Here is a 57,671-nt window from a genome sequence, read left to right on the forward strand (position 1 = left end):
GATCGCCTCGACCTGCGGCGAGTGGGAGGCGTAGTCCACCGGGACGGCCCGGCACCGCACGCCCTGGGCGGTCAGTTCGGCGAGCACCTGCGGCAGCACGTCCACCGCTCCGGACAGGACGGTCGAGTCGGGGCCGTTGATCGCACCGATCGCCACCTGGTCGCTCCACTGCTCCAGCACCGGCAGCAGCCGCTCGGCCGACAGCGCCACCGACGCCATCGCGCCGGTGCCGGCCAGGGCCCGGATCGCCCGACTGCGCAGGGCCACCACCCGGGCCGCGTCCGACAGGGTCAACGCGCCGGCCACGTACGCGGCGGCGATCTCACCCTGGGAGTGCCCCACCACCGCGTCGGGTTCCACGCCGTGCGCCCGCCACAGTGCCGCCAACGACACCATCACGGCGAACAGCACCGGCTGGATCACGTCGACCCGCGTCAACTGGTCGCCGCCCCCGCCGAGCAGGACGTCGCGCAGGTCCCAGTCGGTGTACGCGGCCAGCGCGTCGGCGCACTCGTCGAGGCGGTCGCGGAACACCGCGGAGTCGGCGTACAGGCCACGGGCCATCGCCTCCCACTGCGAACCCTGGCCGGGGAAGACGAAGACCACCCGGCCGGGGCGGGCGCGACCGACGACCAGGTCGGGCCGGTCGTCACCGGCGGCGAGCGCGTCGAGGGCGGCGAGCATGCCGGCGCGGTCACCGGCACGCACCGCCGCCCGGTGCCGCAGCGCGGCGCGGGTCGACGCGAGCGAGTGGCCCAGGTCGGCGTCGGCGACGTCGACGCCGGACGTGAGGAACCGCCGCAGCGTGGCCGCCTGGGCCCGCAGCGCGGCGGGGCTCTGGCCGGACAGCACCCAGGGCGCGGTGTACGCCTGCGCCGGCCGGTCGGCCCGGTCGGTGGTGGGCCGGGGCGCGCGCCCGACGACCAGGTGGGCGTTGGTGCCACCCATCCCGAACGAGGACAGGCCCGCCAGGGCGTCGCCATCACCGGCGGCGTCGGCCGGCCACGCGCCGAGCGCGGACTGCACCCGCAGGTGCAGCGCGGCCAGGTCGATGCGCGGGTTGACGGTGTTGAAGTTCAGGCTCGCCGGGATCTGCCCGTGCCGGGCGCTCAACGCGAGCTTGAGCAGCCCGACCAGGCCGGCGGCGCCTTCGAGGTGTCCGACGTTGGTCTTGGCCGAACCGACGGCCAGCGGAGCGTCCGCCGGCCGGTGCACGCCGATCGCCGCACCCAGCGCGCCGGCCTCGACCGGGTCGCCGACGGGCGTGCCCGTGCCGTGCAGCTCGACGTAGCCGACGTGGGCCGGGTCGGTGCCCGCCTGCCGGTGCGCCCGCCGGATCACGTCGGCCTGCCCGTCGCCGTCGGGGACGGTCAGACCGGCACCGCCGCCGTCGTTGTTGACGGCCCCGCCGAGGATCACGCAGGAGATGTCGTCGCCGTCGGCCACCGCGTCGGCGAGCCGCTTGAGCACGACCAGGCCGCCGCCCTCACCGCGTACGTAGCCGTTGGCGCGGGCGTCGAAGACCCAGGCCGTACCGTCCGGGGAGAGGCCGCCGAACTCGCCGACCCGGGCGGTGCTGCCCGGTTCCAGGATCAGGTTCACGCCGCCGGCCAGGGCCAGCGAGACGGTCCCGGCGCGCAGACTCTCGCATGCCTGGTGTACGGCGACCAGCGCCGACGACTGCCCCGAGTCGACGACCACGCTGGGCCCGGTCAGGCCGAGGGTGTACGAGATCCGGTTGGCCACGATGCTGCGGTGCAGCCCGGTGAGGGTGAACGCGGTGGCGGGCACCCGGCCGGCCAGTTGGGCGTAGTCGTCCTGGATGGCGCCGACGTACACCGCCGCGGGCCGCCCGGCGAGCTGGTCGGGTGCCAGCCGGGCGTCCTCGAGCGCCTCCCATGCCAGCTCCAGCATCAGCCGCTGCTGCGGGTCCATCGCGGTGGCCTCGCGCGGGGAGATGCCGAAGAACGCGGCGTCGAACCCGGCGACGTCGTCGAGGAAGCCGCCGGGTGGCGCGTCCGGCCCGCAGCGGTCGGCGGGCGCCGCGCCGACCGCGCTCGTTCCGCTGGCGAGCAGGGCCCAGAACGCGGCCGGGTCCGCCGCGCCGGGCAGGCGGCAGGACATGCCGACGACAGCGATCGCGTCCTCGGAAAAGTCACGGGTCTGCGGCATGACAACTGACCTCATTCTGCGTCGATCGCGGGCCATCGGAGGGGGCGGGGCGGAGGGGCTAGACGGTGATCAGGGTGTCGACGTAGTCGACGATCGCCTCGAACGTCGGGTGCTCGTAGACCAGCGCGGCGGGCAGGTCCACGCCGGTGGCGGCGGCGGCCCGGTTGCGCAGGTCGACCGCCATCAGCGAGGTGAACCCGAGTTCGAGCAGCGGGACGTCGGCGGCGACGTCGTCGGCCCGGTCGAGCCGCATCACCTCGGCGGCCAGTCCCCGCAACGCCATCAGCAGCGTCGCCCGGCGTTCGGCGGGCGGGAGCCGCAGCAGCGTGACGGCCAGCGGCGGCTCCGTCTCGTCGCTGCCGTCGCCGAGCGAGTCCGGCGGCGTCGGCGCCCGGCGGGTGGCCACCATCGGCGCGACCGCGTCCAACCAGTAGTGCTTGCGCTGGAACGCGTAGGTGGGCAGGTCGACGGTGGTCGGGGCGAGTCCCTCGGTGAGGACGTCCCAGTCGACGGCGCCGCCCCGGGAGTACCAGGTCGCGACCCCGGTCAGGAACGCCGTGGGCTCGTCCACGTCCCGACGCAGCAGCGGCAGCACGGCCGCACCGGTCGTGCCGGCGACGCCGAGGTTCTCGGTGACCACCGCGCTCAGCACGCTGTCCGGGCCGACTTCGAGATACTCGGTGACCTCGGCGGCGGCCAGCGAGCGGACGGCGTCGGCGAAGCGGACCGGCCGGCGGGCGTGCGCCACCCAGTACCCCGGGTCCTCCAGTTCGCCGGGGCCGACCGGTCGGCCGGTGACGGTGGACACCAGGTCGACGGTCGGCGGCCGGTAGGTCAGGCCCGCCGCCACCCGCCGGAACTCGTCGAGCATCGGCTCCATCCGGGGGGAGTGGAAGGCGTGGCTGACCCGCAGTCGGCTGGTCCGCCGGCCCCGGGCCGACCAGGCCGCCTCGATCTCGGCGACCGCCGGCTCGTCGCCGGCGACCACGACGGAGGACGGCCCGTTCACGGCGGCGACGGCGACCTCGCCCGCCCGGTCCGCCAGCATCGGTGTCACCTCGGCCTCGGTGGCCTGCACCGCCACCATCGCGCCGCCGGCCGGCAGTTCCTGCATGAGCCGGCCGCGCGCGGTGACCAGGGTCGCCGCGTCGGCCAGGGTGAGCACTCCGGCGACGTGGACGGCGGCGAACTCGCCGACCGAGTGCCCGACGAGCCGGTGCGGCCGGATGCCGAACCGTTCGAGCAGCCGGTACAGCGCCACCTCCACGGCGAAGATGGCGGGTTGGGCGAACCGGGTCTGGTCGAGCAGCGCGGCGGCCTCGGTGCCGGCCGGGGCGAAGAGCACGTCGCGCAGCGCCACCGGCAGGTGCGCGTCGAGGGCCGCGCACGCCGCGTCGAGCGCCTCGGCGAAGGCCGGGAAGGCCGGGTACAGGTCGCGGCCCATGCCCGCGTGCTGCGACCCCTGACCCGAAAAGATCATGGCGAGGGTACGGGCCCCGGCCGGGGCGGGCCGGCCCCGGACCACCTGCGCCGAGCCGGAGCCACCGGCCAGCCGTTCCAGGCCGGTGAGCAGCTCGGTCGGGTCGGTCCCGAGCACCACCGCGCGGTGGGCGAAGCGTGGGCGGCGGCTCAGCGTGTACGCCACGTCGGCCGGTCGCAGCGACCGCTGACGCAGGTGACCGGCCAGCCGTCGCGCCTGGTCCCGCAGCGCCTTCGGCGAGTTCCCCGACAGCGGCCAGGCGACCGGTCGCGCGGAGGCCGGCACCGGCGTGTCCTGCGGTTCCCCGGCGGGCGGTGCTGGCGGCTCCTCCAGGATCAGGTGGGCGTTCGTGCCGCTGATCCCGAAGGAGGAGATGCCGACGCGGCGCGCCCGCTCGGTGACCGGCCAGGGTACGGCGGCACGCAACAGGCGTACCGCGCCCGACGACCAGTCCACGTGGGGGGTCGGCGGGTCGGCGTGCAGGGACCGTGGCAGTACCCCGTTGCGCATCGCCTGGACCATCTTGATCAGGCCGCCGACCCCGGCTGCGGCCTGGCTGTGCCCGATGTTGGACTTGAGCGAGCCCAGCCAGAGGGGGTGTTGCGCGTCCCGCCCGGTGCCGTAGACGGCCTGCAGGGCGCGTACCTCGATCGGGTCGCCGAGGGTGGTGCCGGTGCCGTGCCCCTCCACCGCGTCGAGGTCGCCCGGGGTGAGCCGGGCGTCGGCGAGGGCGTTGAAGATCACCCGTTCCTGGGCGGGGCCGCTCGGGGCGGTGAGGCCGTTGCTGGCACCGTCCTGGTTGACCGCGCTGCCCCGGATCAGGCCGAGCACCGGATGTCCGTTGCGCAGCGCGTCGGAGTACCGCTCCAGCATGACCACCCCGACGCCCTCGGCCCAGCCGGCGCCGTCGGCCCCGGCGGAGAAGGACCGGCACCGGCCGCCGGGTGACAGGCCACGCTGCCGGGAGAACTCGATGAACACCCCCGGTGTCGCCATCACCGTGACGCCACCGGCCAGGGCCACCGAGCACTCGCCCCAGCGCAGCGACTGGCAGGCCAGGTGGATCGCCACCAGCGACGACGAGCAGGCGGTGTCGACGGTGATCGCCGGGCCCTCGAAGCCCAGCGAGTAGGCGATCCGCCCGGAGGCGATGCTCGCGGCGCTGCCGTTGCCGACGTACCCCTCGAAGCCCTCCGGCGCCGGCATCAGCCGCGACCCGTAGTCGTTGTACATCACCCCGACGAACACGCCGGTGTCGCTGCCGCGCAGCGACCGGGGGTCGACGCCGGCCCGCTCGATCGACTGCCAGGCGTGTTCGAGCAGCAGGCGCTGCTGGGGGTCGATGGACAGCGCCTCGCGGGGGGTGATGGCGAACAGTCCGGCGTCGAACTCGGCCGCGTCGTAGAGGAAACCACCCTCGCGGGCGTAGCTGGTGCCGACGGTGTCCGGGTCCGGGTCGTAGAGCCCGTCGAGGTCCCACCCCCGGTCGGTGGGGAACCCGGACACCGCGTCGACCTCACCGGCGACCAGCTCCCACAACTCGTCCGGGGTCTGCACCCCACCGGGGTACTGGCAGCTCATCCCGACGAGCGCGATCGGCTCGTGGCGGCTCTCCTCGAGGTCCCGGATGCGTTCCTGGGCGTCGCGCAGCTCGATGGTCATCCGCTTGAGGTAGTTGAGGAGCTTCGCCTCGTCACCTGACATGCGCTGGACACCCGCTCTCGTTGGCTCCTGCGGCCGGTGGCCGCTCACTGCGGCACCGTGCCGAACTCCTGGTCGATCAGGTCGAAGATCTCGGCCACCGACGCGGACTCGATGAGCGCGTTGGCGTCGGTGCCGGCCTGCCGGTCCGTCGGGGCGGCCTTCCAGTCGGCGAGCATGCTCTCCAGCCGCGAGGCGACCAGCCGGCGCAGGCCACGGTCGGAGGAGGCCGCCGCCATGGCGGCGGACAGCCGGTCGAGTTCGGCGAGGACCGGCCCCTCGGCGTCGGCCGGCGCGGCGGTCTCCCGGATGAAGTCGGCGAGCGAGGTGGGCCGGGGGTGGTCGAAGACCATCGTGGCCGGCAGTTGCAGACCGGTCGCTGCGCTGAGCCGGTTGCGCAGCTCCACCGCGGACAGGGACTCGAAGCCGAGTTCCTTGAACGACAGGTCGTCGTCCACGCGCGCCACCCGGTCACCACCGAGGACGGCGACGACGTTCCTGCGCACCAGATCCAGCACGATCTTCTGCTGCTCACCGACCGGCAGCCCGGCGAGCCGGGTGACCAGCGGCTGCGACGGCTGCTGGCCACCGCCGGGACGGCGGGCCGTGCGGGCCAGCCCGTACAGCCGGGGCGGCACGTTGTCGGTCTCGGTGCGGGCGCTCAGGCCGGCGATGTCGAAGCGGGCGGTGACCAGCACCGCCGGTCCGGCCGCCAGCGCGTCGTCGAAGAGGGCGAGCCCCTCGTCGAGTGACAGCGGCAGCAGGCCGCCCCGGCTGACCCGGTCCAGCGCCGCCCGGTCGAGTTTCGCCGCCGCGCCGGCCCCGGTGCCGTCGGTGTCTCCCCACAGGCCCCAGACCAGGGAGGTGCCGACCAGGCCGGCGGCGCGGCGGTGTTCGGCGAGCGCGTCGAGGGCGACGTTCGCCGCCGCGTAGTTGCCCTGGCCGAGGTTGCCGAGTTGACCCGCCACCGAGGAGAACAGCACGAACGCGGCCAGGTCGGCGTCCGCGGTCAACTCGTGCAGGTGCAGGGCGGCCTGCGCCTTCGGCTGCCAGACGGCGTCGAGGCGTTGCGGGGTGAGGCTGGGCAGCACCCCGTCGTCGATGACGCCGGCGGCGTGCACGACCGCGGTGAGCGGATGGGCGGCCGGCACGGTGGCGAGCGCCGCGGCCACGGATTCCCGTTCCCCGACGTCACAGGCGACCAACCGGGCCGTCGCCCCCAGCGCGCTGAGGTCGGCGAGCAGTTCCTCGGCGCCCGGCGCGTCCGCGCCGCGCCGGCTCAGCAACAGCAGGTGCCGCACGCCGTACGTCGTGACCAGGTGCCGGGCGACGAGAGCGCCGAGCGCCCCGGTGGCCCCCGTGATCAGGACGGTGCCGTCCGGGTCGAGCCTCGGCGGTGTGGCGGGTTCCTCCGACCGGCGTACCACCATCCGGGGCACCAGACCGACGCCGTGCCGCAGCGCGATCTCCGGCTCGCCGGTGGCCAGCGCGCCGGGCAGGGCGGTGCCCGAGTCCGCGTCGACGTCGATGTGCACCACCGCGCCGGGGTTCTCCGCCCGTGCGGTGCGCAGCAGGCCGGCGACCGGTGCCACGGCCAGGTCGACGTCGGCGTCGCCGGGCAGCGGCAGCGCGCCGCTGGTGACCACGACGAGTTTCGACTGTGCCAGCTCACCGCAGGCGAGCCAGCCCTGCACCAGGTCGAGCACCCGTCGGGTGGGCAGCCCGGTGCCGGCCGGGTCGGGCCCGGCACCGGGTGCCGACCCGGTGCAGGAGACCAGCACGGTGGACGGGGCCGGCCGGCCGTCGACGACCGCCGCCCGCAGCGACTCGATGTCCGGGTAGTCCACCGGGTCGACGCCCGGCAGCTCGCGCAGGTGGTGCCCGTCCGCGCCGACGAGGACCCGGTCCTGCGTGGGGTCCGCCACGGCGGGGATCTCGACCGGACTCCAGCGGATCTCGTGGAGCGGCAGCCGGTCGGTGCGCAGCGCGGCGAGCCGGGCCGGGTCGATCTCGCGGAGGGTCAGCGCGCGCACCGACCCGATCGGGACGCCGGTGTCGTCGGCCATGTCCATCCGGACGGTCTCGCCGCCGGAGGCGTCCCACCGCACCCGCAGCCGGGTGGGCGTCACGTCGGTGGCCGTCACCCCCTGCCAGGAGAACGGTATCCGCAGCGGCAACGGGCCGTCGGTGTCGGCGAGGGCGAGCGCGAGCAGGGGGTGCAGGGCCGCGTCGAGCAGCGCGGGGTGCAGCCGGTGGCCGGCGGGGTCGGTGCCCTCCGGCAGGGTGATCTCGGCATAGCAGTGCTCCGGGTCCCGCCACAGCCCGGTCAGGCCCCGGAAGGCGGTGCCGTAGCCGTAGCCGTGCTCGGCGAGCCGGTCGTACAGGCCGGTGAGGTCGACGGGTACGGCGTCGACCGGCGGCCAGTTGGCCGGGGTGGTGCCGGCGGGGTCGGCGACCGGGGTGAGCACACCGCTGGCGTGCAGGACCCAGTCCTGACCGGAGTCGGTGTCGGCCGACCGGCCGTGGATCGTCACCCGGCGTCGGCCGGTGTCGTCCGGGCCGGACGCGACGACCTGGAGGTCCACGACGCCGTGCGCGGGCAGCGCGAGCGGCGCGTGCAGGGTCAGGTCGTCGACCATGGCGAGTCCGGCGTGCGCGGCGCAGTGCAGGGCAAGGTCGACGAAGGCCGCGCCGGGCAGCAGGACGGTGCCGCCGACCAGGTGGTCGGCGAGCCACGGGTGGGTGGTGAGGGAGAAGCGGCCGGTGTAGAGGGTCCCGGCGTCGCCGGCCAGCTCGACCGCGGCACCGAGCATCGGGTGGCCGGCCTGGTCCAGCCCGGCGGCACTCAGGTCGCCGGTGTTGCGGGGTGCCTCCAACCAGTACCGCTCCCCCTGGAACGCATACGTCGGCACCTCCACCAACCGACCCGCACCCACCACCCCACGCCAATCAACCCCCACCCCCGACACAAACGCCTCACCCAACGACAACAACACCCGACCCACACCACCCTCACCCCGACGCAACGTCGGCACCACCACACCACCCGAACCCAACACCTCCAACGACTCCCGCAAACCCACCGACAACACCGGATGCGGAGAACACTCCACAAACCGCGAAAACCCATCACCCACCAACACCCCCACCACCTCCTCAAACCGCACCGCCGACCGCAAATTCTCAAACCAATAACCACCCCCCAACTCCACACCCGACACCACACCACCCCGCACCGACGAATACACCACCACATCCCCCACCCCACCAACCACATCCCCCACCAAACCCAACAACTCCTCCCGCACCACATCCACCACCGGATGATGCGACGCATAATCCACCGGCACCCACCGACACCACACCCCCACCCCCTCCAACAACCCCACCAAATCACCCAACAAACCCACCGGACCCGCCACCACACACGACCCCGGCCCATTCACCACACCCACAACCAGGTCACCACCAAAACCCACCAACCACGACTCCACCTCCCCCACCGACAACCCCACCGACACCATCCCCCCCAACCCCGCCAACCGCTCCCCCACCAACCGCGAACGACCCACCACCACCCGCAACGCATCCTCCAACGACAACACCCCCGCCACACACGCCGCCGCCACCTCACCCTGCGAATGACCCACCACCGCATCCGGCACCACACCCGCAGCCCGCCACACCTCCGCCAAACACACCATCAACACAAACAACGCCGGCTGCACCACATCAACCCGCCCCAACCACTCCTCCCCACCCTCCAACAACACCCCACGAACATCCCAATCCACCAACCCACCCAACACCCCAACACACTCCTCAAACCGCCCCCGAAAAACAGCATCACACCCCCACAACTCCCGACCCATACCCCACCACTGCGACCCCTGACCCGGAAACACAAACACCGTCCCACCCGACACCACCCCACCCGACACCACACCCGAACAAACCGACGACACCACCCCCGACGAAACAACCGAAGAAACCGACGACGAAACAGCCGAGGAAACCGACGGCGGAACATAATCCGAACCCGAACCCAACGCCGTCAAACCCGCCACCAACTCCGCCCGCGAACCACCCACCACCACCGCACGATGACCAAAAACCGCACGACCCGCCAACGTCCACGCCACATCCGACAACGACACCCCACCACCACCCACAAACCCCGCCAACCGCAACGCCTGCGCCCGCAACGACCCCACCGACCGCGCCGACAACACCAACGACACCGGACCATCCGGCTCACCGCCATCGGGAACCACCGCCGTCGCCGGCTCCGGCACCCCCTCCAGGACCACGTGTGCGTTCGTCCCGCTCATACCGAACGAGGAGACCGCCGACCGGCGGGGACGTTCGCCGTCCCACGGCCGTGCCTCGGTGAGCAGCTCCACCGCGCCGGACGACCAGTCCACATGCGTCGTCGGCTCGCCCACGTGCAACGTCTTCGGCATCACCCCGGCGCGCATCGCCAGCACCATCTTGATCACGCCGGCCACTCCGGCGGCGGCGAGGGTGTGGCCGATGTTCGACTTCAGCGAGCCGAGGTACAGCGGACGATCCGCCGAGTGCTCCCGACCGTACGTCGCCAACAACGCCTGCGCCTCGATCGGATCACCCAACCGCGTCCCCGTACCATGCGCCTCCACCACATCCACATCACCCGCCGACAAACCACCACTCGCCAACGCCTGACGAATCACCCGCTCCTGCGACGGACCATGCGGCGCCGTCAACCCATTCGACGCACCATCCTGATTAACCGCACTACCCCGCACCACCGCCAACACGGGGTGCCCGTGACGCCGCGCATCCGACAACCGCTCCAAAATGATCACGCCGACGCCCTCACCCCAGCCCGTACCGTCGGCAGAGGACGAGAACGCCTTGCAGCGGCCGTCGGGGGACAGCGCCCGCTGCCGGCTGAACTCGACGAAGTTGACCGGCCCGGCCATCACGGTGGCGCCGCCGACCAGGGCGAGCGAGCACTCGCCCGAGCGCAGCGAGCCGGCGGCGAGGTGCAGCGCGACCAGCGACGACGAGCAGGCGGTGTCCACCGTGATCGCCGGCCCCTCCAGGCCGAGCGTGTACGCGATGCGGCCGGACGCGACGCTCGTGGTGGTGCCGGTGGAGACGTGTCCCTCGACGCTGGCCGGGGTGTGGCCCAGCCGGGTGACGTAGTCGCTGGTGATGACGCCGACGAAGACGCCGGTGTCGCTGCCGCGCAGGTCCGCGGGGTCCATGCCGGCCGCCTCGATGGCCTCCCACGAGGTCTCCAGCAGCAACCGCTGCTGCGGGTCCATGGCCGCCGCCTCACGGGGGCTGATCTCGAAGAAGTCCGCGTCGAACGTGTCGGCGTCGAGGAGGAACCCGCCCTGCCGGGTGTAGGTCCGGCCGACGGCGGCCGGGTCGGGGTCGAAGAGGTCGTCCACGTTCCAGCCCCGGTCGGTGGGGAAGTCGCCGACGGTGTCGACGCCGTCGGCGACCACCCGCCACAGGTGTTCCGGGCTGGTGACGCCGCCGGGGAACCGGCAGGACATGGCGACGATGGCGACCGGGTCGTCGGCGACCGCGACGGCGGTACGGATCGTCGGCGACGCCGGTGCCGCGCCGTCCGGTCCGGCGACGACGGTGCGCAGGTGCTCCACCAGCGCGGCCGGGGTGGGGTGGTCGAAGACCGCGGTCGCGGCGAGCGGGACGCCGGTCGCCGCGACCAACCGGTTGCGCAGCTCGACGGCCGTCAGCGAGTCCACACCCAGCTCCCGGAAGGGCCGCTGCGGGTCGACCGGTTCGCCGTCGGTGCGACCGAGGACCACGTCCACCTCGGCGCGTACCAGGTCGGTGAGGAAGGCGGTCTGCTCCTGGGCGCTCTGCCCGGCCAGCCGTCGGGCGAGTTCACCGGTGCCGCCGGCACCCGTGGCGGCCCGCCGCCGCGCCGGGCGGACCAGCCGGCTGAGCATCGGCGGTACGGCGTCCCGGGCGGTGAACGCGTTCAGGTTCAGCCGTACCGGCAGGACCGTGGGGCGGTCCGCGTCGAGCACGGCGTCGAGGGCGGCGAGCCCCTGGTGCACGTCGATCGGCAGTACGCCGGCCGCCGCGATCCGGTCGAGTTCGGCCCGGCCGAGACCGCCGGCCATCCCGTCGGTGGTGTCCCAGAGTCCCCATCCGATGGCGGTGGCGCGCAGGCCGCTGCGGTGGCGTTGGTGGGCGAGGGCGTCCTGGAAGGCGTTGGCCGCGCCGTAGTTGGCCTGACCCGGGTTCCCGAAGGTCGCCGCGGCGCTGCTGTAGGTGACGAGGGTGACGTCGGGGTGGTGTTGGAGTGCGGTGTGGAGGGTGTGGGTGGTGTCGATTTTGGCGGTGAGGGTGGTGTGGAGGGTGTGGGGGGTTTGGGTGGTGAGGGGGGTGTCGTGGAGGGTGCCGGCGGTGTGGATGACGGTGGTGAGGGGGTGGGTGGTGGGGATGGTGGTGAGGAGTTGGTGGAGTTGGTGGGGTTGGGTGGGGTCGTATTGGGCGGTGGTGGTGGTTGTTCCGTGGGTGTGGAGTTCGGTGGTGAGGGGGGTGAGGGTGTCGGGGTTTCCTCGGGTGGTGAGGAGGAGGTGGTGGTGGGGGTGGGTGGTGGCGAGGTGTCGTGCGGTGTGGGTGGCGAGGGCGCCGGTGGCGCCGGTGATGAGGATGGTGCCCCGGGTGGGCTTCGGCACGGGCACCGTGACGGCCAGCTTGCCGGTGTGCCGGCCCAGGCTGAGGTGACGCAGCACGTCGGGAAGCTCACTGGCGGGCCAGACGGCCACCGGGAGGGCGGGTAGGGCGTTGGTGGTGATGAGGTGGGTGAGGGTGGTGAGGAGTTGGTGGATGCGGGTGGGTCCGGCGTCGAGGAGGTCGTAGGGCTGGTAGGTGAGGTGGGGGTGGGTGGTGGTGATGGTGTGGGGGTCGCGGATGTCGGTCTTGCCGATCTCCAGGAAGGTGCCCCCCTCGGCCAGCAGCGCCAGACCCGCGTCGACGTGCGCCTGGGTGAGGCTGTTGAGGACGACGTCGACCCCCTGCGGGGCCACCGCCGCGATCCCCTCCCGGTACGCGGTGGTGCGGGAGTCGTGGATGTGGGAGTCCGGCACGCCGAGCGCGCTGAGGGTGGGCTGCTTGGGCGCGCTCGCGGTGGTGTGCACGGTGGCCCCGAGGTGCCGGGCGTAGTGCAGGGCGGCCATCCCGACCCCGCCGGTCGCGGTGTGGATCAGGACGGACTGCCCCGCCCGCAGGCCGGCGAGGTCGCCGAGGCCGTACATGGCGGTCAGGTAGGCGATCGGCAGCACCGCGGCCTGGCTGTCGCTGAGGTGGTCGGGGGTCCGGGTGAGCAGGCGATGGTCGCAGACCGCGAGCGGGCCGGTGCCCTCGGAGAAGAGACCCATCACCCGGTCGCCCGGGTCGAGTCCGGTCACGCCGGGACCGGTCTCCACGACCACGCCCGCGCCCTCGCTGCCCAGCGGCGCCTCACCGGGGTAGCTGCCCAGCGCGATGAGCACGTCGCGGAAGTTCAGGCCGGTGGCGTGGGTGCGTACCCGCACCTCGCCGTCGCGTAGCGGGCGCAGCGCCTCGGGTGCCGGGACCATGGCGACGTTGGCCAGGGTGCCGGCGGAGGTGGTGCCGAACCGCCAGTTCTCAGCCGGCGGCACCAGCCGCGCCGGGTCGTCGGCGCAGCGGACCAGCCGGTCGACGTACGCCCCGCCGAAGCGCACCGCGAGGTGCGGCTCGGCCGTGGCCAGCGCGGCGGCCAGCACCGACGTGTCGGTCGGGCGTCCGTCCAGGTCGAGCAGCACGAACCGGTCGGGGTGTTCGGCCTGCGCCGAGCGGGTGAGGCCCCAGCAGGCGGCGGCGGCCAGGTCGGCGATCTGGTCGGCGAGGTGCGCGGCGACCCCACCCTCGGTGGTGATCACCAGCCGGGTGCCGGTCAGCCGCTCCTCGGCGAGCCACTGCTGGAGGCGGTGCAGCAGCGCCTCGGTCAGCTCGTGTGCGGCGGCGACCGGGTCGTCGGTGGTGGCGGCCGTGGCGTCGGCGGGCGTCTCGTCCGGGCAGGGGGTCCGGCAGGTCAGGAAGACCACCTCGGGCAGCTCACCGGCGAGCAGGGCGGCGAGGTCCGGCACCTGGCGCAGACCGGGCAGCGCGCCGCGCAGCGCCGGACCGGGCGTGCCGAGGACGGCCCAGTCAACCGGTTCGGCCGGCGGCGTGGCGTCCACGCGCAGCTCCTGCCAGTCGAGGCGGTGCAGCAGCTCGGTGCCGGGCGCGGCGACGACGGGCAGCGTGGCGGGGTCCAGCGCGCGCAGGTCGAGGCGGTCGACGGAGAGCACGGGGTGCCCGTCCGGGTCCTCCAGCAGCACCTGGTACGCGTCCTCGCCGATCGCGGTCAGCCGGGCCCGGACCGACGTGGCCAGGGTGGCGTGCACGGCGACGCCGGAGAAGCTGTACGGCACGCGCGGCGCGGCGTCGGGGTGCTCGGCGGCGACGGCGATCAGCGCGTGCAGGGCCGCGTCGGCGAGCGCCGGGTGCACCGCGTAACCCTCCGGGCGCAGGTCGTCGGGCAGCTCGACCTCGGCGTAGACGTCGGGGCCGGCGCGCCAGGCACGGCGCAGGTTCTGGAAGGCGGGCCCGTACTGGTAGCCCCTCGCGGCGAGCAGCGGGTAGAGCGCGTCGACGTCGACCGGTTCGCCGGCCGGGGGCCAGGCGCCGATCTCCGCCGGGACGGTGGGTTCCTCGGGGTTGATGGTGGCGGTGGCGTGGGTGGTCCAGGTGGTGGTGGTGCGGGTGTGGATGGTGAGGGTTTGGTGGCCGGTGGGGGTGGGGGTGGTGAGGTGGAGGTGGAGGTGGGTGGGGGTGTGGGGGTGGAGGGTGATGGGGGTGTGGAGGGTGAGGTCGGTGGTGGTGGGGGTGTGGGGGTTGGTGGTGTGGAGGGTGAGGTCGAGTAGGGCGGTGGCGGGGAGGATGGTGGTGTTGTTGATGGTGTGGTGGTGGAGCCAGGGGTGGGTGGTGGTGGTGAGGGTGCCGGTGTGGTGGGTGGTGTGGTCGGGGGTGGTGATGGTGGTGGTGAGGAGGGGGTGGGGGTGGGTGGTGTGGGTGTGGGGTTGGGGGTGGAGCCAGTAGTGGTGGTGTTGGAAGGCGTGGGTGGGGAGGGTGGTGTGGGTGGGGGTGGGGTGGGTGGTGGGGGTGGGTGGGGTGGTGTGGGTGGTGTGGTGGGTGGCGATGGCGGTGGTGAGGGTGTGGTGTTCGGGGTGTTTGGGGTGGAGGGTTGGGGTGAAGGTGTGGCCGGTGGTGTGGGTGTGGGGTGCGGTGGTGGTGAGGGTGGTGTCGGGGCCGAGTTCGATGTGGTGGGTGGGGGTGGTGGTGAGGTGGGTGAGGGCGTGGTGGTAGCGGACGGGTTGGCGGATGTGTTGGGTCCAGTATTCGGGGGTGGTGATGTGGTGGGGGTCGGCGGGTTGGCCGGTGAGGGTGGAGAGGATGGGGGTGTGGGGTTGGTGGTAGGTGAGGGTGGTGGCGGTGGTGTGGAAGGCGTCGAGGATGGGGTCCATGTGGTGGGAGTGGAAGGCGTGGCTGACGTTGAGGCGGGTGGTTTTGTGGTGGTGGGTGTTGAGTTGGTGGGTGAGGTGTTCGATGGCGTCGTGGTCGCCGGAGATGACGAGGTGGTGGGGGCTGTTGATGGCGGCGATGGTGAGTTGGTGGGGGTATTGGGTGAGCCATTGGGTGGCTTGGGTTTCGGTGAGGTTGGTGGCGAGCATGGCGCCGCCGGGGGTGGCGTTTTGCATGTGGTGGCCGCGGGCGGCGACGAGGGTGCAGGCGTCGGGGAGGGTGAGGATGCCGGCGGCGTGGGCGGCGGCGATTTCGCCGACGGAGTGGCCGATGAGGTAGTCGGGGTGGATGTTGTGGTGGGTGAGGAGGGCGTGGAGGGCGGTTTGGAGGGCGAAGAGTGCGGGTTGGGCGTAGCGGGTTTGGTGGAGTGCGGGGTGGTTGGTGAAGACGAGGTCGTGCAGGGGGATGTCGAGGTGGGGGTTGAGGTGGGTGGCGCAGGTGTCGAAGGTTTCGGCGAAGGCGGGGTGTCGGGTGTGGAGTTCGGCGCCCATGTGGGGGCGTTGGGAGCCTTGGCCGGTGAATTGGAAGAGGGTTTTGGTGGTGGTGGCGTGGCCGGTGGCGGTGCCGGGGTGGGGGGTGTTGGTGGTGATGGCGTGTAGGCCGGTGAGGAGGTCGTGGAGGGTGTGGCCGGTGATGGTGGCGCGGTGGGGGTGACGGGTGCGGGTGGTGGCGAGGGCGTGGCTGATGTGGTGGGGGGGTTGGGGGTGGTGGGTGAGGTGGTCGTGCAGGCGTTGGGCCTGGTCGTGGAGGGCGTCGGGGGTGTGGGCGGTGACGGTCCAGGTCAGGAGGGTGTCGGTGGGGGTGGGTTCGTCGGGGGTGGTGGGTTGGGGTTCGGGTTGTTCGAGGATGAGGTGGGCGTTGGTGCCGCTGATGCCGAAGGAGGAGATGGCGGCGCGGCGGGGGCGGTCGTGGTGGGGCCAGGGTTGGGTGGTGGTGAGGAGGGCGACGTTGCCGGTGGTCCAGTCGACGTGGGGGGTGGGTTCGTCGATGTGGAGGGTGGCGGGTAGGAGGCCGTGGTGCATGGCGTGGGTCATTTTGATGACGCTGGCGATGCCGGCGGCGGCTTGGGTGTGGCCGATGTTGGATTTGATGGAGCCGAGCCAGAGGGGGGTGTCGGGGTGGTGTTCCTGGCCGTAGGTGGCCAGGAGGGCGTGGGCTTCGATGGGGTCGCCGAGGGTGGTGCCGGTGCCGTGGGCGTCGACGGCGTCGATGTCGGCGGCGGTGAGGCGGGCGTTGGTCAGGGCGGCGCGGATGACGCGTTCCTGGGCGGGTCCGTTGGGTGCGGTCAGGCCGTTGGACGCGCCGTCCTGGTTGACCGCGCTGCCCCGGATGACCGCGAGGACGCGCCGGCCGGCCCGACGGGCGTCGGACAACCGCTGCACCACCACCACACCCACACCCTCGGCGAAGCCGGTCCCGTCGGCTCCGGCGGCGAAGGCACGGCAGCGGCCGTCGCGGGACAGCCCGCGCTGCCGGCTGAACTCGATGAACAACCGCGGCGCGGACATCACCGTCACGCCACCGGCCAGCGCCATCGAGCACTCCCCCCGGCGCAGGGACTGGACCGCCAGGTGCAACGCGACCAGGGACGACGAGCAGGCGGTGTCCACCGACAGCGCCGGCCCCTCCAGGCCCAGCGTGTAGGAGATCCGGCCCGAGGCCACGCTGGTCAGCACGCCGGAGCCGACGTACCCCTCGGCCTCGGCCGGCACGGCACGGACGTCCGGCGCGTAGTCCTGCGGAATCGCGCCGACGAAGACGCCGGTGTCGGTGCCCCGCAACGCGTCCGGCGCGATACCCGCCCGCTCCACCGCCTCCCACGACGTCTCCAACAACAACCGCTGCTGCGGATCCATCGCCAACGCCTCACGCGGCGAGATCCCGAAGAACTCCGCGTCGAACCCACCCGCCTCGTGCAGGAAACCACCCTGCCGCGTGTACGACCGACCCACCGCGTCCGGATCCGGATCGTAGAGACCCTCCAGGTCCCACCCCCGACCCTCCGGAAACCCACCCACCGCGTCCCGACCCTCGACCACCAGGTCCCACAACTGCTCCGGCGAGACCACCCCACCCGGAAAACGACACGCCATACCCACGATCGCGATCGGCTCCCGATCGGCGCCCTCCACCTCCGCCAGCCGGCGTCGGGTCTGCTGCAGGTCGGTGGTGACCCGCTTGAGGTACTCACGGAGCTTGTCTTCGTTCGCCATCGCGGGCCATCCCCCTGGGGGTAGCGGGCCTGAGGAGAGCAGACCCATCGGACTGCACAGGACTGTCCGCGTGCCTACTTAGATCGCCCTATCAGGGCTCTAAATCGCCTGTTGGGAGCCGGGAAACCGGGGCCTGACGGGCCCGGGTAAGGGCGAATTTAGAACCCGTCCCTAGGTTCCCGGCATGACCGAAGACGGCGTTCCGGGCGCACCGGCATTCCCCATGCCCCGTACCTGCCCGTTCTCCCCACCACGCGAGTACGCCGAGCTGCGGGCCGCACGGCCGTTGTCCCGGGTGACCCTCCAGGACGGCAACACGGCGTGGCTGGCCACCAGCCACGAGTACGTCCGTACGCTGCTCGGCCACCCCGCCACCAGCGCCAACCGGGCCCACCCCGGCTTCCCGGCGACCGTCGCCAACGTGCAGGCCTTCGCGCAGAAGGGATTCCTGCTCTCGATGGACCAGCCGGAGCACTCGCTGCACCGGCGGATGGTGGCCGCCGAGTTCACCGTGCACCGGATCCGGCAGCTGCGGCCCCGCATCCAGCAGATCGTCGACGACCGGATCGACGCGCTACTGGCGATCGAGACCCGTCCGGTGGACCTGGTACGGGAGCTGGCCCTGCCGGTCCCGTCCCTGGTGATCTGCGAACTGCTCGGTGTCCCCTACGGGTCCCGCGACGTCTTCCAAGGGCACACCGAGGTACTGCTGGCCCGCTCCAGCAGCCCGCAGCAGCGGCAGGAGTCGTTCGGCGCGCTGCGCGCCTTCCTCGGCGACCTGGTCACCAGCAAGGACGGCGACCCGGACGACGACCTGCTGGGTCGCCTGTCGGTGAAGTACCGGGCGGCGGACTGCTACGACCACGAACTGCTCACCGGGTTCGCGATGCTGCTGCTGCTCGCCGGTCACGAGACCACCGCGAGCATGATCTCCCTCGGTCTGCTCGCGCTGCTGCGGGACGAGCGGCTCGCGACGCAGCTGACCGACGATCCCACCCTGACCCCGAACGCCGTCGAGGAGCTGCTGCGCTACTTCAGCATCGTCGACTACCCCACCGCCCGGGTCGCCCTGGCCGACATCGACCTGGGTGCGGACCGGGTGCGCGCCGGTGAGGGCTTCGTCGCCTCCGCCGCCGCCGCCAACCACGACGGCGACGTCTTCGCCGATCCGGCCACCATCGACTTCCGGCGCGGCGTCCGTGGCCACGTCGCCTTCGGCTACGGCGTGCACCAGTGCCTCGGGCAGAACCTGGCCCGCGCCGAACTCGAGATCGTCTACGACACGGTGCTCGCCCGGCTGCCCGCCATGAAGCTGCTGACCTCCCCCGAGGAGCAGCCGTTCAAGGAGGCCACCGTGTACGGCCTGCACTCCCTGGAGGTGACCTGGTGAGTTCCCTGCGCCTGAGCGTCGACGACGAGCAGTGCTGCTGCTCGGGTCAGTGTGTGCTCGCCGCCCCCGACCTGTTCGACCAGCGCGAGGAGGACGGCATCGCCGTGGTGCTGGTCGCCGAGCCGACCGCGGACCGGTACGAGGAGGCCCGGACCGCCGCCCGGCACTGCCCGAGCAACGCCATCTCCGTGCACGAGCGGGACTGACGTCCTGCCCCTTCGCTCGACAGCCCGCCCACCGGGCGCGTGGGCCGGGTTCCCACATTCCTGGCACCCGGAAAGGCCTGTCCCGTGTCGAACTCCGAAGACAAGTTCCGTGAGTACCTCAAGCGTGCCACCGTCGATCTGCGGCAGACCCGCGCCCGCCTCGCCGAGGTGGAGGAGCAGGACCGGGAGCCGATCGCGATCGTGGGTATGGCGTGTCGTTTTCCGGGTGGGGTGGTCTCGCCGGAGCAGTTGTGGGACCTGGTGGTCGAGGGTCGGGACGCGGTGGGTGGGTTTCCGGAGGGTCGGGGGTGGGACCTGGAGGGTCTCTACGATCCGGATCCGGACGCGGTGGGTCGGTCGTACACGCGGCAGGGTGGTTTCCTGCACGAGGCGGGTGGGTTCGACGCGGAGTTCTTCGGGATCTCGCCGCGTGAGGCGTTGGCGATGGATCCGCAGCAGCGGTTGTTGTTGGAGACGTCGTGGGAGGCGGTGGAGCGGGCGGGTATCGCGCCGGACGCGTTGCGGGGCACCGACACCGGCGTCTTCGTCGGGGTGATGTACAACGACTACGGCTCCCGGCTGCGTCCGGCGCCGAAGAGCTTCGAGGGCTACGTCGCCAACGGCAGCCTCGCGAGCCTCGCCTCGGGCCGAATCGCCTACACGCTCGGTCTGGAGGGGCCGGCGCTGTCGGTAGACACCGCCTGTTCGTCGTCGCTGGTCGCGTTGCACCTGGCCGCGCAGTCGCTGCGTAAGCGGGAGTGTTCGACGGCGCTCGTCGGCGGGGTCGCGGTGATGGCCACCCCGACCACCTTCGTGGAGTTCAGCCGCCAGCGTGGCCTGGCGCCCGACGGCCGGTGCAAGGCGTTCTCCTCGTCCGCGGACGGCACCGGTTGGGGCGAGGGTGTGGGTGTGGTGGTGGTGCAGCGGTTGTCCGACGCCCGCCGGGCCGGCCGGCGCGTCCTCGCGGTCATCCGGGGCAGCGCGGTCAACCAGGACGGCGCGTCCAACGGCCTGACCGCACCCAACGGACCCGCCCAGGAACGCGTCATCCGCGCCGCCCTGACCAACGCCCGCCTCACCGCCGCCGACATCGACGCCGTCGACGCCCACGGCACCGGCACCACCCTCGGCGACCCCATCGAAGCCCACGCCCTCCTGGCCACCTACGGCCAGGAACACCACCCCGACACCCCCCTCTGGCTCGGCTCCATCAAATCCAACATCGGCCACACCCAAGCCGCCGCCGGCATCGCCAGCGTCATCAAAATGACCCACGCCATGCACCACGGCCTCCTACCCGCCACCCTCCACATCGACGAACCCACCCCCCACGTCGACTGGACCACCGGCAACGTCGCCCTCCTCACCACCACCCAACCCTGGCCCCACCACGACCGCCCCCGCCGCGCCGCCATCTCCTCCTTCGGCATCAGCGGCACCAACGCCCACCTCATCCTCGAACAACCCGAACCCCAACCCACCACCCCCGACGAACCCACCCCCACCGACACCCTCCTGACCTGGACCGTCACCGCCCACACCCCCGACGCCCTCCACGACCAGGCCCAACGCCTGCACGACCACCTCACCCACCACCCCCAACCCCCCCACCACATCAGCCACGCCCTCGCCACCACCCGCACCCGTCACCCCCACCGCGCCACCATCACCGGCCACACCCTCCACGACCTCCTCACCGGCCTACACGCCATCACCACCAACACCCCCCACCCCGGCACCGCCACCGGCCACGCCACCACCACCAAAACCCTCTTCCAATTCACCGGCCAAGGCTCCCAACGCCCCCACATGGGCGCCGAACTCCACACCCGACACCCCGCCTTCGCCGAAACCTTCGACACCTGCGCCACCCACCTCAACCCCCACCTCGACATCCCCCTGCACGACCTCGTCTTCACCAACCACCCCGCACTCCACCAAACCCGCTACGCCCAACCCGCACTCTTCGCCCTCCAAACCGCCCTCCACGCCCTCCTCACCCACCACAACATCCACCCCGACTACCTCATCGGCCACTCCGTCGGCGAAATCGCCGCCGCCCACGCCGCCGGCATCCTCACCCTCCCCGACGCCTGCACCCTCGTCGCCGCCCGCGGCCACCACATGCAAAACGCCACCCCCGGCGGCGCCATGCTCGCCACCAACCTCACCGAAACCCAAGCCACCCAATGGCTCACCCAATACCCCCACCAACTCACCATCGCCGCCATCAACAGCCCCCACCACCTCGTCATCTCCGGCGACCACGACGCCATCGAACACCTCACCCACCAACTCAACACCCACCACCACAAAACCACCCGCCTCAACGTCAGCCACGCCTTCCACTCCCACCACATGGACCCCATCCTCGACGCCTTCCACACCACCGCCACCACCCTCACCTACCACCAACCCCACACCCCCATCCTCTCCACCCTCACCGGCCAACCCGCCGACCCCCACCACATCACCACCCCCGAATACTGGACCCAACACATCCGCCAACCCGTCCGCTACCACCACGCCCTCACCCACCTCACCACCACCCCCACCCACCACATCGAACTCGGCCCCGACACCACCCTCACCACCACCGCACCCCACACCCACACCACCGGCCACACCTTCACCCCAACCCTCCACCCCAAACACCCCGAACACCACACCCTCACCACCGCCATCGCCACCCACCACACCACCCACACCACCCCACCCACCCCCACCACCCACCCCACCCCCACCCACACCACCCTCCCCACCCACGCCTTCCAACACCACCACTACTGGCTCCACCCCCAACCCCACACCCACACCACCCACCCCCACCCCCTCCTCACCACCACCATCACCACCCCCGACCACACCACCCACCACACCGGCACCCTCACCACCACCACCCACCCCTGGCTCCACCACCACACCATCAACAACACCACCATCCTCCCCGCCACCGCCCTACTCGACCTCACCCTCCACACCACCAACCCCCACACCCCCACCACCACCGACCTCACCCTCCACACCCCCATCACCCTCCACCCCCACACCCCCACCCACCTCCACCTCCACCTCACCACCCCCACCCCCACCGGCCACCAAACCCTCACCATCCACACCCGCACCACCACCACCTGGACCACCCACGCCACCGCCACCATCAACCCCGAGCCGGCACCCGAGCCCGCGTCCCCGCCGGGCGCCTGGCCGCCACCGGGGGCACAGGCCGTCGACCTCTCCGGCCTGTACGCGCGGTTGACCGACCACGGCTACGCCTACGGCCCGACCTTCCGTAACCTGCGGGCACTCTGGCGGCACGGCGACGAGCTGTACGCGGAGGTCAGCCTCCCCGACGGGACCGAGGTCGACGGGCACGTCGTCCACCCGGCGTTGCTGGACGCGGCGCTGCACGCGCTGATCGCGACGCCGGCCGACCTCGACGGCCCGCTGCGGGTGCCGTTCTCCTGGGGCGGGGTGCGCGCGACCGGTCGCAGCGCCTCCGCCCTGCGGGTGCGGCTGACCCGGCTCTCCGAGCACGCGGTACGGCTGGTCGCCACCGACCTCGACGACGTCGAGGTGATCACCGTCGAGGAGTTGACCACCAGGCCGTTCACGGCCGACCGGTCGGCCGCCACGGAAGCCCCGGTCACACCGATGCGGGTCGAGTGGGTGCCGCAGGAGGCCGGCCCGACCGTGGAGCCGTCCGGCGTGCACGTGGTCGGTGTCGACCCGCTGGGGTTGGCCGACGCGCTCCGCGCGGCCGGCCGCGACGTCACCGTCCACCCCGACCTGGACGCGCTGGCGGCGGCGATCGCCGCCGGCACGGCGGTCCCGGCCGACACGATGGTGACCTGCGTGACCGACGGCGGGCCGGGGCCGGCGATCGACCGGGCCGCGCCGCGTCCGGCGGACGAGGTCGTCGCCCTCGCCCACGAGGTCGCCGAACGGGCCCTGGGGCTGGCGCAACGGTGGGTCGGCGAGCCCGTCTTCGGTGACCACCGGCTGGTGACGGTCACCCGGGGGGCGGTCGCCACCCGGACCGGGCCGGAGATCCAGGATCTACCGGCCTCCACGGTGTGGGGTCTGATCCGGTCGGCGCGTGCCGAGTTCCCCGACCGGTTCGCTCTGCTGGACCTGCCCGGTCCGGCCGACGCGACGCTGCCGGCGGCGGTGGACGGTCCGGAGCCGGAGGCGGCGGTCCGCGACGACACCACACTGGTCCCCCGGCTGGTTCCGGTCGCCGAGTCGGCGGCCGTGCTGCAGCCCCCGGACGGGGGTGGCAACTGGCGGCTGGACGTGACGAGCCGTGGCACGTTGGCGAACCTGGCGCTGGTGCCGTCGCCCGCGGGGGACCGCCCGTTGGCCGGCGGCGAGGTACGGGTCTCGATGCGCGCGGCCGGCCTGAACTTCCGGGACGTGATGATCGCGCTGGGGCTCTACCCGGGCGACGACGCGCAGATCGGTGGCGAGGGCGCCGGCGTCGTGACGGAGGTCGGTTCCGAGGTCACCGGGCTTTCGGTCGGCGACCGGGTGATGGGGCTGTTCCCCGAGGGCTGCGCCGGTCCGGTGGCGGTCTCCGACCACCGTCATCTGGTGCGGACCCCGGCCCGGCTCAGCGACGTCGAGGCGGCGGTCCTGCCGATCGTCTATCTGACCGCCATGTACGGTCTGACCGACCTGGCCGACCTGCGGGCCGGTCAGCGGCTCCTCCTGCACACCGCGACCGGCGGGGTCGGGATGGCCGCCCTGCACTACGCCCGGCACCTCGGGGCCACCGTGCACACCACCGCGAGCGCGCCCAAGCAGCCCACCCTCAGCGCGCTCGGCGTGCCGGACTCCCACATCCACGACTCCCGGACGACGGCGTACGGCGGGCGCATCCGGCAGACCGATCCCGCCGGTGTCGACGTCGTCCTGAACACGTTGACCCACGAGCACGTGGACACCAGCCTCGCGCTGCTGGCCGAGGGGGGCACCTTCCTGGAGATCGGCAAGACCGACATCCGCGACCCCCACACCGTCACCACCACCCACCCCCACCTCACCTACCAGCCCTACGACCTCCTCGACGCCGGACCCACCCGCATCCACCAACTCCTCACCACCCTCACCCACCTCATCACCACCAACGCCCTACCCGCCCTACCCGTCACCTGCTGGCCCGCCACCAACGCCCCCGACGCCCTACGGCACCTCAGCCAGGCCCGACACACCGGCAAGATCGCACTGACCATCCCCGCCCCCCGGCCGCAACGCGGCACCATCCTCATCACCGGCGCCACCGGCGCCCTCGCCACCCACACCGCACGACACCTCGCCACCACCCACCCCCACCACCACCTCCTCCTCACCACCCGAGGAAACCCCGACACCCTCACCCCCCTCACCACCGAACTCCACACCCACGGAACAACCACCACCACCGCCCAATACGACCCCACCCAACCCCACCAACTCCACCAACTCCTCACCACCATCCCCACCACCCACCCCCTCACCACCGTCATCCACACCGCCGGCACCCTCCACGACACCCCCCTCACCACCCAAACCCCCCACACCCTCCACACCACCCTCACCGCCAAAATCGACACCACCCACACCCTCCACACCGCACTCCAACACCACCCCGAGGTGAATCTCGTCGTCTTCGGCAGCGCCACCGGGACCCTCGGCAACGCCGGCCAGGCCAACTACGCCGCCGCCAACACGTTCCAGGACGCGTTGACGCACCACCGGCACACCATGGGGCTGGCCGGCACGACGATCGCGTGGGGCCTGTGGCACACCGAGTCGGGGATGGGGGCCGGCCTGCAGGAACAGGACCTGCAACGGCTCAGCCGGATCGGCGTACGACCGATGGACGTCGCCGACGGCCTGGCGGCGCTCGACGCGGCCGTCACCCTGGGCCAACCGGTGACCGTCGCGATGGGGCTGTACCTGCCCACCCTCACCGCGCGGGCCCGCGACGGGCTGCTCGCGCCGCTGTTCCGGGCGTTGACCGGGCCGGTCGGCGTGGACGCGTCGCCGCAGGACGCACCGGCGGCGGTCCGGCCGCTGCCCGAACGGCTCGCCGGGCTCACCGACGCCGACCGGCACGACCTGCTCCTGACCCTGGTCTGTGAGAACGCGGCGATCACCCTGGGGCACGCCGGGGCGGCGGGCATCGCCCCGGAGCGGCAGTTCCGGGACCTCGGCATCGACTCGCTCACGGCGGTGGAACTGCGTAACCGGCTCGCCACGGCGACCCAGCTGCGGCTCTCGGCCAGCCTGATCTTCGACCACCCGAGCCCGGCACAGCTGGCTCGGCACCTCGGCGACCGGCTGACACCGCAGGAGCGGGACCCGTTCGCGGTGCTGTTCGCCGAGTTGGACCGGTTGACCTCCGACCTGTCGGCGGCGGCACCGTCCGCCGCGGCGATGGGCCGGCTGTCCGGCCGGCTGGCCGGCTTCCTCGACCGGGTGGAGGAGCAGCGGTCCGCCCTGGTGGCGGACACCGGTGACGAGGTGACCGCGATCTCGACGGCGACCGACGACGAGATCTTCGACCTGATCGACAACGAACTCGGCATCGGCTGAAGGAGTCGCACATGACCGCACCAGTGATCATCGCCGGAGGGAGCCTGACCGGGCTCATGCTGGCGCACGAGCTGGCCCTGTGGGGGATCGACGTCGTCGTGCTGGAGCGCAGCCCCGACCTGACCGACGAGTCACCCGGGCAGGCGATCAACACCACCACCGCCGAACTGCTCGACCAGCGGGGCCTGCTCGCCGGGCTACGCGGGCACGTCTCCCCCGTGCAGGGCACGCACTTCTCGCTGATGTGGCTGGACATGTCGGCGCTTTCCGGCCGACATCTGCCGGCCATGCTGCTCGGGCACCAGTTCATCGCGCGCCGGCTCGACGAGGCCGCCGTGGCCCGTGGGGCCGATGTGCGCCGGGGCCACCGGGTGACGGCCTTCACGCAGGACGACGACGGCGTACGGGTCCGGGTCGGCACCGCCGACGGCGAGTACCACCTGCACGGCAGCTTCCTGGTGGCGGCCGACGGTGAGGACAGCACGGTGCGCGCGGCCGCCGGCATCGCCTTCCCGGGCGCGGGCCCGGCGAACTGCGGTCTGGTGGCCGACGTCGAGATCGCCGTCGCGGAGCTGGCCCCGGAACACCGTGGGTCACGGTTCTGCCCCGGTGGGGGCGTCTACTCGGCGGTGCCGGTCGGGCCGGAGCTGCTGCGGGTCATCACGGCGGAGTTCGACGTCGCGCCCCCCGCCGACACCGCGCCGACGACAGCCGAGCTGCGCGCGGCGGTCGCCCGGCTCACCGGCGCGGAGTTGCCGGACGTGCCGGTGCGCTGGGTACGCCGGTACGGCGGGCAGACCCGGACGGCGGACCGGATGCGCAGCGGCCGGGTCTTCCTGGCCGGCGACTCGGCGCACACCTTCTATCCGTTGGCCGGTCTCCGGCTCAACCTGTGTCTGCAGGACGCCGTCAACCTGGGCTGGAAGCTCGCCGCGGAGCTGTCCGGCTGGGGTCGGCCCGGCCTGCTGGACACCTACCACGAGGAGCGTCACCCGCAGGCGGTACGCGCGGCGGATGCCACCGACGCGCAGCTCGCCCTGATCCATCCGATCGACCGGGTGACGCCGCTGCGCGGCCTGTTCGCCGAGCTGCTGCGGCTGCCGCAGGTGAACACCTACCTGCTGGAGCTGTCGACCGGGCTCGACGTCCGGTACGACGTCGGGGTGGAGCCGTGCGGCCCGGTTCCGGTGGGCCGCCGCCTGCCGCACGTGCCGCTGGCCGGCGTCCGACCCCTGGCCGGTACGGCGGGGGGCTCGGCGACATCGACCTGCGTGGCCGACCTGCACCATGCCGGGCGCGGCGTCTACCTGGACCTCGGCGGCCGTACGCCGGTGCCGACCCGGCGCACCCTGGCGGCGCTGGGCGACCGGGTCGACGCGGTTCGCGCGGAGCCCACCGGGGAGATCCTGGCGGACGCCGTCCTGGTGCGTCCGGACGGTCACGTCGCCTGGGCCGGGGATCCGGTCTCGGATGCCGAGGGGCTGTCCGGCGCGCTCAAGTCGTGGTTCGGTGAGCCGGCCGGGTGACCGGTCGTGCCGTACGAGCGGCGCCCCCGGCCGGTGGCCGGGGGCGCCGCTCGTACTGCGGTCGGGTCAGGGCGCGGTGACGGTGCCGGCGAGCTGCTGTGACCAGGCGGTCACGGTGGGCGCGGCGGCGAGGTCACCGAAGCGCACGCTCATCCCGGCGCGACGCCAGCCGTTGACCAGCCGCATCAGTTGCAGGGAGGTGAGTCCGAGCTGGACCAGGTTGGCGTCGTCGCCGATGGCTGCGGCGTCCAGCCCGATCACGACGGCGATCGCCTGTCGGATCTCCTCACGTGTGGTGCCCGCGGTGTCCTGCTGCACGATGGGTCCTTTCCGTCGACTCAGCGGTACTCTTCGATGATCTTGATTACGGCGCAGCCGACCTCGATGCCGACGCCGACGGCGAGCAGCAGGACGTGGTCACCCGGGCCGACGGCTCCGGTGGTCACCAGGTGGTCCAGCGCCAGGATCTGGTCGCTGGCGCCGCAGTGCCCGACCGTACGGCTGAAGTCCCACACGGTCTGCGCGTCGGTGATCCCGAGGGGGTCGAAGATGCCGTTCTGGAGCTGGTCGAGGGCGACCCCGCTGTGTGCGACCCGGGCGATGCCGGCCATCGTCACACCGGCCTCGTCGAGCACCCGGTCGACCGTCTCGGTGACCAGGTCGCCGAGGTGGAACACCGGCGGGGTGACGCCGTTGGCCCACTGCTCGGCCCAGTAGCGGGAGCGCGATTCGAGGTCGACCTGCCGCCCGGTGGTGATACTGGGCGGGAAGAGCGGTTCGCCGCCGCGGTGCAGGACCTCGGCCGCCGGGTTGGACGCCGAGCCGACCGCGAGGAGTTCGGCGAAGCCGCCCCGGGTGGACAGCAGGGCGGCGCTCGCGCCGTCGGCCAGCACGTAGTGCGAGCTGATCCGCCAGCGGTCGACGACCGGGGTGGAGAAGTTGTCGGCGGCGGTGAGCAGGACGGCGGTCGACCCGGGGTCGGCCATCAGCTGCGCGGCCGCCAGCCGCAGCGCCGACAGCATCCCGTTGCAGCCGTGGTGGATCTCCAGCGCCGGCACCGCCCGGACGCCGAGTGTCTCGTGCAGGATGTAGTGCGGGGCGGACCAGGTGTCGGGCCCCTGGTAGTGGACCGGGCAGTGCATCAGCGCCGCGACGTCCTCGGGGCGGTGGGCCGAGCGCTTCATCGCCTCCGCGGCGGCCTGGAACGCCATGTCGGGGGCGGGCGTGTCCGCTGACACCGCGATCGAGTGCAGGTCGCTGTGGATGCGGTTCCCCTCGTCGTACCAACCGCGTTTCACGGCTTCTTCGGTGGTGATCCGGTCCGGCAGATACGTGCCGACACCAGCGACAAAGACGTTCCGGACTTTCATTGCCACCCGCTTTCGGGAAATGGTGCGGCCAACATCCCCAACGGTCCTCGACCTGCCTAACGGCGACCTAAAGAGGATCTTGGTACGGGCCCGCACCGCCGCAGCCGCAGCCGCACCGCCGGGCAGCGGATCGACGGGCGACGCCGCCACCCCTCCCCCGGCCCGCCCGTCGTCCCGGGGCCCGCATTTGTGGCTGACATGCAGGCGTCGGTGCTTGCGGGGAGGCTTTTCGTGAGGGAGAGTCACCGAACGGGCGAGTCGCATCGCCGACAGAAGACACCCGGCCGAAACACTTCCGTGCACATCGTTAGCGGTACCCCTGCACCGCTGGACGGTTCCGGGCCCCGAAGCCCTTCGGCAAAATTCTCGGAACGGTCTTAACGACCATATCGACAACACGGGATAAAGCAGGTTGACACCCTCGCTGAAACATGATTAATTGCGATTCGTCACATCTCTTGGGGAGGGATACGTTGGCATCCGGTGATGATCGGGAGGCGTTGATCACCGCCGATCAACCAATTGTCTTCAAACTCCTCGGTCCCCTGGAAGTGTGGGTGGACAGCACCCGCGTCCCGCTCGGCGGCACCCGGCAGGAACTGGTGCTCGCGGCCCTGCTGCTGGCCACCGGATGCGTCGTCACCCTGCAACAGCTCGTTCAGGTCGTCTGGGAGACGCACCCGCCGTCGACGGCGGCGCACCAGATCCGGAAGATCGTGGCGGACCTGCGTCGGCGGCTGCCCGCCGGGCTGATCGTCACCGACGGGCCCGGCTACCGGATGGTCATCCACGACACGGCGGTCGACCTGCAGATCTTCGAGAGACAACTCGTCCGGGCCCGGGCCGCCGAGGACGACGGCCGCCCGACCGAGGCCATCGACGCCCTGACCACCGGTCTGTCCCTGTGGCGCGGCGACGCGCTGAGCGGCATGAACGGCCTCACCGTACGCACCGCGGCGGCCCGCGCCGACGAACGTCGTCTGATGACCGTCGAACGTCTGATCACCCTGCAACTGGAGATCGGCGAGGAGGGCGACCTGGTCGGCCAGCTCCGGGCGCTGGCGGCCGAGCACCCGATGCGGGAACGGTTGCTGGTCCTGCTGATGACCGCGCTCTACCAGAGCGGGCGGCAGGCCGAGGCCCTCCAGGTCTACGCCGACGCCCGGCAGTCGCTGGCCGACCAGTTGGGCATCGATCCCGGGCCGGAGCTGAGCCGGCGGCACGAGCAGATCCTGCGCAACGACCCGGCCCTCGACCCGCGTGCCGCCACCCGCGCGTCGGTGCCCACCGTCCGGGTGGTGACCTCGTCGAGCCGCCCGATGACGATCCCCCGGGACCTGGTCGACTTCACCGGGCACGACGAGACCCTGGAGACGCTCGTCGGCTTCGCCCGGCCGGACGCCACGGCGCTGACCCTCGTGTCGATCAACGGGATGGGCGGCGTCGGCAAGACCACCCTGGCGATCCACGCCGCGCACCGGCTGGGCAGGGAGTTCCCCGACGGGCAGCTCTTCCTGGACCTGCACGGCTTCACCTACGGCCGGGACCCGGTCGACCCGGTCGAGGCGCTGGGCGTCCTGCTGCGTGCGGTGGGCACCCCGGGCGAGCAGCTCCCCACCGACCAGGTCGGCAGGTCGGCGCTCTGGCGGGCCACGACCGCCGACCGGTCGCTGCTGATCCTGCTGGACAACGCCAGCAGCGCCCAGCAGGTCATCCCGTTGCTGCCCAGTTCGGCCACCAGCCTGGTGCTGATCACCACCCGGTCGCGGCTCAACGGATTGGACGGGACCCACTCGGTCACCCTCGATCCGCCGCTCGACGACGAGGCCAGCGCGATCGTCCACCGCCTGCTCGGCGACCGGCACCCGGCGACCGAGGCCGAGGTGCAGGCCCTGGTCGAGGCGTGCGGCCGGCTGCCGCTGGCCCTGCGGATCGCCGTGGCCCGGTTGCACAACCGCCCGAAGTGGACGCTCAGCTACCTGATCGGCCGGCTGCGCCGCGAGGGGCGGCTCATGCGGGAACTGGTCCTCGACGACCGCAGCGTCGCGGCCAGCATCGGCCTGTCCTACCACGGGGTCGGCCCCGACCACCAGCAGATGTTCCGCCTGATCGGGCTGTTCCCCGGGGAGAGCTGCGACGCGTACACGGCGGCGGCCCTCGCGGGCGTCCCACAGGAGCGGGCCGAGCAGATCCTGGAGGACCTGCTCGACTCGCAGCTGCTCATCCAGCGGCAGGTCGACCGGTACGAGATGCACGACCTGGTCCGCAACTTCGTCCGTACCGTCCTCGCCCAGGACGAGGACGAGAACACCACCGCCATCCACCGGCTGCTCGACTACTACGTGGTCACCGCGGAGACGGCGGCGAACCGGGTCCAGCCCGGCCGGTTCGTGACCGAGGCCCGGGTGCGGTACCCACCGCAGGACGTGGCGCCGCTGGCCGACCAGGCGGAGTCGCTGGAGTGGTTCGAGGCCGAGCGGCGCAACCTGCTGGCCGCGATCGACCTGGCGGCCGACCGGGGACACGACTTCCACCTGTGCCACCTGCCCCGCACGATGGCCTTCTACCTCTACGTCCGGGGCGAGATGCACGAGCACGTCGCCACCTTCCGCAATGCCGCCGCCGCAGCCCGCCGGATCGACGAGCCGGTCCACGAGGGACTCAACCTGATCAACGTGGCGATCGCGCACTGGTATCTCGGGGAGTTCACCGAGGCCCTGGAGTGCTACGCCGACGCGCTGGCCATCGCCCAGGACACCAACGACACCGTCGGCGAGGGCACCTGCCTGGGGCGGATCGGCATCGTCTGCGCCAGCATGGGTCGCTTCGAGGAAGCGCTGAGCTACCAGCAGCGGGCGCTGGCCATCCACCGCACGATGGGCAGCCAGGCCGAGCAGGGAAACGCGCTGAGCAACATCAGCCAGTTGCAGAACGTCCTCGGGATGCACGCCGAGGCGGTGACGAGCGCCCGGGAGGCGGTGCGCCTGCTCGACGGCCGCGACCAGCCGGCCGATCTCGCCTCGGCGCTGACCCGGCTCGCCTCGGCGCAGAGCAACCTGGGTGAGGGGTCGGCCGCGCTGGCCACACTGACCCTGGCGACCGTCCCGGTGCAGACCACGAACAGCCGCCGGGCCCGCGCCATGCTCGAGACGCGGTACGCCGAGGTCCTGATGCGGCTGGGCCGGCTCGCGGAGGCGGAGCGGCACGGCCTGGCCGCGCTGAGCCTGCTGGGCGGCCTGGAGAACCCGGCGCTGCGCGCGGAGGTGGAGAACGTCCTCGGTCGGGTCCACACGGAACGGGGCGACTTCACCGGCGCCCTGGCCCGACACCGCAGGGCCCACGAGAACGCCGACCGGATCGGGCTGCGCCTCGAACAGGCGCGCGCGCTCGACGGGATGGGACGCGCCCACGCCGGCCTGGGTGACTTCGACCGGGCGGTGACGGACTGGCGGGCCGCGCTGAGCCTCTACCAGGTCATGGGCACCACCGGCGACGATCTGGAGCAGCGCCTCGGGTGTCTCGAGCAGTCCCGGTCGGCCGTGTCGCACTGACCGGCGGATGCGGTGCCGGGCGGTCGCCGTACCCGGGGAGCGTCCGCACCCCGCAACAGCGCCGCCCGATTACATCGATCAAGGTAATTACCATAGGGGAGTGTCGTGGTGATTTGCCACGACTCGTTGACGTAATTCGGTCGGCGAGCGCCTCAGCGCGGGCCACCATTGTCGAGCAGCGGCCCGTCGGCGACCGCGACAACGGCATGACCCTCCGGACCGGCCACCACACGACCGGGGTCGGCGGCGGATCCGGTGGCGGCGAAGGCCCCGACGGCCAGGCACAATGCGACAGCGGCCCGACCCATAACGCGGATCTTGAACATGACATTCCCCCGGTGCTCGTCGGTCGTTTTGACAATGCCACTGTCACAACCGTCGCTACCGGAACGATCCCACATCGGTCCCGGCGAATACCATTGTGATCCCGGATCGCGAGTACGACAACACTGCCGCACTTATGGGCGCATGACGCAAAACGCATTCAAACCCATCGGTTGTGGCGACTCCGGCCGATGGGGTAGACATGGTGTGCCCGCCACGGCCGGCGCCGCCCTCTCCCCCGCGGCCGATGCCGACCGGTGACGGCCGTCCCGTCGCCTCCCGCGCGTCGACCGCACCGGCATTCCCACCGCGAAGTGCGGCAACCCGGCAGGCGGGAACGGATCGGGACCGATTCGGTATCGGCCTGCGCCACAGTGGTGTGGTGACTTCGGTTGACCCGACGGCGGACTGACTCGCCACCACAGCGCCGGCACTCCACCCGATGCCACGTACCGCCGACACCGAGCCGGCGGGCGACTCGACGGGGGGAACATCCGTGAAGTACGAGATCCTTGGCGAGATCCGGGTCCATGGCGTCAGCGGTGTCGTCACACCCCGTACCCGCAAGACCGAGACCCTGCTGGCGGTACTGCTGGCGAAGACCAACCAGATGGTCACCTCCGACCAGTTGCTGAACGAGATCTGGGGCGAGGACCCGCCCAGCCGGGCCAACGACGCGCTCTACGTCTACATCTCGCAACTCCGCAAGGTGCTGCGCGGCAGCGGCCACCACGCCGCCATCGTCACCCGGCCCCGGGGGTACACCATCCTGACCGACGCGGGCGACCTCGACGCCGACGAGTTCCGTCGGCTCGCCCACCTCGGCCAGCAGCTCCGTCGCGCCGGCCAGTTCTTCCCGGCGGCCCAGACGCTGCGCCGGGCGCTCCTGCTCTGGGGTGGGCCCGCCTTCAGCGGGCTGATCGACAGCCCGGTCGTGTACGCGTACGCCACCCTGCTCAACGAGCTGCGCATCGAGTGCATGGAACAGCTCATGGAGATCGAGCTGACCCTCGGCGGTCACCGCGAGATCGTCGGCCAACTCTCCGCGCTCATCACCGAACAGCCCCTGCGCGAGAAGCTCTACCAGTACCTGATGCTCGCCCTGCACCGTTCCGACCGCCGGGCCGAGGCGCTGGCCGTCTTCCACACCGCCCGCCAGCGGCTCGACATGGAGATCGGCATCGAACCGTGCCAGGCCCTGCGCGACCTGCACCAGCACATCCTCCAGGACCGCGACCTCGGGTCGTCGATGCTGGTCAGCCCGCTCGCGGCGGCGTCGTGACCACGACCGCGGCGAACGTGCCGTACCGCACCGACGAGCCCGACCTCTGGCTGCGCCGGTTCGGCGCCCGCAGCAGCGGCGGCCCCACCCTGATCTGCCTGCCGCACGCCGGCGGCGCGGCGACCTTCTTCCGGCCGCTCGTCGGGCTGCTCGCCGCCGAGGTGGACGTGACGTGCGTGCAGTACCCCGGCCGCCAGGACCGCCGCGGCGAGCCACCTGTCGACACCATCGACGCCCTGGCCGACCTGCTGACCGAGGTGATCCTGCCGACCGTGCGCGGGCCGGTGGCGTTCTTCGGGCACAGCATGGGCGCGATCCTCGGCTTCGAGGTGGCCCTGCGCCTGGAACAGCTCGGGGTCGCCCCGCTGCGGCTGTTCGCCTCGGGTCGCCGGGCGCCCGGGGTGTCCCGGCACGAGACGGTCCACCTGCGCGACGACCGTGGGCTGCTGGCCGACGTCGCGGAACTCAGCGGAACCGAGGACGACGTCTTCGCCGACGAGGAACTGACCGCGATGGTGCTGCCGGCCATCCGGGCCGACTACCGGGCGATCGAGACGTACGCGCCCCGGCCCGGGGTGCCCCGGCTGCGCTGCCCGGTGACGGCGCTGCACGGCACTTCCGATCCCCGGGTGGACCTCGCCGACGCGCGCGCGTGGGCGGGCCACACCGACGGCGGGTTCCGGCTGCAACCGTTCCCCGGTGACCATTTCTTCCTGCTGCGGCAGTGGACCCCGGTGGCCCGGGCGATCCGAACGGATCTGCGGCTGGGCTGACCCGCCCTCGACACGGACCGGCCCCGGTGCGAACAGGCAGCGGGGCCGGTCGGATCGCGTCCCCTCCTAATTGTCCCGGGCGATAAAGATCGACGCTGATCGACGCATGACGGGCTTTAGAACGGTTTCAGCGACCCGCCATAGCGTTCGCCGGACGGACAATGGAGCGAGGGGACCGACACACGATGAACGAATCGACCACCTGGCGAGCATTGACGACAGGCAGCACCGACGAGGTCGTCCTGGCCATCGACTTCGACGCCACCGGTCGCCCGGAGGCGCGGTTCGCCGACCTGGCACCGCACCTGGGACCGGATTCCAGCGTGTGGGAGACCGTGCCACTCGGGATGGACGCGCTGGCCGGACCCAGCGGCGAGGGATACGTCAAGCGCTGGGCCGACGAGGTCCGCGCCAGCGGCCGTACGGTGACGGCGGTCATGGGGTTCTGCGCCGGTGGCGCACTGGCCCCGGCCCTGGCCGCGCAGGTCGGCCAGTGGCAGCCGGAACCCCCGCTGATCCTCTTCGACCCCGAGACCGTCACGCCGCTGACCATGTACTGGCAGTTCGCGAAGATCATCGAGGTGGCCACCTCGTCGCTGACGCCGGCCGAGCTGGACGAGGCTCGCGAGGCGGGCCGGCAGGCCCAGCGCGACCTGGGTGACCTGGAGCCGCTGGCGGACCGGCTCAGCGAGATCTTCGGACAGGTCGGCGCGGTGGCCTTCCCCCGGCTCGGCCTGGACGCCACCAGCGCCGCCGAGGTGGTCACCCTGTTCCGCTCCTTCATCAGCTACCTGTGCGCCGCCGGCCAGTTCGACCCGCTGCCGGCGTGGTCCCGGGCCACGGTGCTCACCTCGGCGAGCCCCACCAGCGGTCTCAACGGCTACCGGACGATCAACCCGCAGGCCCCGACGAACCTCGCCGGCGACGAGATCACCTTCTCGGTCGGGCACGCCGGCATGCTCGCCGACGCCACGGTCGCCGCGACCACCCGGGAGCTGCTGGCCCGGACCCGGGTCCTCGGGGGAGCGCGGTCGTGACCGGGCCGGCCGCCGCCACCCGCAAGGAGGAGGCACTGTGGATGCTCGACCAGCTCGTCCCGGGTTCCGGCGTCAACAACCTGGCGGTGGCCCTCGACGTCGAGGGTGAACTCGGCGACTGGGAGCTGGAGGAGACCCTCGCCCGGCTGCTGGCCCGGCACGCCACCCTGCGGACGGTCTTCCGCGACACCCCGGCGGGGCTGCTACGGCACGTCCTCGGGCCGACCGAGATCACCGTCGCGCTCGACCAGCACGAGGTCGCACGGGCCGACCTGGAGGAGCTGCTCACCGCCTACGTGGGCAGGCCGTTCGCGATGGACGGCAGCCCGCTGCTGCGCGCCGGACGGTTCCGTACCCCCGACGGGGACGTGCTCTGCCTCGCCGTGCACCACCTCAACTTCGACGCCCTGTCCTCGGTGGTGCTGACCGAGGAACTGGTGGCCCTCTACACCGCGGTCTCGGAGGACACCGAGCCGCCCGCCGAACTGGCGCAGCCGGCACCGGTCTGCGTGGAGACGGCACCGAGCCAACGCAGCCTCACCTACTGGCGCGACCAGCTGCACGGGTTCGACCCGTCTGGGCTCGCCCTGTGGTGCGAGGGGCCGGACGTGGCCCAGCCGACCCTCACCGGCGACCGGGTCACCGCCCGCCTCTCGGCCGCCGCGTACGACGCGGTACGTGCCCTCGCCCGCCAACTGCGGGCGCCGGAGGCGGTCATCCTGTACGCGGCGTACAGCCTGCTGCTGTCCCGGCACGGTGCGGGCCGGGACGTCGTCGTGGGCGCGCCCGCCTCGCTGCGGACCGCCGAGAGCAGCCGGGCCGTCGGCTACCACATCAACACGTTGCCGCTGCGGCTGCGCATCCCGCCGGGCGTCACCTTCGCCGACCTGGTCGGGGAGGCCCGGGGGGTGTTCCTCGCCTCGATCATCCACCGTGAGGTGCCCGTCGAGGCGCTGATGGCACAGTTCCGCCCGGCCGCCGGCTCCTGGCGTAACCCGGTCTTCAAGCACCTGTTCAACTACGTCCCGGACGAGGGGCAGGCCAGCTACGACCTCGGTGGGCTGCGGGCCGAGCGACGCATCGTGGAGAACGGTTTCAGCAAGTTCGACCTGGAGTTCTTCGTCGTCTCGACGGCCGGCGCGCTGGACGTGCGGGCGGTCTTCTACACCGAGGTCCTCGGGCGGGCGGACGTGACCGCGATGCTGGCCCGGTTCGACGCACTGCTGGTGACGCTCGGTCAGCGCAGCGGGGAGCCGGTCGACGCGCTGCCGCTGCACGCCCCGGCGGACCTCGCCACCATCGACACGGCGAACGCGACCACCCGTCCGGCGCGAAGCCCCTCGGTGCTGGCGGCCATCGCCGACCGGGTCGCGGCGGCCCCGACGGCGGTCGCGGTCCGCGACGGCGACCGCGCGGTGTCGTACGCCCAGATCTGGGCGGCGGCGGACCGCACCCGCGCGGCCCTGCGCGCGGCCGGTGTGGGTCCGGGCGGGGTGGTCGCCCTGCTGGGCCGGCGGGGTCCGGAACTGCTCGGCGCGGTCCTGGGCACCTGGCTGGCCGGGGCCGCCTACCTGCCGGTCGACCCGGCCCACCCGTACCAGCGGATCGTCTACCAGCTCGACGACTCGGGCGCGGGGGTGGTGATCGCCGATCCGGGCACGCCGGTGCCGGAGGCGCCCGGCCGGGTGGTGCTGCACCCGGTGGAGGTCGCCGACGTCGACCCGGCACCGGTCGGCCCGCCCGCCGACGGGCTCGCCGCCGGCGACGACCCGGCCTACCTCATCTACACCTCCGGGTCGACCGGACGCCCGAAGGGCACCTGGATCACCCACCGGGCGCTGGCCAACCTGATCGAGCACTTCGTCGACCTGCTCCGCGCCGACGCCCGCACCGCGACGCTCTGGCTGACCACGTTCAGCTTCGACATCTCGGCGCTGGAACTCTTCCTGCCCCTGGTCACCGGCGGGTCGACGGTGGTCGCCCCGGACGCCGCCCGCACCGACGGGCAGGTGCTGCTGGACGTGCTGCGGCGGCACCCGGTCGACGTCGTGCAGGCGACGCCGACGACCTGGCGGCTGGTGGCCGAGCAGGCGGGGGACGTCCTGCGCGACGTCCGGCTGCTCAGCGGCGGCGAGGCGCTGCCGGCCGGGCTGGCCCGTCAGCTCGCCGGGGCCGGTCGGGAACTGCACAACGTCTACGGCCCCACGGAGACGACCATCTGGTCCACCGCGGCGCTGCTCGCCGCCCCGTTCACCGGACCCGTCCACGTCGGTGCACCGATCGCGAACACGCAGGTCTTCATCGCCGACCCGGAGGGCCGCGAGTTGCCGGTGGGCCTGCACGGCGAACTCTGCATCGCCGGTGAGGGGGTGGCGATCGGCTACCACCGCCGCCCGGAGCTGACCGCCGAACGGTTCGGCGGGCACGAGCGGTACGGGCCGTTCTACCGCACGGGGGACCTGGCCCGCTGGCGGCCGGACGGCACCATCGAGGTGCTCGGCCGGATGGACCGTCAGGTGAAGCTGCGGGGCAACCGGATCGAGCTGGGCGAGATCGAGTCGGTGCTCGGCGAGCATCCGGCGGTCGACGCGGCGGCGGTGCTGGTGCACGGCGGCGCCGACGGCACGCTCGTCGCGTTCGTCGTCGGCCCCGACCCGGACGACGCCGTCCACGACGACCTCTGGCGGCACGCCATCGGGGTGCTGCCGCACGCCGCGGTGCCGCAGGAGTTCATCGTCGTGGCGGGCTTCCCCACCACCGGCAACGACAAGGTCGACTATCCCGCGCTGGGCCGGCTCGCCGAGGACCGCAGGCGTCGGGCGCGCGAGGCCGCACGCCCGACGGCGGCCAGCGGCGACCCGGTGCTCGACGAGCTGATCACCCTGTGGCAGGACCTGCTCGGCCATGCCGACGTGCACGCCGGGTCCAACTTCTTCACCGCCGGGGGGCACTCGTTGCTCGCCGCCCGGCTCGTCCAGCAGGTCGAGGCCCGGCTGCGGGTCCGGCTCGCGCTGTCCGACATCTTCGCCAACCCCACGCCGATCGCGCTCGCCGAGGGCGTACGGGCGGCCCAGCGGCAGCGCCTCGACCGGGTCTCACTCAACTAAGGAGCATCCACCATGACAATCACCAGCGACCTGCCCGTCGTCGACCTGCCCGCGCTGCCGTTCGAGCGCGACCAGTTCGACGTCAACGGCATCGCACCGCTGTTCCGCGAGCTGCGGGACACCCAACCGATCGTCCGGGTGCGTACCTCGGCCGGTGACGAGGCGTGGCTGGTCACCCGGTACGAGGAGGTCAAGACGCTGCTCAACGACCCGCGCCTGGGCCGCTCCCACCCCGAGCCGGAGAAGGCGGCCCGGGTCGCCAACGCGGCCGTGCTGACCGGGCCGCTGGGCACCCCGGACAAGGAGGTCGCCGCCCGGCAGCGGTTCCGGCGGCTGATCGGGCCGTCGTTCGCCGCCCGCCGGGTGGAGAAGCTGCGCGGCCAGGTACAGGAGATCGTCGACCAGCTGCTCGACGATCTCGCGGCGAGCCCGCAGCCGGCCGACTTCCACGAGGCGCTCTCGTTCCCGCTGCCGGTGCTGGTCATCTGCCAGTTGCTGGGCGTGCCGACGGAGGACCGCGCCGAGTTCCGGCACTACTCGGCCGGCGCCACCGCGCTCGACGACCCCGCCGCGGCGAAGGCCGCCTGGGAACGGCTCGTCGCCTACATGTACCGGCTGATCGACATCAAGCGCGCCGAGCCGGGCGAGGACGTCTTCTCCGACCTGCTCGCGGTCGCCGAGCAGGAGAACCTCAGCGACGACGAGATCGCCCGGATGGGTGCCGGCCTGCTGTTCGCCGGCCACGAGACCACGGTCACCCGGCTGGACCTCGGCACCCTGCTGCTGCTCACCCACCCCGACCAGCGGGAGAAGCTGCAGAACGACCTGAGCCTGGTGCCGTCCGCGGTCGAGGAGATGCTGCGCATGGTCGCCCCGTCCACCCAGGACGTGCTGCCCCGCTACGCACACCAGGACATCACGGTCTGCGGCACCGACGTGCCGGCCGGTGACCTCATCCTGCTCGCCTTCACCGCCACCAACCGGGACCCGGACGTCTTCGTCGACCCGGACCGCTTCGACATCACCCGTGACTCCGACCGGCACATCGCGTTCGGGCACGGGCCCCGGTTCTGCATCGGGTCGAGCCTCGCGCGGGCCGAGTTGCAGTGCCTGTTCGCGACGCTGCTCGTCCGCTTCCCCAATCTCCAGCTCGCTGTCCCCCCAGCCGAGCTGGAGTTCCGCGATTTCACCCTCACCGGTGGCGTAACTTCCCTTCCCGTCACCTGGTGAGCTGAACGCGCGGAACCCACTGGCACCGCCGGCCACGTCCCGCCGGCGGTGCCAGTGTCGCGTCCGGGGCACGTCACCGGGACGCGCGGAACCCCGGGGAGGCGGCCGCCGGCCCACGCGGACCCCGGCCCATACGGAACCCCACTCCCCCCGCCTGCCCCCGTCGCGCAGCGGCTCACCCGGCCGGGCCGGCGGCTCGCCGGGCCCGGCCGGCGGCTCGGGTGCGAACAGCGCGGTGGCCGCCATCCGGGGGATGATGGCGGCCACCGCGGGTGGGGGGAAAGGTCACTCGGCGATACGGGTCTGCGCCGTCCAGCGGTAGATGACGACGTCACCGTCGACCGCCGTCAGCGACTCGTCGGTGCGCTCGAAGTGCTCGTAGCCGCAGCCGTACTGGACTTTGATCTTCGGCTCCAGGCTGTTGACCAACCGGGCCCGAAAGTCGTCGGGGAAACCGTTCGGGCCGCCCTCGAGACGAACCCTCACCTGCGACGTGGTCATGGCCATACCTCCGGCTCTGTGCTGTCGACGGGCTGTGCGAAACGGTGGGGTCGGGGAGCGCCGGTGCCGACGCCCCGGCCGGTGACGACGCCGGGCCGGTCACCGGCCCGCACGGGCCGGGAACGTCCTCGGCCCCGTCCGTGTCGTCTGCGGTGCACGGCGATCAGCCGATCGTCCAGGTGTCGCCGCTGTCGAGCAGATCGGTGAGCATCCGCGTCGGGTCGCCGGGCCCGGTCGGGGTGGCGTGCGCGACCTGCGCGCGCACGGTGTCGTCGTAGCAGGGCCGGTCGACGGCGCGGAACACGCCGACCGGGGTGGTACGCAGGTCGGATCCGGAGAGCCGGGACAGCGCGAACGCGTACGCCGGGTCGGTGACCGACTCGTCGTGCACCACGATCTCGCCGGGCGGCACCTGCGCGGTGGGGCGGACGGCGAGGCCGAACCCGCCCGGCGGATGCGTGACGCAGAACCGGCCGTCCGTGCCGAACCGGATCGGCTCGCCGTGGGTGAGCCGGATCAGGTGGTCGTCACGGACGTCCGGGTCCTTCAGTGGCGCGAAGGCGCCGTCGTTGAAGATGTTGCAGTTCTGGTAGATCTCGACGAACGCCGAGCCACGGTGGGCCGCGGCGGCCCGCAGCACCGACTGCAGGTGCTGACGGTCGGCGTCCAGGGTACGGGCGACGAAGCTCGCCTCGGCGCCGAGCGCGAGCGAGAGCGGGTTGAAGGGCGTGTCGGGTGAACCGACCGGCGTCGACTTGGTGGTCTTGCCCAGTTCGGACGTCGGCGAGTACTGCCCCTTGGTCAGCCCGTAGATCCGGTTGTTGAACATCAGGATCTTGAGGTTGACGTTGCGGCGCAGGGCGTGGATGAGGTGGTTGCCGCCGATCGACAGCGCGTCGCCGTCGCCGGTGACCACCCAGACCGACAGGTCGGGCCGGCTGACGCACAGGCCGGTGGCGATGGCCGGCGCGCGTCCGTGGATCGAGTGCATCCCGTAGGTGTCCAGGTAGTACGGGAAGCGCGACGAGCAGCCGATGCCCGAGATGAAGACGATGTTCTCGCGCGGGATGCCCAGCTCCGGCAGGAACCCCTGCACCGCGGCGAGGATGGCGTAGTCACCGCAGCCGGGGCACCAGCGGACCTCCTGGTCGGACCGGAAGTCCCGGGCGGTCAACGACAGGGCGACCTCAGGCATCACCGATCACCCTCTCGAAGGCGTTCTCCAGTTCGCCGGTGGTGAACGGCGAACCCTCGACCTTGGTGTGGGACACCACGTCGACCAGGTACCGGGCGCGCAGCACCCGGGCGAGCTGCCCCAGGTTCATCTCGGGGACGACCACCCGGTCGTAGCGGGCCAGGACGTCGCCGAGGTTCGCCGGCAGGGGGTTCAGGTGCCGCAGGTGGGCCTGCGCCACGGCGTGTCCGCGCCGGCGCAGCGCCCGGCACGCGGCCGTGACCGGCCCGTACGTCGAGCCCCAGCCGAGCACCAGCACCCGGGTGTCCGGGTCCGGGTCCTCCACCTCGACGTCGGGCACCGGGATCGAGGCGATCCGGGCCGCCCGGGTACGCACCATGAGGTCGTGGTTGGCCGGGTCGTACGAGATGTCGCCGGTGCCGTCGGCCTTCTCCAGTCCGCCGATCCGGTGCGCCAGTCCCGGCGTGCCCGGGACCGCCCACGGCCGGGCCAACGTCTGCGGGTCCCGCAGGTACGGCAGGAACCGGCCGTCCGGGCCGTTGGGCTCGCGGGCGAAGCTGACCCGGAGGTCGGGCAGCCGGGACACGTCCGGCAGCAGCCACGGCTCGGAGCCGTTCGCCACGTAGTTGTCCGACAGCAGGATGACGGGGGTGCGGTAGGTCAGGGCGATCCGGGCCGCCTCGATCGCCGCGGCGAAGCAGTCCGCCGGCGTCGCCGGGGCGATCACCGCCAGCGGCGCCTCACCGTGGCGGCCGAACAGCGCCATGTCCAGGTCTGCCTGCTCGGTCTTGGTCGGCATGCCGGTCGACGGGCCGGCCCGCTGCACGTCGATGACGACCAGCGGCAGTTCCAGCGCGACCGCCAGGGAGATCGTCTCGCCCTTGAGCGCCACCCCCGGCCCGGAGGTGGTGGTCACCCCCAACGCCCCGCCGTAGGAGGCGCCCAGGGCCGCCCCGACCGCGGCGATCTCGTCCTCGGCCTGCATGGTGGTCACCCCGAACCGCTTGTGCTTCGACAGCTCGTGCAGGATGTCCGAGGCGGGCGTGATCGGGTACGCGCCGAGGAACACCGGCAGCTCCGACCGGACGCCGGCCGCCACCAGCCCCAGCGCCAGCGCCGCGTTGCCGGTGATGTTGCGGTACCTGCCGGGCGGCATCGGGGCCGGCGCGACCTCGTACCGGACGGTGAAGTCCTCGGTGGTCTCGCCGTAGTTCCAGCCGGCCCGGAAGGCGGTGACGTTCGCGGCGGCCAACTCCGGGCGGGTGGCGAACTTGCGTTCCAGGAACCGCAGGGTCGATGCGAACGGGCGGGCGTAGATCCAGCTCAGCAGGCCGAGCGCGAACATGTTCCTGGCCCGTGCGGCGTCCCGCTTCGACACCCCCGTCTCGGCGAGCGCGCCGAGGGTCAGTGTGGTCAGCGCCACCGGATGGACCTCGTACCCGTCGAGCGAGCCGTCCTCCAGCGGGTTGGCCCGGTAGCCGACCTTCGTCAGCTGGCGTCCGGTGAACTCGTCGGTGTCGACGATGATCGCCGCACCGCGACGCAGGTCGGCGAGGTTCGCCCGCAGCGCGGCCGGATTCATCGCGACCAGGACGTCGGGCGCGTCGCCGGGGGTGAGGGCGTCGACGGCGGAGAAGTGGAGCTGGAAGCTCGACACGCCGGGCAGGGTGCCGGCCGGTGCCCGGATCTCGGCCGGGAAGTTGGGCAGTGTCGCGATGTCGTTGCCGAGCTGGGCGGTCTCCGAGGTGAACCGGTCCCCGGTGAGCTGCATCCCGTCGCCCGAGTCGCCCGCGAAGCGGATGACCACCCGGTCGAGCCGCCGGACCGGCGTCTCCCCCGGTGCCGCACCGGTCGTCGTCGTGTCGTGCACCATCGTCGTCATGGTTCCGCCTCCCGAGCGTCACACGCCGAAACTGGAGAGCACCTCGCGCAGCCGGGCGGCGAAGGCGCGGGGGTGGGTGGTCAGCCCGGCGTGCCCGCCGGGGAACTCCGAGGTCGCCACCCCGAGGTGGGCCGCGAGGCGTTCGGCGGCGACGTATCCCCACACGCCGCGCGAGTCCTGCCCGGCGGCCGGGACGACCCGCGTCGGCCCGGTCTTCATCGCGTCCAGGTCGTCCATGTCGAGCCGGTACTCCCGGAACGCGGGCAGGTCCCGGGACAGGAAGAACTCGATGTTCGCGGTCCGCCGTTCGTCGGGCGGCGGGGGCATGGTGACCCCCGGCTCGGTCGCCAGCCGGCGGAAGTCCACGCCGTTGAGCGCGCCCAGGCGCAGCAGTGCCGGCAGGCCGCCGGCACCCCGGTGCAGCTCCTCCGCCTCGTCGAGGCCGGCGTTGACCGTGCGGCACAGGTCGTCGGCCAGCAGGTCGAGGATCGGCGGCTCGTGCGTGACCAGCACCCGGACCTGTTCCGGGTGCCGGGTGGCCAGGTGCAGCCCGGTGAGACCACCGATGCTCGAACCGAACACCACCGCCGGCTCCGAGGTCACCTCGGCCAGCAGCCGGTGCACGTCGTCGGCGTGGGTCTCCACGGGCACCGGGCGGCCGTCGTCGGGGTCGATGACGCTGCGCGACAGGCCACGCCGGTCGTAGGTGACCACGGTGTACGCCTCGGCGAGCTGCGCGACCAGACCGGCCGCCCGGTCGGCGTCCCCGTCCCCGCCCTGGAGTATCAGCAGCACCGGTCCGGAACCGCAGATCTGGTAGTACAGGTTGGCGTCCGGAACCCGAAGCGTGCGACCGATCTCACTCATACGCCCGATCGTCGCGGGCGGACCTAACGCGAACCTTGCGTCCGGCTGTCGCGTCCCGGGGCGCCCGCCGGCGGCGGTGTCAGCCGGTGGGGGCGAAGGTGTCGCGCAACGCCGGTTCCAGCGACCGGCCGGTGGTGGGTTCGACGAACAACTCGGCCAGTAGCAGGTCGGCGAGGTGGGTGGGGTTGAGACCCGCCTCCCGGCGCGCGAGAGCGTGCAGCAGTCCGCCGCAGCCCAGCGCGGCACGGGCGGCGGGGGCGGGCAGGCGGCCGACCCGGCGCGGCCGGCCGACGGCGTGGGCGATGCGGGTCATCATGGCCGCCCAGGTGAGGTTCTCGTCGGCGACCGGGACGTCCTCGCCCCGGGCCTGTTCGAGCGCGTCGGCGGCGACCTCGGCCACGCTGCGCGCCGAGGCGGTGGCCGTTCCACCGACGGGGACCGCCAGCGGCGCCCGGGACCGCGCCCACCGGTCGAGCGGACCGGCCCAGTTGGGCAGCCGGTCGCCGGCCCGGCCGAAGACGAACGGCAACTCCAGCACGGTGACCGGCAGCTGCGGGCCGGCGGCGGCGCGTCCCTCGGCGGCCTGTTCCCGCCGGCACCTGATGTAGACGTGCCGGTCCGCCAGCCGCCACTGCGGATGCCGCCGGTCGAAGAAGGTGTAGTACGACCCGGTCAGGACCGCCCGGGTGAGGCCCTCGGCGCGGGCGGCGGTGAGCAGGCGTACCACCGGGTCGACGAGTTCGCGGCGCAGCAGCGGGTGGATCGGCCGGGGCAGCACCCGCTGTTCGTCGGCCCGGGTGGCGAGGACGACACCGTCGTGGCCGGCGAGCAGCGGTCGCAGGTCGTCGGCCGAGGCGGACTCGACGTCGAGCAGGTGGTCGACGTCCGGCCGGGCGGTACGGGCCACCGTGGTCACCCGGTGTCCCCGCCCGCGCAGCACCTCGACGACGTGCGCGCCGATCAGACCGCTACCACCCACCACGAGGATTCTCACGTCTCATCGTCCACTGCGGACCGGGCCGATTGTCAAGCCGCGCCCTCCGGTGGCCGCCACCGTCGGCGGCCACCGGCCCGGTGGATCAGGTCGCCAGTTCGGCGAGGAACCGCTCGGCCCGGCGGGTGTGCAGGAACGCACCCCGCTCGGCGGACGCCGTCCGGGCCCGCTCGGCGGCGGCCCGGACGACCTCGACCGGCTCGCCCCGCGCCCGCAGCAGCCGGGCCCGCAGCAGGAGCAGCAGTCCCTCCGGGTGACGCTGACCGCACGACTCCAGATAGTGGTCGGCCTGGTCGAGCGCGCTCGCGGCAGCGTCGACCGCGCCACCGGCGAGGAGCATCTCGCCGAGGAGCCCGTGCCAGGCGGCGACGTCCGAGCGGGGCGGGTCGAGCAGGTGCGCGGCGATGAGCCGCCGGGCCCGGTCCGCGTTGCCGAGCGGGTCCCGACCGGTCACCGCCAGCGCCCAGCAGCGGGCCAGCCGCTGGTAGGTGCCGAGGAAGACGAACGAGAACCCGGGATCGACGGCGATCCCCCGGCCGGACGCGCGCAACGCCAGCACCGGATCACCGACGATCACCGCTATCCGGGCGGCGGCGCACGCCCACACCGTGAGCGTGTACGGGTCGTCGCCGGCCAGGTCCTCCAGCCCGTCGAGCACGGCCCGGCCGTCGGCCACCGCGCCGTGCAGGGTGGTGACCTCGGCCAGCATCGCGGCCATCAGCAGCTGGAGGTCGTGCCGGACGGGGTCCTCGTCCCGGCGCGGAACGTCGAAGATCATGCCCCGGGACCGCTCGAGCCAGCGGACCGCCTCACCGATCTCCCCGTAGTCCCACTGTTGCAGGCCCCAGGCGTGCAGGCCGCAGGCGAGCACCCACGGATCGGCGGACTCCCGCCCCCACTCCAGCAGCCGGCGGGCCAGCGGGGCGCTGCGGTCGAGTTCGAGCGCCTGGACCAGGGCGGCCCAGCGGGAGTAGAGGAAACCGGCCGCCTCCCGCTCCCGGCCGAGGTCCCGGGCCAGGTGTTCGGCCCGTTCCAGCAGGTCGGTCACCGAGGAGCCGTACATCGACCGCATGCCGAGGACGGCGGTGAGCTGGGCGAGGGCGGACAGCTCCCACCCGGCCAGTCCCGCGCCGCGCGCCACCTGCACCGCCGAGCGCAGCCACCGCTCGGCGACGTCGAGCGCCGACTTGCCCGCCGCGTGCCGGCCCGCGCGGATCAACGCCTGCGCCGTACGGGCCGGTTCGGCGAGAAGGCCGGCGGACCACAGGTGGTGGGCGAGGCGCTCGACCACCGTCTCGGCGTCCGGACCGCCCTGTTCGAGCGCGTCCGCGATCCGCAGGTGCAGCTGTCCCGCCTGGGCCGGCCGGGTCGTCGCGGTCACCGCCTCGCGGACCAGGTCATGGGAGAACCGCAGCGAGAACGGGTCGTCCGGGCGGCTGTGGAGCATCCCGAGCGCCCGCACCGGTTCCAGCCGTTCCAGGCAGCGGTCGAGGTCGAGTCCGGCCACGCGGGCGAGCAGCCCGAGTTCCACGTCCCGGCCGATCGACGCGGCGATCCGGAGCAGGTCGCGGCTGTCGGCGTCCAGCCCGGACATCCGGTCGATGACCACGTCCCGGACGGTGGCCGGGACACCGGTGCACCCCCGGGGCCGGTCGGTGAGCAGCCGGGACAGTTCCCGGACGAAGAACGGGTTCCCGGCGGTGCGGGTGAGGATGCCACGGGTCGACTCCGGGGTGGGCGTCGAGCCGGTCTCCCGGCGGACGAGTTCGGCCACCTCGGTCTCGTTGAGGTTGCCCAGCCGGATCCGCTGGTGACCGGGGAGCCGGCTGACCGTGGCGAGCATCCGGGACAGCACGGAGCCGGGGGTGGGGGCGTGGTCGCGCAGCGCGCCGACCAGGAGGGTGCCGCCGGGCAGCCGGGCCGCCAGGTGGCTGATCAGGCGCAGAGACGCGTCGTCACCCCACTGCAGGTCGTCGAGGGCGAGCACCGTCGGCCGCCGCGCCGAGGCCGCGGCGACGATCGCGACGACCTGTTCGAAGAGCCGGAACGGGAATCCGTTGTCGGGCAGCACCGGCGCGGCGATGTCCCGGCGCGGCTCCAGCAGGCTGCCCAGTTCCCGGCCGACCGGGACGTCCCCGGGCGTCGCGTCGAGGACGGCGCGGATGACCTGGACCCACGGCCACATCGAGGGCGCGCCCCCGCCGTCGAGGCACTGCCCCCAGACGACGAGCGCGCCGCGCCGCGCCGCCTCGGCGGTGGCCTCCCGCAGCAGCCGGGTCTTGCCGACCCCGGGTTCACCCTGGACGAGCACCAGCGCGGTGCCGCCGGTGAAGGCCGCCGTGGTCGCGTCCCGCAGGGTCGCCAACTCGCCGTCCCGGCCCACCAGGCCGTCACCGGCCGGGGTTAGCGGCACGGACGGCAAGGCAGGTGCCGGCGGCGCGGACGGCCCGGCGGGCGCCGGCGGTGACGCCCGGCCGAGCGCGCGGTGGTATGCCTGGGCCAGCACCGGGCCGGGGTCGACCCCCAGGTGCTCGGCGAGGTCGGCACGGACGGCCCGGAACACGGCCAGCGCCTGCGCCTGCTGGCCGGCGGCGGCCAACGCGGTGACCAGTCCCGCCTGCACCGGCTCGTGCAGGGGCGTCATCGTCGCCGCCAGCCGTAGGGGGGCCAGCACCTGGTGGGGCTGCCCCGCCGCGACGGCCAGGTCTGCGGCGGCGACGGCGGCGGCGGCGAACTCCCCGTCCAGCGCGGCGAAGAGGGCGACCGCGCCGGGCCGGTGCGTGTACCCGTCGCCGGCCGGTCCCCGCCACAGCGCGAGCGCCCGGCAGTACGCGTCGAGGGCGTCGGCGTCCCGACCCCGGGCCCGGTGGGCGGCGGCGGCCCCGACGTGCCCCCGGAACGCCATCAGGTCGAGCAGTTCCGCCGTGGCTGACAGGCGGTACCCGGTCGCGTGCCGGTGCAGGTAGGAGCCGGCCGCGCGGGGTGGCAGCCCGGGTTCCAGCAGGCGGCGCAGCGCACCGACGTACTTGTGGATGACGTTGACCGCGGTCGCGGGGGCGTCGTCGCCCCAGACGAGGTCGATCAGCTCGGTGGTGCTGACCGGTTCCCCGGCGCGGGCCAGCAGCAGGAGCAGCAGGTAGGCCCGCTGGCGGGGGCCCGGGTCCAGCTCGACGCCGCCCCGCCGCACGCGCAGCGGGCCGAGGATCTGTAATCGCAGCGCGCCCTGCGGCCGGGTCCGGTGCCCACCCTCGACGCCATCTCCCGACGACAGCCCCACCACGCCCCGGTAACCCCCGACCGTCGGTGACATCGACGCCCTTCAGCTTACGCCGGGGAACGTCGTGCCGGCCGGCCCGCGGGACGCCCGTCGCGGGGTCGTCGCCCCGCGTCACCTCACCAGCGCCAGCCCTCCCGCCCGGTGTCCGGCACGGACTCCACGCTCAGGTGCGCGTGCAGGCCGTGGTCGGTCAGGTAGGTCTGGACGAGTTGACCCTGCACGACGGTGTTGTTGTAGATGGTCATCGAGGCGGTGTCCTGGTGCACGCACCAGACCTGCCCCTGGCTGTACGGGTCGTAGCCGTCCAGCACCACGTGCGCGCCGGGCAGGGGAAGGCCACCGTCCGGGGTGGACGTCAGGTACTCGTCGTCGTACAGCAGGTAGAAGCACCGGTCGGCGCCGCGCTGCCCGGCCGGCACCGGCTGCCACTCCCGGCTGCCGGTGGTGGCGGGCAGCAGCTGCACCGGCCGGCCCTCGACGCCGTCCGGGTCGGCCACCCCCAGCTCGGCCGCCGTGCCGGCGGGCGCGACGACGGGCAGGATGTCCCGCCGCAGTTCGAGGTCCGTCGAGGACGCGAGGAACCAGCGTTGGTACGGCGAGTCGGTAGCGTCCCGGGCGGCCAGCACGAAGTCGCCCGGCAGCACCGTGAGCGCCTGCCCGGTCAGGTAGTTGAGCAGGGTGTACGTGCCGTCGCCGTTGGACACCGGCCGCCACAGCTGGGCCAGCGACGGTGACCAGCCCAGCGCGGCGCGGGCGTCCGGGGCGGCATCGGCCAGGCCCAGGTAGCGGTCGTCGGTCGAGTTGCCCTCCCGGACCCGTTGCAGGCGCAGGTAGCCGGGGACCTCGTTGTCCCAGTCCAGCCGCCACTGTTGGGCCCGCGACGGGGCGTAGGCGGTGTCCACGACCAGTGGCCCGCCGTTGGGTTCGGCGTCGGCGACGCGGGTGGTGGCGGCGTTGCGCAGCAGCGCCCGGCCGGGCATCGTCGGGGTGGCCAGCGGCGGCACCTCCGCGGCGGCGCGCAGGTCGAAGCCGTAGGTCACCGGGTGGTGGTCGGAGTTGGTGATCGTGTTCTCGGTGTGCGCCCGGAAGAGCGTCGGCGCGCCGTTGCCGAAGTCGGTCACCGCGTAGTCCAGGGTGTTCGTCGGGCCCGTCGTCGGATGGGTGTTGCCGTCCGGGGCCATCACGGCGAACTGGTTGACCGGTAGCGCGTTGCGCAGGTTCTGCGGCTCCCGGTTGAAGTCGCCGAGCACGACCCACTCGTAGGTGCCGTTCGCGCCGGGGTTGTTCTGGATGAACGTGCGGATGTTCGCCAGCGTGGTCGGCATGTCGTTGCCGTTGCCCGCCCAGCCGTGCACGGTGAAGAAGAACGTCTCGCCGATCCGTACGCCGAGCGCCGGCCGGGCGCCCGCCTGCCCGGCGACCACGGCGACCTGGTCGGCGCGCTGCGCGGTGGCGATGGCGAGGTTGACCCGGTTCGGGCCCTGCGTCGAGGTGTCCGTGTTCAGCCAGTACAGGTGCCGGGTGGGTTCACCGAGCAGGGTGCCCAGGTAGTACTCGTACACCGGGGGGAAGACGCCGTTGTTGGCGAACACCTGCTGGGCGTGCCGCGCCATCTCGTGCGCGCTGCCGGCGGGCGGCGACCCGGCCTCCTGGAGCGCCACCGCCAGCGTCCCCGCGCTGAGGAACCCCAGCACTGTCGCGTACTTGTTCTCGTAGGTGCCGCCCGCGCTGGAACCCGCCCCCTGCATGTTCCAGGTCACGACGGTCCGCCGGTTGCCGTCGCGGGGTTCGAGCTGGCCGACGTCACGCAGGAACAGCGACGGCCACCGCTCGCCGGCGCGTACCGCGACGCCCTGGCCGGCGTAGTTCACGGTCTCCCGGCCGGACCAGTCCTTGATCGGCGCGCCGCCCTGGCTCAACGGGGTGAACGCGCGTGGGTTCGCCGCGTCGGAGCCGAACTGGTAGATCGCCTCCGTCTCGCCGCTGTCGCTGGAATACGGCTCGTAGGGCAGGTAGGGGCCGCCCGGGACGGACTGTTTGATCATCGTGTTGCGGTGGAAGACGTTCTGCGGGCCGGACGCCCCGGACCACTTGATCGCCTTTGCCGCCGCCGCCCACCAGATCGGGAACCAGGTGCCGTCCTCCAGCTCACCGCCCTCGCCGCCGCAGTTGGCGGTGCAACTTCCCGACCGGTGCTCGTACGGGACGCGGACGGTGTTGCCCTCGAACAGGTTGTAGCGTTCCCAGCCGCCGTGCAGGTTGAGGTCGGAGTCCAGGTCGTTGCCGAACGCCACGTTGCCGCTGGCCGACCACTGGAACGTGAAGTGCCGCAGGTTCCGGCTGGTGTTGTACGCCCACAGCGAGTCCCAGACCCGGCTGCCGCGCAGGTAACCGTTGCCGCCCTTGCCCTTGTTCCACGCCCCGTCGAACGTGTTGTGCTCGATCTGGAGGTTGCGGGCGACCTCGGTGACGATCGGGTGCGAGCCGGTCATCGACCCGGCCAGCCCGCGCGCCCAGCTGTTCGCGGCCCACTTGAACGCGATGCCGTGCATGGCGTACTCGGGGGCCAGGTTGCCGTAGTTGTGCACCGCGTCGGTCGGGCTGGGGTGGTAGACGCCGCCGAGCAGCTTCGGCAGACCCTCCAGCTCCTGGGAGAAGGCGAAATTCTCGAAGCCGACCCCCTCCACCGCCCGCAGCGGGGTGATCTTGCTGGGGTAGACGTTGCCGGCGATCGGCGCGGAGCCGTCCGAGGTGGAGTCGACCGGTGCGTCGTACTCCAGCGGGCGGTCCAGCGTGACTGTCTTCGCCGAGGTGTTCACGGCGATCGCCCGGAACATCTGCTGACGCATGTGCAGGTTCTCGCGGGTGCCCGGATCGTCGGGCGCGAGCCCCTGCTGTTCGTAGAAGCGCAGGCTGTTGGCGACCCCGACCCAGACGTAGCCGCCGACCCGGAAGCCGTCCATCTTCGCCTTGGCGTCCAGGCGGATCACGTTCTGCCCGGCGCGGGCCGAGAACCCCGGGTCGGTCGACGCGGAACCCAGTTTCTGGCCGGAGGCCCAGTGCTGGTTGATCGAGCCCTCGAACAGGTCCTTGCGGTTGGCGGGGGCGGCGGCCCACTCGTCGGCGTACCGGTCGGCGACCTCACGGGTCTGCACCTTGAACAGGGCACGGCCGGGCCAGATCCACCCCCCGGTGCCGGTGTCCGGCGGCGAACCGAACGTCATCGTGTCCTGGTTCCACCGGCTGCCGTCGGCGGTCAGCGTGTCGTACCGGGTGTTGACGTCCGGCCGGAACACGACCCGGGTCCCGCCGCTACCGGCGCCCTGCCCCCGCAGCACCAGGAAGTTCGCGTCGACGTAGATCTGCCGGGAGATGTCGATCCGCCCGGCCGGCAACCCGATCAACGAGAGCCGGTGCGGGTTGCCCGACGGCGAGCAGTTCGCCTTGATCCGGTCGATGGCCGACTGGAGGCCGACGCTGTCGTCCACCGCGTCGTCGGCGCGGACCCCGAACTCGGTGGCCAGCCGCGCCGCGTCGATCGTGCAGGACCCGCCCGCCAGGTCCGCGTCCGACGGCAACGACTGGCCGCCGAGATAGCCGACCCGGGACCAGTCGGGCAGCCCGGCGACCCCGCCGATCCGGTTGCCGGCGGTCAGGTCCGCGTCCCCGGCGACCCCCGCCGAAAGCGACGCCGCCCCGACCGGCGGTGCCGCCACCGCCCGCGCCGCGGACGGCGGAGGCACCGCGACCGTCGCGACGAGCACCAACCCCAGCAGTACGCGGACAGCGCGGACCATGGATGTCTCCCCCGTTCCGGGTGGATCAGTATCGGTAGTAGTGCGCGTCCTTGCGGCCACCCGAGGCGGTGGTGCCCTCGGCGGCGAAACCGATCCCGTCGACGCCGTTGTAGAACGTCTCGTACTGCCGGCTCGGGCCGATCACCTCGAAGGTTCCGGAGCTGGTGTTGAAGTGGCCGATGACCCAGAACAGGGTGCTCTCGCTGCCGGTCGGCACCGGCCCCCACCAGCAGTCGGCCCCCGGGTCGAGGACCGGGCCCAGCTGCACGGTGTGGTTGTTGAGGTCCACGTACTCGAGGTGCACCCGGTAGTTGCCCCACGGGCAGAGCTGCACCCACCCGTCGCGGATGGTGGAGGCCGCCGCGGGCGTGGTCGGCGCCACGACCAGGGCGACCGCGCCGACCGCGGCGACGGCCGAGGCCAGCAGCCGCCGTGATTCGAACAGCTTCGATGTCATGCCGGCGAGGATAGGTCGCCGCACTGGACAGACAGTGAACCCGCGGTTCAGTGCGCCCCGGGCTGCGTCCGACGGGCACCGGCGGGCCAGAGGACCGAGATCGGGATGCCCCGACGCCGGGCCCGCTCGATGGTCCGGTCCGTCGACGCCGCGTGGCAACCCGGCTCGCCGTCCCAGACCGCCACCAGCCGCTGCACCCGTCGGACCAGTTCCCGGTTGGCGGCGACGAAGGCGGCGGTGCCCGACCGGTCGTGACCGGTGTGCACGACCGCCACCGCCCGGTCGAGCAACTCGTCGAAGCTGGCCCGCTGCCCGGGGGCGATGACCGCGTCCCGGTAGTCCCGGGCCGGCAGTATCACCTCGTACGTGCCGCCAAGCTGCAGGACCGTGCGCGCGAAGATCTGGTCCGTGCCGCCGGCCAGGCAGGTGACGCCACGTACCGGCCGGTCGCCGATCCGGTGCAGTTCGGCCCGGAGCGCGTCGGCGACAAGCACCTCCGTGTCGCGGGTCAGGTGAATGTGCCCGGTCACGCCGATGCGCTCCGGTCCGGCATCAGCCGACATCCGCCGGTCCTCTCCGCGGCGCGGGCACCCCGGGCACCAGCCGGATCAGTTCGAAGCCGCTGTCGGACAGCACCTCGGGCAGCGCCCGGATCTCCTCGCGGTTGCGTTCCTGGACCTCGGCGGGAAGTTCGTCCCACGGCCGCAGGGCGGGATGCCGCTGCTGGACGTCGTCGCGGGACTCGCCGTACGCCCAGCCGTCCCCCCGCCGTTCCCGGCACCACCGTTCGTGTTCGAGCCGGGCGAGCACCTCGATCCGGTCGTCGATGGCCTCCCCGGCGGAGACGTCACCGGTGCCGCCCCGCCGGGGTGCGACCACGCACCCGAGGTTCAGCAGCTTGGCGGCGATGTCCTGGACGTGGGCCCGGTTGGCCCGCCGCAGCGACTCGGGCAGTCGCGACCAGTCGACCATCGCCGGGGTGTCGCCGGGACGCAGGCCGGCTCGTCGCCGCGCATCGAGGTAGCGCTCGTGGATCAGGCGGGCCAGCCGCTCGGTGAGGTCGTCGCCGATCAACCGGGCGTCGCAGGCCCGGGTCAGCACCGGATACAGCCGGAGCTTGCCGTGCACCTCGTCGAGCAGGTCATGACGGGAGTCACCGTGGAAGGCCGCCGCCAACGCCGCCTGCCGGTAGACCGGCACGAACACGCAGCTCTCGACGCCCTGCCAGAGCCCGGGCGAGTCCAGCACGAACTGCAAGCCGCTGCTCTCTTCCGGTGCGCAGACGTAGATCCGGTCGTATCGGCCGGAGCCCAGCCGGCCGAGCGCGACACCGTCGAGGTCCCCGTCGTAGGCGGTCAGCTCGCAGACGGCGCCCATGAACGGGTAGCGGGACGTCACGACCTCCCGTTCGGCGCTGGCGTCCGGGGCCACGAGGTCCACCCGCAGCGGTGGGAGGACGACGCCGGCAGGTGCCTGCGCCCGGCAGGCCCGCCAGTGCCGGGCGGTTTCGGTCAGCAGGGCGCGGCGGAAACCGCCGGTGCCGGCGATGAGCAGCCGGGTGGGTCGGTCGGCCGTGCCGGCCAGGGGGTGGTGCCGGTACAGCGCGCGGGCGGCGACGTCGTCGACGTGGAAGTAGTCCAGCCGCAGCCGGCTGGATCCGGCCGCGCCGAGCCGCCGCGCCTGCAGGGACAGGCACATCTCGGAGTCGTTGACCAGGACGTAGACCCGTGGTGGTTGCCGTCCGTCCCGGACGAGCCGGCTGGCGGTGTTGGCGATGGCGTGGTTGCGGTCGTCGTCGTCACCGCAGGCGTAGATGGTGTGCGCCCGGGGCAGACCCGCGCCGCGTAGCACCTCGGCGCTGGTCGGATCACCGATGACGCCGAGATACCCGCGGCGGCGGTACTCCAACGGACCGAACGGTACGCGCCGCACCACGACCACGCGTTCCCCGTCGGCGAAGAGCCGGTCGGCGAGCATGTGGGCGAACCGGGAGTCACCGCAGACGAGGACGTGGCCACGGGCCCGTCGGGCGCGCAGGCGGCGGCTCTCGGCGGCCAGCAGCAGCCGGCCGGCCTCGGCCACGGCGAGGAGAGTGAACAACGGTGCGGCGAACCGGGCGACCTGCAACTGCCACGGGTAGGGGCCGGGGTCCTGGAACGGCTCGGCACCGAACACGAAGAGTTGCAGGTCGTAGTAGAGCACGTCGAACCGGTCGTGCACGGTGTCCGGTCGGGTCGCAAGCAGGATCTCGAAGCCGACGTAGCCGAGAACAAGCGCCGCCAGTCCGATGATCCCGAACAGTCCTCGCAGCCACCAGCCAGCCCGGCGGGGCGAGCCGACGACCGGGTCCGTCATGGGCCCATGGTATTTGACGGGGTCGATCAGAAGCCGTCGCGAAGCGCCGCGCGCGGGCCGGTCACAGGAAGTCGTCGGGCCTGGTGCCGGGCAGGGTGGCCAGCAGTTGGCCGGCCAGCCGCCGGGTGCTGTCGTCCTCCCCCCGGTGGGTGAGCCGCACCAGCAGCTCCCGGGTCCGTGGGTCCCCCCAGTGGTGCCGTGTCAACGAGAGCAGCGCGGTCCGGCGGATCTCCCAGTCGTCGTCGTCCACCAGGCTCAGCAGCAGTTCCGGCACCTCCGCCCGGCCGGCCAGGTTCGCACCCAGCTGTTCGGCCGCCCGACGCCGGACCTCCAGGGACGCGTCGTCGCGGACCAGACCGATCAGCAGCACCTGCACCTCGGGATCGGTGGCGCAGTGCTCGCCGAGCGCGGCGGCGACCCGCGCGCGGATCGCCGGGTCCCGGTCCGCCAGGCGACGCATGAGCCGCAGCGTCACCGCCATGGACGTCGGGCTCTGCCCGGTCAGGCAGCACACCGCCGCGTCGAACACGGCCGGGTCGGTGTCCAGGTCGACGCACTCCAACAGCACGTCGGTCACCGTGTCGGAGCCGCCGTACCGGCCGAGCGTCTGCACGGCGGCCAACCGGATGCCGGCGTAGCTGTCCCGCCGCGCCCGCCGGCACAGCGTCTCCAGCAGGTCGTTGGAGCCGTCGTGCAGGGCGAGCGCCTCGGCCGCCGCGCGGAGCACGGTCGGATCGGGATCTCTGCTGACCTGCTCGGTCAGGCACTCCCGCACCGTCGGCTCGGGCGGGTCGGCGAGGGCCGCCAGGCTCCGGGTGACCCGCAACCGGACGAGCGCGTCCCGCTCCTCGGAGGCCCGGCCGATCAGCAGGGTACGGGTGGCGTGGCCGATCGGCAGCCGCCCGGTGAGCAGGTCGACGGCGGCCAGCCGGACTCTCGCCGTCGGGTCGAGTCGGGCGCTTGCCATCAGCAGTTCCCCGGTGCGCTGGTCCGGGTACGCGTCGACCAGGGCGCGCACCGCCGCGAGGCGTACCGTCGCGTCGTCGTCCTCCCGGGCCGCCGTCGCCACCACGGTCCACCCGGTCTCCTCGGCCCGGTCCCGGTCGATCAGCGCGGTCACGGCGGCAGCCCGCACGGACGGCTCCTCGTCCTGTTCGATCAGCTCGACCAGCCGGGACCGGCACCGTCCCTGCGGATCGGGTCCGGCGGCCAGCAGCCGCACCGCCGCCGTGCGCAGCCGCGCGGAGCTGTCCGAGCCGACCAGCTTCAGCAGCAGGTCCATGTCCTCCGGGCCCGGTGGACCCGGCAGCAGGGTGGTCAGCAGGCAGCGTCGTACCTCGTCCGGGGCATCGCCGTCCACCCGTAGCAGCGCGGCGGCGCGGGCCGACCCGGCCTGCCCGGGCAGGGCCAGCAGGCCCTCCAGTGCCCGCTGCGCCACCCCCGGGTCGGGGTCGGTGTCGAGCAGCCGCCGCAGCGTCCCGGCGGCCTCCGGCACCTCGGTCAGGCGCGCGGTGAGCACCCCGACGGCGGCCCGGCGTACCGGGACGTCGGGATCCGTGGTGGCCCGGACCACCATCCGGCGGACGTCGTCGGACAGTGCGGTGCGACCGCCGAGGGACTGTACGACCAGCGCGCGCACCGCGAGGTCGGCGGAGTCGACGAGTCCACGCAGCACGTCCGGCAGGTCGGGGTCGGCGCCGAAGTGGGTGACCAGCGCCCGCACCGCGGCCTGACGGACCGCGGTGGAAACCTCGGCGCGGGCCTGGGCGAGCAGGAGGTCCCGGTACCGTCGACGACCGGTGGGGTCCATCCGGGCGGCGGCCTCGGCGAGCCCGGCGACCAGGGTGAGGTGGGCGTGCCGCTCGCTGCCCTGCCCGAACTCCAGAAGCAGGAGGTCCTCAAGCCGTTCGTCGGCGGTGGAGAGCGCGGCGGCGATCCGGGTGGCGAACGCGGAGCCGGTGCGCCAACTGGTACGTATCCCACGGCGGCGGTACCAGTGCAGGAAGGTCGTCCGGCCGGGCCAGTCCGGCCCCAGCGCCCGGATCGAGGAGAGCAGCTCGTGCTCGGTGAGGTCGACCAGTTGGGGGTCGTCGGCGGAGATGCCGTGCTCGATCAGCAGCACGACCTGGCGCAGGACGGTCTCGCCCGCCTCCGCCAGGTCCGCGGGTTGCGGGGCCTCCGCCACGCACTGCGCGGCGAGCACCAGGTTCCAGGGCGGACCGGTCAGGTTCAGCGGCGGCCAGGGGCGGGTTCCCTCGGTGGCGAGCCGGACGATCAGGTCGTTGGCGGTCGGGACGGGCAGTGCGCCGGCCACCAGCCGGAGCACCTCCCGCCAGGACGGATCGGCCCAGTGGTCGCGGAACAGCGAACGCAACCGGTCGGGGCCCCAGGAGCCCGGATCATGCTCAATTCCGTCCACGATCTCCTCGGCGCAGAAGAACTCCAGGAACGCCCGGTGCACGAACCCGAACAGCCGCAGGCCGTAGCGCTCCAGGATGAAACTCCGCTCGCGCAATTTGCCGATCATCGAGTAGGCCATGGCGAGTGCCCGCTCGTTGCCGAAACTGTAGAACGCGACGAGGTGGTCCCGGAAGATGAGTGCCAGTTCGTCGGATTCAATGCAGTTCCCCGCCAGCCCGGACTCCCGGAACTGCATGCGGAATGCCAGCTGGCGCAGCAGCCGGTGCTTTGCCTTCAGATCCAGCACCGGCGCCTCGCCGTGGCTCTCCCGCAATTGTTTGGTGACGTCCCACTCGGAGATCAGGACGTCGGTGACGTGTGCGTACA

The 57,671-nt window shown here is 72.6% G+C and carries 24 protein-coding genes and 2 pseudogenes (2 of these 26 cut by a window edge); 10 read left to right on the forward strand and 16 right to left on the reverse strand.

Annotated features, from left to right (window positions below; all coding sequences use genetic code 11):
• The 3 genes and pseudogenes from ACN265_RS22120 to ACN265_RS22130 all read right to left on the reverse strand — a co-directional run.
• Positions 1-2,172, reverse strand: the beginning of a protein-coding gene (locus ACN265_RS22120) for an SDR family NAD(P)-dependent oxidoreductase (protein WP_421409257.1). It extends 11,733 nt beyond the left edge of the window; 2,172 of the gene's 13,905 nt are visible here — the first part of the coding sequence; its start codon is at positions 2,170-2,172; the stop codon falls past the left edge of the window.
• Between the two features lie 91 nt (positions 2,173-2,263).
• Positions 2,264-5,356 (reverse strand): annotated as a pseudogene (locus ACN265_RS22125) (type I polyketide synthase); the annotation flags it as partial.
• A gap of 44 nt (positions 5,357-5,400) precedes the next feature.
• Positions 5,401-17,184 carry an SDR family NAD(P)-dependent oxidoreductase gene (locus ACN265_RS22130; protein WP_421409259.1) on the reverse strand — a complete coding sequence of 3,928 codons (11,784 nt, stop codon included), beginning with the start codon at positions 17,182-17,184 and terminating at the stop codon, positions 5,401-5,403.
• Positions 17,185-17,368: 184 nt separating this feature from the next.
• Between ACN265_RS22130 and ACN265_RS22135 the strand changes: the two genes are divergently transcribed.
• From ACN265_RS22135 to ACN265_RS22150, 4 genes and pseudogenes are all read left to right on the forward strand, one after another.
• Positions 17,369-18,574, forward strand: a complete 1,206-nt coding sequence (locus ACN265_RS22135) for a cytochrome P450 (RefSeq protein ID WP_204928633.1) — start codon at positions 17,369-17,371, stop codon at positions 18,572-18,574.
• On the forward strand, positions 18,571-18,780 hold the full coding sequence (locus ACN265_RS22140) for a ferredoxin (protein ID WP_307826481.1): 210 nt from the start codon (positions 18,571-18,573) through the stop codon (positions 18,778-18,780). The genes ACN265_RS22135 and ACN265_RS22140 overlap by 4 nt, the downstream gene beginning before the upstream one ends.
• A gap of 132 nt (positions 18,781-18,912) precedes the next feature.
• Positions 18,913-25,359: pseudogene (locus ACN265_RS22145) on the forward strand (SDR family NAD(P)-dependent oxidoreductase); the annotation flags it as partial.
• A gap of 11 nt (positions 25,360-25,370) precedes the next feature.
• Complete coding sequence (locus tag ACN265_RS22150) at positions 25,371-26,885, forward strand: FAD-dependent monooxygenase (protein WP_420115236.1); 1,515 nt, start codon at positions 25,371-25,373, stop codon at positions 26,883-26,885.
• A gap of 66 nt (positions 26,886-26,951) precedes the next feature.
• On the opposite strand, the gene ACN265_RS22155 is transcribed toward ACN265_RS22150, so the two are convergent.
• Positions 26,952-27,203 (reverse strand): phosphopantetheine-binding protein, encoded by a 252-nt coding sequence (locus ACN265_RS22155; RefSeq protein WP_204924120.1) that lies wholly within the window; start codon positions 27,201-27,203, stop codon positions 26,952-26,954.
• A 20-nt stretch (positions 27,204-27,223) separates the two neighbouring features.
• On the reverse strand, positions 27,224-28,183 hold the full coding sequence (locus ACN265_RS22160) for a ketoacyl-ACP synthase III family protein (RefSeq protein WP_377684961.1): 960 nt from the start codon (positions 28,181-28,183) through the stop codon (positions 27,224-27,226).
• 629 nt (positions 28,184-28,812) lie between these two features.
• On the opposite strand from ACN265_RS22160, the gene ACN265_RS22165 reads away from it, so the two are divergent.
• From ACN265_RS22165 to ACN265_RS22190, 6 genes are all read left to right on the forward strand, one after another.
• Positions 28,813-31,806: a BTAD domain-containing putative transcriptional regulator gene (locus ACN265_RS22165; RefSeq protein WP_421409262.1), complete on the forward strand. Its 2,994-nt coding sequence runs from the start codon at positions 28,813-28,815 to the stop codon at positions 31,804-31,806.
• An 820-nt stretch (positions 31,807-32,626) separates the two neighbouring features.
• Positions 32,627-33,412: an AfsR/SARP family transcriptional regulator gene (locus ACN265_RS22170; RefSeq protein WP_420116804.1), complete on the forward strand. Its 786-nt coding sequence runs from the start codon at positions 32,627-32,629 to the stop codon at positions 33,410-33,412.
• A complete protein-coding gene (locus tag ACN265_RS22175; protein ID WP_357932452.1) occupies positions 33,409-34,185 on the forward strand; it encodes a thioesterase II family protein in 777 nt (258 codons plus the stop codon). Before ACN265_RS22170 ends, ACN265_RS22175 begins: the two co-directional genes overlap by 4 nt.
• A 185-nt stretch (positions 34,186-34,370) precedes the next feature.
• A complete protein-coding gene (locus ACN265_RS22180; protein ID WP_377684955.1) occupies positions 34,371-35,222 on the forward strand; it encodes a hypothetical protein in 852 nt (283 codons plus the stop codon).
• Complete coding sequence (locus tag ACN265_RS22185; protein ID WP_421409265.1) at positions 35,219-38,329, forward strand: non-ribosomal peptide synthetase; 3,111 nt, start codon at positions 35,219-35,221, stop codon at positions 38,327-38,329. Before ACN265_RS22180 ends, ACN265_RS22185 begins: the two co-directional genes overlap by 4 nt.
• A 12-nt stretch (positions 38,330-38,341) precedes the next feature.
• Entirely contained in the window at positions 38,342-39,559 is a 1,218-nt protein-coding gene (locus ACN265_RS22190; protein WP_204924112.1) for a cytochrome P450, read from the forward strand.
• Positions 39,560-39,844: 285 nt separating this feature from the next.
• On the opposite strand, the gene ACN265_RS22195 is transcribed toward ACN265_RS22190, so the two are convergent.
• The 11 genes from ACN265_RS22195 to ACN265_RS22245 all read right to left on the reverse strand — a co-directional run.
• Complete coding sequence (locus tag ACN265_RS22195; RefSeq protein WP_232377272.1) at positions 39,845-40,060, reverse strand: DUF5988 family protein; 216 nt, start codon at positions 40,058-40,060, stop codon at positions 39,845-39,847.
• 163 nt (positions 40,061-40,223) lie between these two features.
• Positions 40,224-41,258 carry a 2-oxoacid:ferredoxin oxidoreductase subunit beta gene (locus ACN265_RS22200; protein WP_421409268.1) on the reverse strand — a complete coding sequence of 345 codons (1,035 nt, stop codon included), beginning with the start codon at positions 41,256-41,258 and terminating at the stop codon, positions 40,224-40,226.
• Complete coding sequence (locus tag ACN265_RS22205) at positions 41,248-43,128, reverse strand: 2-oxoacid:acceptor oxidoreductase subunit alpha (RefSeq protein WP_421411581.1); 1,881 nt, start codon at positions 43,126-43,128, stop codon at positions 41,248-41,250. Before ACN265_RS22205 ends, ACN265_RS22200 begins: the two co-directional genes overlap by 11 nt.
• 27 nt (positions 43,129-43,155) lie before the next feature.
• The gene (locus ACN265_RS22210) at positions 43,156-44,004 is read right to left on the reverse strand and encodes an alpha/beta fold hydrolase (protein ID WP_420119296.1); all 849 of its coding nucleotides are present in this window, start codon (positions 44,002-44,004) and stop codon (positions 43,156-43,158) included.
• A gap of 79 nt (positions 44,005-44,083) precedes the next feature.
• Positions 44,084-44,998, reverse strand: coding sequence for an NAD-dependent epimerase/dehydratase family protein (locus ACN265_RS22215; RefSeq protein ID WP_421409270.1), 915 nt, complete (start codon positions 44,996-44,998; stop codon positions 44,084-44,086).
• Between the two features lie 85 nt (positions 44,999-45,083).
• Complete coding sequence (locus ACN265_RS22220) at positions 45,084-48,308, reverse strand: ATP-binding protein (protein ID WP_421409272.1); 3,225 nt, start codon at positions 48,306-48,308, stop codon at positions 45,084-45,086.
• An 83-nt stretch (positions 48,309-48,391) separates the two neighbouring features.
• Positions 48,392-52,072: a hypothetical protein gene (locus ACN265_RS22225; protein WP_421409274.1), complete on the reverse strand. Its 3,681-nt coding sequence runs from the start codon at positions 52,070-52,072 to the stop codon at positions 48,392-48,394.
• A 25-nt stretch (positions 52,073-52,097) separates the two neighbouring features.
• Positions 52,098-52,529, reverse strand: a complete 432-nt coding sequence (locus ACN265_RS22230) for a hypothetical protein (RefSeq protein WP_204924105.1) — start codon at positions 52,527-52,529, stop codon at positions 52,098-52,100.
• 47 nt (positions 52,530-52,576) lie between these two features.
• The gene (locus tag ACN265_RS22235) at positions 52,577-53,092 is read right to left on the reverse strand and encodes a hypothetical protein (protein WP_421409276.1); all 516 of its coding nucleotides are present in this window, start codon (positions 53,090-53,092) and stop codon (positions 52,577-52,579) included.
• Entirely contained in the window at positions 53,082-54,884 is a 1,803-nt protein-coding gene (locus ACN265_RS22240; protein WP_420118946.1) for a RyR domain-containing protein, read from the reverse strand. The genes ACN265_RS22235 and ACN265_RS22240 overlap by 11 nt, the downstream gene beginning before the upstream one ends.
• Before the next feature lie 61 nt (positions 54,885-54,945).
• Positions 54,946-57,671 carry the 3' portion of a HEAT repeat domain-containing protein gene (locus ACN265_RS22245; protein ID WP_421409278.1) on the reverse strand. It continues 1,480 nt past the right edge of the window, so 2,726 of the gene's 4,206 nt are visible here — the last part of the coding sequence; its start codon lies beyond the right edge, outside the window — the gene reads right to left on this strand; the stop codon is at positions 54,946-54,948.

It is taken from the genome of Micromonospora sp. WMMD730 (assembly GCF_049178955.1).
In the GTDB taxonomy this organism is placed as follows: Bacteria; Actinomycetota; Actinomycetes; order Mycobacteriales; family Micromonosporaceae; genus Micromonospora; species Micromonospora wenchangensis.

Excerpts from the sequence above, each read along its gene's own strand:
- ACN265_RS22130 (WP_421409259.1), bottom strand. The coding sequence starts at position 17,184 with ATGGCGAACGAAGACAAGCTCCGTGAGTACCTCAAGCGGGTCACCACC.
- ACN265_RS22135 (WP_204928633.1), top strand. The coding sequence starts at position 17,369 with ATGACCGAAGACGGCGTTCCGGGCGCACCGGCATTCCCCATGCCCCGT.
- ACN265_RS22150 (WP_420115236.1), top strand. The coding sequence starts at position 25,371 with ATGACCGCACCAGTGATCATCGCCGGAGGGAGCCTGACCGGGCTCATG.
- ACN265_RS22180 (WP_377684955.1), top strand. The coding sequence starts at position 34,371 with ATGAACGAATCGACCACCTGGCGAGCATTGACGACAGGCAGCACCGAC.
- ACN265_RS22190 (WP_204924112.1), top strand. The coding sequence starts at position 38,342 with ATGACAATCACCAGCGACCTGCCCGTCGTCGACCTGCCCGCGCTGCCG.
- ACN265_RS22195 (WP_232377272.1), bottom strand. The coding sequence starts at position 40,060 with ATGACCACGTCGCAGGTGAGGGTTCGTCTCGAGGGCGGCCCGAACGGT.
- ACN265_RS22205 (WP_421411581.1), bottom strand. The coding sequence starts at position 43,128 with ATGGTGCACGACACGACGACGACCGGTGCGGCACCGGGGGAGACGCCG.
- ACN265_RS22210 (WP_420119296.1), bottom strand. The coding sequence starts at position 44,004 with ATGAGTGAGATCGGTCGCACGCTTCGGGTTCCGGACGCCAACCTGTAC.
- ACN265_RS22220 (WP_421409272.1), bottom strand. The coding sequence starts at position 48,308 with ATGTCACCGACGGTCGGGGGTTACCGGGGCGTGGTGGGGCTGTCGTCG.
- ACN265_RS22225 (WP_421409274.1), bottom strand. The coding sequence starts at position 52,072 with ATGGTCCGCGCTGTCCGCGTACTGCTGGGGTTGGTGCTCGTCGCGACG.
- ACN265_RS22230 (WP_204924105.1), bottom strand. The coding sequence starts at position 52,529 with ATGACATCGAAGCTGTTCGAATCACGGCGGCTGCTGGCCTCGGCCGTC.
- ACN265_RS22235 (WP_421409276.1), bottom strand. The coding sequence starts at position 53,092 with ATGTCGGCTGATGCCGGACCGGAGCGCATCGGCGTGACCGGGCACATT.
- ACN265_RS22240 (WP_420118946.1), bottom strand. The coding sequence starts at position 54,884 with ATGACGGACCCGGTCGTCGGCTCGCCCCGCCGGGCTGGCTGGTGGCTG.